Source organism: Saccharothrix sp. S26, assembly GCF_021390395.1.
In the GTDB taxonomy this organism is placed as follows: Bacteria; Actinomycetota; Actinomycetes; order Mycobacteriales; family Pseudonocardiaceae; genus Actinosynnema.
On the sequence record NZ_JAJUWT010000005.1, the window covers coordinates 230,390 to 288,060 of the forward strand.

43 protein-coding genes (2 of these 43 running past the window's edge) are annotated in these 57,671 nt (G+C 73.4%); 25 read left to right on the forward strand and 18 right to left on the reverse strand.

What is annotated here, in order from left to right; translation table 11 throughout:
• Both LZG04_RS10000 and LZG04_RS10005 read right to left on the reverse strand, forming a co-directional pair.
• On the reverse strand, positions 1-844 hold the beginning of the coding sequence (locus tag LZG04_RS10000) for a non-ribosomal peptide synthetase (protein ID WP_233815533.1). 13,931 nt of this gene lie to the left of the window's left edge; 844 of the gene's 14,775 nt are visible here — the first part of the coding sequence; the start codon lies at positions 842-844; the stop codon falls past the left edge of the window.
• Positions 841-9,933, reverse strand: coding sequence for a non-ribosomal peptide synthetase (locus tag LZG04_RS10005; protein WP_233815534.1), 9,093 nt, complete (start codon positions 9,931-9,933; stop codon positions 841-843). The genes LZG04_RS10000 and LZG04_RS10005 overlap by 4 nt, the downstream gene beginning before the upstream one ends.
• 305 nt (positions 9,934-10,238) lie before the next feature.
• Between LZG04_RS10005 and LZG04_RS10010 the strand changes: the two genes are divergently transcribed.
• From LZG04_RS10010 to LZG04_RS10035, 6 genes are all read left to right on the forward strand, one after another.
• The gene (locus LZG04_RS10010; protein WP_233815535.1) at positions 10,239-11,198 is read left to right on the forward strand and encodes an ATP-binding cassette domain-containing protein; all 960 of its coding nucleotides are present in this window, start codon (positions 10,239-10,241) and stop codon (positions 11,196-11,198) included.
• A complete protein-coding gene (locus LZG04_RS10015; RefSeq protein ID WP_233815536.1) occupies positions 11,195-12,031 on the forward strand; it encodes an ABC transporter permease in 837 nt (278 codons plus the stop codon). The genes LZG04_RS10010 and LZG04_RS10015 overlap by 4 nt, the downstream gene beginning before the upstream one ends.
• 28 nt (positions 12,032-12,059) lie before the next feature.
• Positions 12,060-13,352: a hypothetical protein gene (locus LZG04_RS10020; RefSeq protein WP_233815537.1), complete on the forward strand. Its 1,293-nt coding sequence runs from the start codon at positions 12,060-12,062 to the stop codon at positions 13,350-13,352.
• On the forward strand, positions 13,349-14,335 hold the full coding sequence (sbnA, locus tag LZG04_RS10025; protein ID WP_233815538.1) for a 2,3-diaminopropionate biosynthesis protein SbnA: 987 nt from the start codon (positions 13,349-13,351) through the stop codon (positions 14,333-14,335). Before LZG04_RS10020 ends, sbnA begins: the two co-directional genes overlap by 4 nt.
• An 82-nt stretch (positions 14,336-14,417) precedes the next feature.
• The gene (gene sbnB / locus LZG04_RS10030) at positions 14,418-15,437 is read left to right on the forward strand and encodes a 2,3-diaminopropionate biosynthesis protein SbnB (RefSeq protein WP_233815539.1); all 1,020 of its coding nucleotides are present in this window, start codon (positions 14,418-14,420) and stop codon (positions 15,435-15,437) included.
• A 1-nt stretch (position 15,438) separates the two neighbouring features.
• Positions 15,439-15,624: an MbtH family NRPS accessory protein gene (locus LZG04_RS10035; protein ID WP_233815540.1), complete on the forward strand. Its 186-nt coding sequence runs from the start codon at positions 15,439-15,441 to the stop codon at positions 15,622-15,624.
• Between the two features lie 121 nt (positions 15,625-15,745).
• Here LZG04_RS10035 and LZG04_RS10040 read toward each other — a convergent pair whose 3' ends face one another.
• The 3 genes from LZG04_RS10040 to LZG04_RS42410 form a co-directional block, all read right to left on the reverse strand.
• On the reverse strand, positions 15,746-16,702 hold the full coding sequence (locus LZG04_RS10040) for a LuxR C-terminal-related transcriptional regulator (protein WP_233815541.1): 957 nt from the start codon (positions 16,700-16,702) through the stop codon (positions 15,746-15,748).
• A 333-nt stretch (positions 16,703-17,035) separates the two neighbouring features.
• Positions 17,036-18,313: a helix-turn-helix domain-containing protein gene (locus tag LZG04_RS10045; RefSeq protein ID WP_233815542.1), complete on the reverse strand. Its 1,278-nt coding sequence runs from the start codon at positions 18,311-18,313 to the stop codon at positions 17,036-17,038.
• Positions 18,314-18,846: 533 nt separating this feature from the next.
• The gene (locus tag LZG04_RS42410) at positions 18,847-19,365 is read right to left on the reverse strand and encodes a MarR family winged helix-turn-helix transcriptional regulator (RefSeq protein WP_233815543.1); all 519 of its coding nucleotides are present in this window, start codon (positions 19,363-19,365) and stop codon (positions 18,847-18,849) included.
• Between the two features lie 59 nt (positions 19,366-19,424).
• Between LZG04_RS42410 and LZG04_RS10055 the strand changes: the two genes are divergently transcribed.
• Positions 19,425-20,936, forward strand: coding sequence for a GGDEF domain-containing protein (locus tag LZG04_RS10055; protein ID WP_233815544.1), 1,512 nt, complete (start codon positions 19,425-19,427; stop codon positions 20,934-20,936).
• On the opposite strand, the gene LZG04_RS10060 is transcribed toward LZG04_RS10055, so the two are convergent.
• Positions 20,923-21,105 carry a hypothetical protein gene (locus LZG04_RS10060; RefSeq protein ID WP_233815545.1) on the reverse strand — a complete coding sequence of 61 codons (183 nt, stop codon included), beginning with the start codon at positions 21,103-21,105 and terminating at the stop codon, positions 20,923-20,925. The genes LZG04_RS10055 and LZG04_RS10060 overlap by 14 nt on opposite strands.
• A gap of 222 nt (positions 21,106-21,327) precedes the next feature.
• Between LZG04_RS10060 and LZG04_RS10065 the strand changes: the two genes are divergently transcribed.
• Complete coding sequence (locus tag LZG04_RS10065; RefSeq protein WP_233815546.1) at positions 21,328-22,656, forward strand: serine/threonine-protein kinase; 1,329 nt, start codon at positions 21,328-21,330, stop codon at positions 22,654-22,656.
• A gap of 347 nt (positions 22,657-23,003) precedes the next feature.
• Here the strand turns inward: LZG04_RS10065 and ppk2 are convergent, their stop codons facing one another.
• Both ppk2 and LZG04_RS10075 read right to left on the reverse strand, forming a co-directional pair.
• Positions 23,004-23,969 carry a polyphosphate kinase 2 gene (ppk2, locus tag LZG04_RS10070; RefSeq protein ID WP_374202800.1) on the reverse strand — a complete coding sequence of 322 codons (966 nt, stop codon included), beginning with the start codon at positions 23,967-23,969 and terminating at the stop codon, positions 23,004-23,006.
• A gap of 73 nt (positions 23,970-24,042) precedes the next feature.
• Complete coding sequence (locus LZG04_RS10075) at positions 24,043-24,252, reverse strand: DUF2795 domain-containing protein (protein ID WP_233815548.1); 210 nt, start codon at positions 24,250-24,252, stop codon at positions 24,043-24,045.
• A gap of 400 nt (positions 24,253-24,652) precedes the next feature.
• On the opposite strand from LZG04_RS10075, the gene LZG04_RS10080 reads away from it, so the two are divergent.
• Complete coding sequence (locus tag LZG04_RS10080) at positions 24,653-24,850, forward strand: ankyrin repeat domain-containing protein (RefSeq protein WP_233815549.1); 198 nt, start codon at positions 24,653-24,655, stop codon at positions 24,848-24,850.
• Between the two features lies 1 nt (position 24,851).
• Here the strand turns inward: LZG04_RS10080 and LZG04_RS10085 are convergent, their stop codons facing one another.
• Entirely contained in the window at positions 24,852-25,847 is a 996-nt protein-coding gene (locus LZG04_RS10085; protein ID WP_233815550.1) for a LacI family DNA-binding transcriptional regulator, read from the reverse strand.
• Between the two features lie 108 nt (positions 25,848-25,955).
• On the opposite strand from LZG04_RS10085, the gene LZG04_RS10090 reads away from it, so the two are divergent.
• Both LZG04_RS10090 and LZG04_RS10095 read left to right on the forward strand, forming a co-directional pair.
• Positions 25,956-27,872, forward strand: a complete 1,917-nt coding sequence (locus LZG04_RS10090; protein ID WP_233815551.1) for a discoidin domain-containing protein — start codon at positions 25,956-25,958, stop codon at positions 27,870-27,872.
• 58 nt (positions 27,873-27,930) lie between these two features.
• Positions 27,931-29,373, forward strand: a complete 1,443-nt coding sequence (locus LZG04_RS10095; RefSeq protein WP_233815552.1) for a YdiU family protein — start codon at positions 27,931-27,933, stop codon at positions 29,371-29,373.
• A gap of 166 nt (positions 29,374-29,539) precedes the next feature.
• On the opposite strand, the gene LZG04_RS10100 is transcribed toward LZG04_RS10095, so the two are convergent.
• The 4 genes from LZG04_RS10100 to LZG04_RS10115 are packed head-to-tail and all read right to left on the reverse strand — an operon-like array spanning position 29,540 to position 34,440.
• Positions 29,540-30,355, reverse strand: coding sequence for a cyclase family protein (locus LZG04_RS10100; protein ID WP_233815553.1), 816 nt, complete (start codon positions 30,353-30,355; stop codon positions 29,540-29,542).
• Positions 30,356-30,414: 59 nt separating this feature from the next.
• On the reverse strand, positions 30,415-31,515 hold the full coding sequence (locus tag LZG04_RS10105; protein WP_233815554.1) for a zinc-binding dehydrogenase: 1,101 nt from the start codon (positions 31,513-31,515) through the stop codon (positions 30,415-30,417).
• Positions 31,512-31,928, reverse strand: coding sequence for a thioesterase family protein (locus LZG04_RS10110; RefSeq protein ID WP_233815555.1), 417 nt, complete (start codon positions 31,926-31,928; stop codon positions 31,512-31,514). The genes LZG04_RS10105 and LZG04_RS10110 overlap by 4 nt, the downstream gene beginning before the upstream one ends.
• A gap of 13 nt (positions 31,929-31,941) precedes the next feature.
• The gene (locus LZG04_RS10115) at positions 31,942-34,440 is read right to left on the reverse strand and encodes a helix-turn-helix transcriptional regulator (protein ID WP_233815556.1); all 2,499 of its coding nucleotides are present in this window, start codon (positions 34,438-34,440) and stop codon (positions 31,942-31,944) included.
• A 170-nt stretch (positions 34,441-34,610) separates the two neighbouring features.
• Here LZG04_RS10115 and LZG04_RS10120 point away from each other — a divergent pair, with 170 nt between their 5' ends.
• The 6 genes from LZG04_RS10120 to LZG04_RS10145 all read left to right on the forward strand — a co-directional run bounded on the left by LZG04_RS10120 (position 34,611) and on the right by LZG04_RS10145 (position 42,473).
• Positions 34,611-35,471: an alpha/beta hydrolase family protein gene (locus tag LZG04_RS10120; protein ID WP_374202799.1), complete on the forward strand. Its 861-nt coding sequence runs from the start codon at positions 34,611-34,613 to the stop codon at positions 35,469-35,471.
• A 386-nt stretch (positions 35,472-35,857) separates the two neighbouring features.
• Entirely contained in the window at positions 35,858-37,264 is a 1,407-nt protein-coding gene (locus LZG04_RS10125; protein ID WP_233815557.1) for a family 2B encapsulin nanocompartment shell protein, read from the forward strand.
• 31 nt (positions 37,265-37,295) lie between these two features.
• Positions 37,296-38,705 (forward strand): family 2B encapsulin nanocompartment shell protein, encoded by a 1,410-nt coding sequence (locus LZG04_RS10130; protein WP_233815558.1) that lies wholly within the window; start codon positions 37,296-37,298, stop codon positions 38,703-38,705.
• Between the two features lie 99 nt (positions 38,706-38,804).
• Positions 38,805-39,845, forward strand: a complete 1,041-nt coding sequence (locus tag LZG04_RS10135) for a family 2 encapsulin nanocompartment cargo protein polyprenyl transferase (RefSeq protein ID WP_233815559.1) — start codon at positions 38,805-38,807, stop codon at positions 39,843-39,845.
• Between the two features lie 683 nt (positions 39,846-40,528).
• A complete protein-coding gene (ispH, locus tag LZG04_RS10140; protein ID WP_233815560.1) occupies positions 40,529-41,473 on the forward strand; it encodes a 4-hydroxy-3-methylbut-2-enyl diphosphate reductase in 945 nt (314 codons plus the stop codon).
• 655 nt (positions 41,474-42,128) lie between these two features.
• Positions 42,129-42,473 carry a DUF742 domain-containing protein gene (locus LZG04_RS10145; protein WP_233815561.1) on the forward strand — a complete coding sequence of 115 codons (345 nt, stop codon included), beginning with the start codon at positions 42,129-42,131 and terminating at the stop codon, positions 42,471-42,473.
• On the opposite strand, the gene LZG04_RS10150 is transcribed toward LZG04_RS10145, so the two are convergent.
• The 3 genes from LZG04_RS10150 to LZG04_RS10160 all read right to left on the reverse strand — a co-directional run bounded on the left by LZG04_RS10150 (position 42,426) and on the right by LZG04_RS10160 (position 44,843).
• Positions 42,426-43,334 (reverse strand): NAD(P)-dependent oxidoreductase, encoded by a 909-nt coding sequence (locus LZG04_RS10150; RefSeq protein ID WP_233815562.1) that lies wholly within the window; start codon positions 43,332-43,334, stop codon positions 42,426-42,428. The genes LZG04_RS10145 and LZG04_RS10150 overlap by 48 nt on opposite strands.
• Before the next feature lie 212 nt (positions 43,335-43,546).
• Positions 43,547-44,275 (reverse strand): anti-sigma factor, encoded by a 729-nt coding sequence (locus LZG04_RS10155; RefSeq protein ID WP_233815563.1) that lies wholly within the window; start codon positions 44,273-44,275, stop codon positions 43,547-43,549.
• A gap of 4 nt (positions 44,276-44,279) precedes the next feature.
• Positions 44,280-44,843 (reverse strand): sigma-70 family RNA polymerase sigma factor, encoded by a 564-nt coding sequence (locus LZG04_RS10160; protein ID WP_233815564.1) that lies wholly within the window; start codon positions 44,841-44,843, stop codon positions 44,280-44,282.
• A 178-nt stretch (positions 44,844-45,021) separates the two neighbouring features.
• On the opposite strand from LZG04_RS10160, the gene LZG04_RS10165 reads away from it, so the two are divergent.
• The 7 genes from LZG04_RS10165 to LZG04_RS10195 all read left to right on the forward strand — a co-directional run bounded on the left by LZG04_RS10165 (position 45,022) and on the right by LZG04_RS10195 (position 55,236).
• Positions 45,022-45,600: a hypothetical protein gene (locus tag LZG04_RS10165; protein WP_233815565.1), complete on the forward strand. Its 579-nt coding sequence runs from the start codon at positions 45,022-45,024 to the stop codon at positions 45,598-45,600.
• A gap of 12 nt (positions 45,601-45,612) precedes the next feature.
• Entirely contained in the window at positions 45,613-46,365 is a 753-nt protein-coding gene (locus tag LZG04_RS10170) for a DUF4142 domain-containing protein (RefSeq protein ID WP_233815566.1), read from the forward strand.
• Positions 46,366-46,533: 168 nt separating this feature from the next.
• Positions 46,534-47,373: a ferredoxin gene (locus tag LZG04_RS10175; protein WP_233815567.1), complete on the forward strand. Its 840-nt coding sequence runs from the start codon at positions 46,534-46,536 to the stop codon at positions 47,371-47,373.
• Complete coding sequence (locus LZG04_RS42415; RefSeq protein WP_233815568.1) at positions 47,370-48,998, forward strand: FAD-dependent oxidoreductase; 1,629 nt, start codon at positions 47,370-47,372, stop codon at positions 48,996-48,998. The genes LZG04_RS10175 and LZG04_RS42415 overlap by 4 nt, the downstream gene beginning before the upstream one ends.
• A 201-nt stretch (positions 48,999-49,199) precedes the next feature.
• The gene (locus LZG04_RS10185; protein ID WP_233815569.1) at positions 49,200-49,922 is read left to right on the forward strand and encodes a D-Ala-D-Ala carboxypeptidase family metallohydrolase; all 723 of its coding nucleotides are present in this window, start codon (positions 49,200-49,202) and stop codon (positions 49,920-49,922) included.
• A 117-nt stretch (positions 49,923-50,039) separates the two neighbouring features.
• Entirely contained in the window at positions 50,040-54,428 is a 4,389-nt protein-coding gene (locus LZG04_RS10190) for a protein kinase (protein ID WP_233815570.1), read from the forward strand.
• Positions 54,429-54,432: 4 nt separating this feature from the next.
• On the forward strand, positions 54,433-55,236 hold the full coding sequence (locus LZG04_RS10195) for a hypothetical protein (protein ID WP_233815571.1): 804 nt from the start codon (positions 54,433-54,435) through the stop codon (positions 55,234-55,236).
• A gap of 90 nt (positions 55,237-55,326) precedes the next feature.
• Here LZG04_RS10195 and LZG04_RS41595 read toward each other — a convergent pair whose 3' ends face one another.
• Both LZG04_RS41595 and LZG04_RS10205 read right to left on the reverse strand, forming a co-directional pair.
• Complete coding sequence (locus LZG04_RS41595) at positions 55,327-56,517, reverse strand: trypsin-like peptidase domain-containing protein (RefSeq protein ID WP_267935809.1); 1,191 nt, start codon at positions 56,515-56,517, stop codon at positions 55,327-55,329.
• Entirely contained in the window at positions 56,517-57,152 is a 636-nt protein-coding gene (locus tag LZG04_RS10205) for a hypothetical protein (protein ID WP_233815572.1), read from the reverse strand. The genes LZG04_RS41595 and LZG04_RS10205 overlap by 1 nt, the downstream gene beginning before the upstream one ends.
• Before the next feature lie 98 nt (positions 57,153-57,250).
• Here LZG04_RS10205 and LZG04_RS10210 point away from each other — a divergent pair, with 98 nt between their 5' ends.
• Positions 57,251-57,671, forward strand: the 5' portion of a protein-coding gene (locus tag LZG04_RS10210; protein WP_233815573.1) for a YkvA family protein. It continues 32 nt past the right edge of the window; the window shows 421 of its 453 coding nt (coding positions 1-421); its start codon is at positions 57,251-57,253; its stop codon lies off the right edge, out of view.

The following is a 57,671-nucleotide window of genomic DNA, read 5'->3' on the forward strand; positions in this document are numbered from 1 at the left end:
GCAGGTCGGCCGGGCGGCCGGACACCGTGGCGCCGAAGACCACGTCGTCGCGACCGGTCAACCGGCCGAGCAGCACCGCCCAGGCGGTCTGCACGACGGTGTTCAGCGTGACCCCGTGGCCGCGCGCGGCCCGTTGCAGGCGCCCGGTCAGCTCCTCCGACAACCGCAGCACCACCTGGTCGGCCGGCACGCCGGTGCGCGTCCGGTCGGCGGGTGCGACCAGCGTCGGCTCCTCCAAGCCCGACAACGCCTCCCGCCACGCGGCCCGCGCGCCGTCGCGGTCCTGCCTGGCCAGCCAGGCCAGGTGCTCGCGGTAGGGCGTGACGGGCGGCAGCGCGGCCGTCCCGCCGCCGGCGGCGTAGGCGGCGAACAGCTCGCGCACGACCAGCGGCATGGACCAGCCGTCGAGCAGGATGTGGTGGTTGGACACCACGAGCTGGTGCCGGTCGGGGCCGAGCCGCGCGGCGGTCAGCCGCAGCAGCGGCGGCGACGCGAGGTCGAACCGCTCGGCGCGGTCGCGCTCCAGCAGGCCCGCCAACGCCGCCGCCGGGTCGGGCTCCGCCGACAGGTCCACCTCCGCGAACGGCGTCGGCACGTCGCGGGCGACGACCTGGACGGTCTCGCCGGTCTTGCGCTGGCGGAACCCGGCGCGCAGGTTCGCGTGCCGGCGCAGCAGCGCCGCCAGCGACTCCCGCAGCAGCGCGGTGTCCAGCGGACCGGTCACCTCGAAGGAGAACTGCACGGTGTAGACGTCGGTGCCCCCTTCGTCATAGAGGGCGTGGAACAGCATGCCCTCCTGCAACGGCGACAGCGGCAGAACGTCCTCGACCCGCGATTGCCTCACTGCGACATCTCCCACTCTGCGTCCAGGTCGTCTTCGAACTCGTCGATCTCGTCCTGGCTCAGCGAGACCAGGGTCAGGTCCGACGGCGTGTGGCCGCCGGAGTCGGGGTTCGCGGCGTGCCGCACGAGCACCCGCAGCGCCCGGTCGAAGTCGGCGGCCAGGCGGGCGACGTCGCCCTGCGGCAGCAACCCCTCGGGCCAGGCCCAGCCCACGACGAGCCGCGGCCCGTCGTCACCGTCCCGCGTGACGGCGTTGACCTCGATCGCGTGCGGCAGGCGCGCGTCGGGATCGGCGCCGCCGCCCAGGCCGTCGCCCTCCGGGCCCTGCGCCCAGTCGGCGGGGTCGGGCGCGGGGAAGCGGCCCAGGTAGTTGAAGCCGAGCTGCGGCACGGGCAGCGCGGCCAGCACCGGCGAGGTGGCCGGGTTCAGGTGCCGCAGCAGGCCCCAGCCCAGCGCGTCCGGTGCGGCGCGCAACTGCTCCTTGACCCGCTTGAGCACCCGCCCGGCCTCGGGTCCGGCGCCCCACAACTCGTCCCAGTCGTCCACGGCCGCGTCCAGGCGTGCCGGGCGCAGGCTGGTGAACCAGCCCACGGTCCGCGACAGGTCCAGGCCGGCGATCTCCTCGCGGCCGTGGCTCTCCAGGTCCACCAGCACGTGCCCGGGGCGCCGGGCGGCGACGGCGATGGCCAGCGCGGTGAGCAGCACGTCGTCCACACCGGCGTGGAACGCGGCGGGCACGGTGGTGAGCAGCGGTTCGGTGACCTCCGGCGGCAGCTCCGCGCGGTGGTGCCGCAACGTGGACACGACGTCGGTGCGGGGGTCCAGCGGCCGGTGGGCCAACGGCTCGTCGGGGGTGAGCAGTTCGGTCCAAGCGGGCACGTCGTCGGCCCGTTCGCCGGCCGTGCCCGCCAACGTCCGCGCCCACGTGCGGTAGGACGTGCCGACGGGGGCGAGGTCCGCCGGGCGGCCCGCGGCGGCGGCGCGCCACGCGGCGGCCAGGTCCGGCACGAGCACGCGCCACGACACGCCGTCCACGACGAGGTGGTGCAGCAGCACCAGCAGCCTGCCCTGGCGCGGCCCGGCGTCCAGCCACACGACCTGCGCGTTCACCGCCTCGTCCGGCGCGAGCCGGCACCGCGCCTCGGCGACGTGCGCGGCCACGTCGAACTCACCGCCGACGGCGACGCGGTGGACCAGCGGGCCCGCGTCGACCGCGCCGACGGCCAGCACCTCGGTCCGCCCGTCGCGCAACCGCGTGCGCAGCGCGTCGTGATGGTCCAGCAACGCCTGCACGGCGGCCGTGAGGTGGTCGACGCCGAGGTCCGGCGGCACCCGCAGCAGCATCGACTGGTGGAACCCGGCGATCGGTCCGCCGCGCTCCAGCAGGGCCGCCGCGATCGGCAGCGGCGGGTACTCGCCGACGCCCGCCCCGGCCTCCTCCACCCGCACGGCGGTCGCGGTGGTGGCGACGGCGGCCAGCGCGGCGACCGTGCGGTGGGTGAAGACGTCGCGGGGCGTGAACGCGAGCCCGGAGGCCTTGGCGCGGCTGACGAGCTGGATGGACAGGATGCTGTCGCCGCCCAGGTCGAAGAAGCCGTCCTCGGGACCGACGTCGGGCACCCCGAGCACGTCGGCGACCAGCGAGCACAGCAGCTGCTCGGTCACGGTCGCGGGGGTGCGGCCCCCGGCGCGCGGCCGGAAGTCCGGCTCCGGCAGGGCACGGCGGTCGAGCTTGCCGTTGGGCCCCACCGGGAACTCGTCGAGCACGACCACCGCGACGGGCACCATGTGCTCGGGCAGCACCCGCGCCAGCGCGGCGCGCAGCTCGTCGCCCACCGGCTCGTGGCCGCGCTCCGGCGTGGCGTAGCCGACGAGCCGCTTGCCGCCCGCGTGGTCGGCGCGGACCACGACGGCGGCGTGCGAGACGCCCGGCGACGCGGCCAGCACGGCCTCGATCTCGCCCAGCTCGATGCGGAACCCGTTGACCTTCACCTGGTCGTCGGCGCGGCCGAGGTAGTCCAGCGTGCCGTCGGTGCGCCACCGGGCCAGGTCGCCGGTGCGGTACATCCGCTCGCCGGGTGCGCCGAACGGGTCGGCGACGAACCGCTCCGACGTCAGCCCGGGCCGGTCGAGGTAGCCGCGGGCGAGCTGGCGGCCGGTGAGGTACAGCTCGCCGGTGACGCCGGCGGGCACGGGGTTCAGGTGGGCGTCGAGCACCCGCAGCCCGGTGTTCCACACGCCCCGACCGATCGGCACGGACGCCAGGTCCTCCTCCGGCGTGCACTGCCACTCGGTGACGTCCACGGACGCCTCCGTGGGGCCGTAGAGGTTGTGCAGTTCGGCGTCGAGGACGGCGAAGAACCGCGTCCGCAGGTCCGCGCCCAACGCCTCGCCGCTGCAGATCACCCGGCGCAGGCCGGAGCAGTCCGACGGGTCGGCGTGCAGCAGGAACGCGTTGAGCATCGACGGCACGAAGTGCAGCGTGGTGATGCGCGAGTCGCGGATCAGCCGCGACAGGTACAGCGGGTCGCGGTGGCCCTCGGGCTTGGCCACGACGAGCGTCGCGCCGACGATCAACGGCCAGAAGAACTCCCACACCGACACGTCGAAGCCCGACGGGGTCTTCTGCAGCACGCGGTCGGTGTCGTCCAGGCCGTAGCGGTCCTGCATCCAGAGCAGCCGGTTCACGATGCCCCGGTGCGGCACCGGCACGCCCTTGGGCCTGCCGGTGGATCCGGAGGTGTAGATGACGTACGCGGTGTTGGCCGGCCGCAGCGGGGTGACGCGGTCGGCGTCGGTGACGTCGGCGCGGGACCGGGTCGCCAGCAGCGGGTCCAGCTCGTCCGGGTCGAGCAGGAGCCGCGGCAGGCCCGTGTCGGGCAGCTCCACGTCCCGGGTGGTCAGCAGCACGGCCGGGTCGGCGTCGCCGAGCAGCAGCGCGATCCGCTCCGCCGGGTAGCCGGGGTCGATCGGCAGGTACGCCGCACCGGCCTTGTGCACCGCGTACAGCGCGACGACCAGTTCGAGCGAGCGCGGCGCGGCGACCGCGACCAGCCGTTCCGGGCCCGCGCCCCGGTCCACGAGGAGCCGGGCGAGCTGGTTGGCGCGGGCGTTCAGCTCGGCGTAGGTCAGCGTGCCGCCCTCGAACACCAGGGCGATCGCGTCGGGCGTGCGGTGGGCCTGCGCCTCGAACAACGCGGGCAGCGTCGTGTCGGCGACCGGGTGGGCGGTGTCGTTCCACCCGTGCAGCACCAGTTCGCGCTCCGCCGGGGACAGCGCGTCGAACCGCCCCACGAGCGCGTCCGGTTCGGCCACGACGGCGTCCAGCACGCGCAGGAACCGCTCGGCGAGCCGGTCGGCGGCGGCCGGGTCGACCCGGTGGTCCAGCCGGAACCGCAGGACCGGGCCGGGTACGGCGATCAGCGACAGCGGGTAGTGCGTGGTGTCGCGCGCCGCCACGCCGGTGACGTCCAGGTCGGCGCCCGGGTCCAGCGCGGTCGGGTCCAGCGGGTAGTTCTCGAACACCAGCAGCGAGTCGAACAGCTCGGCGTGGCCGGCGGCCCGCTGCACGTCGGCGAGCCCCAGGTGCCGGTGGGCGGCGAGGGCGAGCTGCTCGTCCTGCACGCGGGCGAGCAACCCGGCGACGGTCTCGACCGGGTCGAGGCGTACCCGCACGGGCAGGCTGTTGATCAGCAGGCCGACGACGGACTCCACGCCGGGCAGCTCGGCCGGGCGGCCGGAGGTGGTCGCGCCGAACACGACGTCGGTGCGGCCGGTGTGCGCCGCCAGCAGCAGGCCCCAGGCGCCCTGCACGACGGCGTTGGTGGTCAGGCCGCGGGTCCGGGCGACGCCGCCCAGCCGCCGGGTCTGCTCCGCGGTCAGCGCGAACTCCAGGCTGTCGGGCTCGCCGGACCGGGCGTCGGCGGCGACGAGGGTCGGTTCCTCCAACCCGGCCAGCGCGGTGCGCCACGCGTCGCGGGCGGCGGCCCGGTCCTGGGCGCCCAACCAGGCCAGGTAGTCCCGGTACGGCGTGACGGGACCGGTCGGGCGGCCGTCGTAGCGCGCGAACAGCTCGGTGGCCAGCAGCGGCATGGACCAGCCGTCCAGCAGCACGTGGTGGTTGGTCAGCACGAGCCGGTGCCGCTGGTCGCCCAGCCGCACGAGGGTGAAGCGCAGCAACGGCGGCGCGGTGAGGTCGAACCCGGCCGCCCGGTCGGCGGCCGGCAGCGCGTCCACGTCGTCGGTCTCGTCGATCTCGCGCCACGGCACGTCCACGTGCGCCGGGACGACGGACACGGGCGCGGGCAGCCCGTCGTGAGCGATGCCCGCCCTGAGGTTCGGGTGGCGGTCCAGCAAGGACTGGGCCGCGGCACGCAGCCGGTCGACGTCGAGGTGCCCGGACAGGTCGAAGGAGAACTGCACGGTGTAGGCGTCGTTGCCGGGTGCGCCGTCGAAGAGCGAGTGGAACAGCAGGCCCTCCTGCAACGGCGACAGCGGCAGCACGTCCGCGAGCCCCGGCACGGCCCGTTCCAGCTCGGCGACGTGGCCGCGGTCCAGGCGCACCAGCGGCAGGTCCGACGGCGTGAGGCCGCCGCTGCCGGGCCGGGACGAGTGCTCGACCAAGGCGTGCAGCGCGGCGGTCCACCGCCGAGCCAGGCCGGGCACGCGGTCGGCGGGCAGCAGCCCGCCCGCCCACTCCCAGGTGGCGGTCAGCTCGGGGCCGTCCGCGCCGTCGCGGACGAGCGCGGTGATCTCCACGGCGTGCGCGACGGGCAGTTCGGCGTCGGCGGCCGGTGCAACGCCCTGCCCGGTGATCGACCAGTCGGCGTCGCCGGCGGCGACCCGGCCCAGGTAGTTGAAGCCGACCTGCGGCGCGGGACTCGCGACCAACACCGGTTCGGCGCGCACGTGGCGCAGCACGCCGAAGCCGAAACCGCCCGCGGGCAGCGCCCGCAACTGCTCCTTGACCCGCTTGAGCGCCTCGCCGGCGGCCGGTCCGCCCCGCAACGCCTCGTCGGCGTCCAGGCCCGCGAGGTCCAGCCGCGCCGGGTGCAGGCTGGTGAACCAGCCGACCGTGCGGGTCAGGTCCACGCCGTCGAACGCGTCCTCCTGGCGGCCGTGGCCCTCCAGGTCCACCAGCAGCGCGTCCCGTTCGCCCGCGAACGCCAGGGCGAGCGCGGTGAGCAGCACGTCGTCGACCCGGGCGTGGAACGCGGCCGGGACGCCGGTCAGCAGCGCCTGGGTCACCTCGGGCGGCAACGTCACCGTCGTGGTGCGCGTGGTGGCCATCGTGTCGTGCACGGGGTCGAGGGGGCGCTCCCCCAGCAGCGGGTCCGCGCCGGACAGCAGGTGCGCCCAGAACGGCAGCTCGGCGGTGTGGTCGGCACCCGCGACGAGCTCGGACCAGCGCCGGTAGGACGTGCCGACGGGTGTCGGCGGCAGCTGCGCGCACACCCGGGACAGGTCCTCCACCAGCACCCGCCACGACACACCGTCCACGAGCAGGTGGTGCGCGACGAGCAGCAGCCGTCCCGGGCGGTCCGCCCCGGCGTCGAGGAACACCGCGCGCAACGACGGGCCGGTGTCGGGCCGCAGTGCTTCCGCCGCCGCACGGGCGTGCGCGGCGAGCACGTCCTCGTCCCCGGTGTCCTGGACGTGGAGCACGACCTCGTCGGCACCCACCGTGCCCGCGGGCAGGATCTCGGTGCCCCAGCGGGTGGACTCGGCCGGCCGGAACAGGCGCAGCCGCAACGCGTCGTGGTGGTCCAGCAGCGTTTGGACGCCTGCCACGAGGTCCGCGAACGCCAACCCGGCCGGGGTGCGCACCACGATCGACTGGTTGACCCCGTCGACCGCCTCGCCGCGTTCCCGCAGCCAGTGCACGATCGGCAGCGGCGTCACCGGGCCGGACCCGTCGTCGGGCGGCCGCCGTCGCGCCGCCACGTCGGTGACGCGCACGACGGTGGCCAGCCGTTCGGGCGTGGGGTGGGCGAACACGTCGCGCGGGGTCAGCTCGATGCCGGCCGCGCGGGCGCGCCCGGCGAGCTGGATGGACACGATGCTGTCGCCGCCCAGGTCGAAGAACCCGTCCTCGGGGCCCACCTCGGCGACGCCGAGCACGTCGGCGAACAGCGCGCACAACCGCGCTTCCAGCTCCGTGGCCGCCTCCCGCCCGCCGGCGCCGGTGAACCGCGGGTCGGGCAGCGCACGTCGGTCGAGCTTGCCGTTGGGGTTGAGCGGCAGCGCGTCCAGCGCGACGAACGCGGCGGGCACCATGTACTCGGGCAGGGCCGCGGCGACGTGCGCGCGCAGCTCCGCCTGGTCGACGGCCCCGTCGGCGGGCACGACGTAGGCGACGAGCTGCTTGACGCCCGGCGCGCTCTCCCTCGCCACGACCGCCACCGCGCCGGTGGCCGGGTGCCGACCCAGCACCGCCTCGATCTCGCCCAGCTCGATCCGGAACCCGCGGACCTTCACCTGGTCGTCGGCGCGGCCCAGGTACTCGATCTCGCCGGCGTCGTTCCACCGGGCCAGGTCGCCGGTCCGGTACATCCGCTCCCCCGGCACGCCGTCCGGGTCGGCGACGAACCGCTCCGAGGTCAGCTCCGGCCGGTTGAGGTAGCCGCGCGCGACGCCCGTGCCGGACAGGTACAGCTCACCCGTGACACCGGGTGGGACGGGTCGCAGTGCGCCGTCGAGGACCTGCGCGCGGGTGTTGGCCAGCGGCCTGCCGATGGGTGGGGCGACCCGCACGTCCTTGCCGCCCGAGTACCAGGCCGTGGCGTACACGGTGTCCTCGGTGGGGCCGTAGATGTTCGCGATCTCCGCGCCCGGGATGGCGTTCCACACGTCCTGGACGGACCGCAGCGACAGTCCCTCGCCGGCCAGCACCACCAGGTCGGCCTCCGCCCGCACCCCGCCGTGCGCCAGCACCTGCGCCAGCGCCGACGGCACCGCGCTGAGCAGCGTCCCGCGCCAGTGCCCGTCGGGGCGCTCGGTCAGCGCGAGCAGGTCCCGCACCACCTCGATCGCCCCGCCGCTGCACAGCGGGCCGAACATCTCGAACACCGACACGTCGAAGTTCAGCGACGTGGACGCCAGCACCTTCGCCATCCGGTCCGGCCGGATCTCCGCGACCGCCCACGCGACGAGGTCGACGACGGCGCGGTGGGAGATCACCACCCCCTTGGGGCGACCGGTCGACCCGGAGGTGTGGATGACGTACGCGGCGTGGTCGGTCAGCAACGGCGACAGCCGGTCGGCGTCGGTCAGGTCGGTATCGGTCAGGTCGGTATCGGTCAGGTCGGTATCGGTCGGGTCGGTGTCGACAGGGCCGGCGTCGGCCAGGTCACCACCGGCCGCCGCCGGGAGTTCGTCCAGCACCAGCACCGGCAGCCCGGCCGGCAGCGCCACGACCGCGTCGGACGTGGTGAGGGCCAGGGCGGGCGCCGCGTCGGCCAGGATCTGCGCGATCCGGTCCGCCGGGTGCGCGGGGTCCACGGGCAGGTAGGCCCCGCCCGCCTTGAGCACCGCCAGCAGCGCCGTGATCAACGTCGCCGACCGCGGCATCGCCAGCGCCGTGAACCGCTCCGGCCCCACGCCGTGCGCCACGAGCAGCCGGGCCAGTCGGTTCGCGCGGGCGTTCAGCTCCCGGTAGGTGAGCACCTCGTCCCCGAAGACCACCGCCACCGCGTCGGGCGTCCGCGCCACCTGCGCCTCGAACAGCGCCGGCACGGTCGTCGCGGCCACGTCGACCGCGTTGTCGTTCCACGACGCCACGAGCGCGCGTTCGTCGTCGGTCGCCAGCTCCAGCTGCCCCAACGGCGTGTCGGCGTCGGCGGCCAGCACCCGGCCGAGGAGCGTGCCGAACCGCGACACGACCTCCGCGGCGGCCTCGGCGGTGTAGAGGTCGGGGTTGAGGTCGAAGCACAGGTCCAGGCGACCCGAGCGGCCGTCGATCACCAGCGACACGTCGTCCACCGGACCGCCCGCCAGGTTGGTCACGTGGCCGGCGGCGCCGGCGAAGTCCAGCACCTGGTCCAGCACCACGATGTTCACGTGCGGCCCGACGAGCCGCGCGCCGCCGGCGAGCAGGCCCTGGTCGCGGCGGAGGTCCTCGTAGCGGTAGCGCTGGTGGCGCACCGCGCCGCGCAGCGCCCGCGCCGTCTCCCGCAGGTAGTCGCCGACACCCTGCTCGGGTCGGGGCCGCAGGCGCAGCGGCACGATGTTGGACACCATGCCGGGGATCGCGGCGGCCCGCGGCGCGCGGGCGGCGACCGGCAGGCCCAGCACCACGTCCGAGATCCCCGTCAGCCGTTCGAGCTGCAGCCCGAGCACGGCGACCAGCACCGACGGCCAGTTGACCTCGGCGTCGCGGGCCAGGTCGCGCACGGCCTCGGCCGTCGCCGGGTCGAGGCTGGAGCGGACCTTGCGCAGCCACGTCGGCGTCTCCGGTCGCTTCCCCGACAGGCCCACGGGCTCGGGCCGGTCGGCGAGCAGCTCGCGCCAGTGCACCCGGTCGCGGTCGAGCTGCGGCGAGGCGCGGTACTCCTCCTCCAGGTCCAGCAGCGCGGTCACGCGCCCGAACGGGTTCGGGCCGACGTCGAGGCCCCGCGCCAGGGCGGTGTAGACCTCGGCGACCCGCCGTTCCACGAGCGCGGTCCCCGCGCCGTCGAGCACGACGTGGTGGTAGCGGGCGAACCAGCGGTGCCGCCGCTCCCCCAGGCGCAGCAGGGCGAACTCGACCAGGTCGTCGCCGCGCGCGCCGAGGGGGCGGGCGAGCCGCCGGGTGGTCCACGCGTCGGCCTCGGCCTCGGAACCGAGGTCCACGACCTCCACCGGGATGTCCACTTCGGACCGCACGAGCTGCTGCGCGCCGGAATCCCCGTCCACCACGGCGATCCGCAGCGCTTCCGCCTCCCCGACGACCAGGCGCAGCGCGCGGGTGAACAGCACCGCGTCCAGCGGTCCGTCGACGTCGACCTGCTCGGCCACGGCGTACACCGGGTTCGCGGGGTCGAGCGACTGCGCGAACCAGATGCCGGCCTGGGCGGCGGTCAGCGGGAGCCGTGCGGTGGGTTCACCGTTCATGTCGTGGTCCTCGCTCTGCGGCGGCTGGAGGTCCGCCGTGGACTGGTGCGGCGGGAAGCGGACGCCACAGTCTTGGACCGCCGAAAAGGCGAGGTCAACGCGCCTGCAACATCATGCAGGGACCGCCCGGGACGCCCGGTCCGGTCAAGCCGTCTGCACCATCCTGCAAGGGTTTCCGGCGGTCGAGGGCAGTTGTTGCAGCGACGGGCCCACGTCGTCCCGCGCCGTCTAGCGTCGTTCGCGCACGACGTCCGTGCATGTCCGTGGCGCGTGTCGGCGCCATGTTTCTCCCTGAGGAGTGGCGCGTGGAACCAGCGATCCGAGCCGAAGGGCTCTACAAGAGGTACGGCGACCACGAGGCGCTGCGCGGCGTCGACGTGACGGTCCCGGCGGGCGAGGTGTTCGGTGTCCTCGGCCCCAACGGGGCGGGCAAGACCACGACCGTGCGCATCCTGTCGACGTTGCTGGTGCCCGACGGCGGCCAGGCGTTCGTCTCGGGGCACGACGTGGTGCGCGACCCGCGCGCGGTGCGCCGGGCGATCGGCCTCGCGGGCCAGTACGCGGCCGTGGACGAGAAGCTGACCGGCCGGGAGAACCTGCGGCTGATCGGCACCCTGTACCGGATGGGCAGGCGCACCGCGAAGGCCCGCGCCGACGAGCTGCTGGAGCGCTTCTCCTTGCGGGACGCGGCGAACCGCGTCGTGAAGACCTACTCCGGCGGGATGCGCCGTCGGCTGGACCTGGCGGTGAGCATCATCGCCGAACCCGCGGTGATGTTCCTCGACGAGCCGACCACCGGCCTGGACCTGACCAGCCGGCTCGCGCTGTGGGAGATGATCCGCGAGCAGGTGGCCCGCGGCGCGACCGTGCTGCTGACCACGCAGTACCTGGAGGAGGCCGACCAGCTCGCCGACCGGATCGCGGTCATCGACGGCGGCCGGGTCATCGCCGAGGGCACCCCCGACGAGCTGAAGGCCAAGGTCGGCGGCGAACAGCTGGAGGTCACCGTCGCGCACCACCGCGACGTCCCCGCCGTCACCGCGCTGCTGGGCCGGCTGGTCGTCGCCCCGCCGACCACCTCCGCCGACGGGCTGACCGTCTCGGTCCCGCTGCACGACGGCTTCGGAGGTGTCGCCGACGCCGCGGCGGCGTTGCGCCCGCTCGGCGCGGCCGTCACCGACTTCGGCACCCGCCGACCGTCGCTGGACGACGTCTTCCTCGCGCTGACCGGCACGACGGCGACCCCTGAGAGGACGACCCCATGACCACGATCACCAGCACGCCCCTGGTCCCCGTCGCCCCGCCCGCCCTGGCCGGTGCCGCGAGCGACACGGCCGCCCTGTTCGCGCGGCACGTGCGCCACATCGCGCGCACACCGGAGAAGCTGCTCGGCGTCACGCTGATGCCGGTCGCCTACGTGGTGATCTTCGGCGTGCTGTTCGGCGCGGCGATCGCACTGCCCGGCGGCAGCTCGTACGGCGAGTACCTCATGGCCGGCATCTTCACCCAGACCATGCTGTCCACGGTGTCCAGCACGGCGCTGGGCGTCGCGGACGACCTGGGCAACGGGCTGGTCGACCGCTTCCGCTCGTTGCCGATGTCGCAGGGCGCGGTGCTCCTGGCGCGGACGGCGTCGAACCTGGTGCTGTCGCTGGTGTCCATCACGGTCATGGCGCTGGTCGGCCTGCTGATCGGCTGGCGGGTGTCGGCGGGTGCGGCGGCGGCGCTGGGCGCGGTGGGGCTGCTGCTGCTGTTCGGGTTCGCGATGTCGTGGCTGGGCGCGTTGATCGGCCTGGTGGTGCGCGGCGCGGAGGCGATCAGCGCGGTGGCGTTCCTGATCGTGATGCCCTTGACGTTCCTGTCCAACGCGTTCATCCCGCTGAACGGCCTGCCGGCGTGGCTGCGCGCGGTGTGCGAGTGGAACCCGATCAGCTCGGTCGTGGCAGCGTGCCGCGAGTTGTTCGGCAACCCGGCGCCTGCGGGCGACTCGTTCCCGGCGGCGCACCCGATCCCGATGGCCGTCGCGTTGACGCTGGCCGTGCTGCTGGTCACCGCACCGCTCGCGGTGCGCGCCTACCGCTCGGCGGTGGCCCGATGACACCGCGGACACCCACCGGGGCGGGGCGATGGTCGAGCTGAGGCTGGGTCGCGCGCCGGCTGCGCCGCCGTCGTCGCCGTTGGCGGCGGTCGCGGCGGCGGGCGCGCAGTGGCTGGCCGAGGACGACCCGCGACTGCACGCCCTGCTGGTCGCCGAGCACGGTGAGCGCGAGGAGAACCTCGTGCTGCGCGCGCCCGGCCCGGCGCCGGACCCGACCGCGACGGCGTGCGGCGCCGTGCTGCCCGCCGACCCGGTGTCCGGTGTGGACGGTGGCCCGGTCGAGCGGCTGGCCCTGGAGCGGGCGCGGTCGGTGTTCGGCGCCGAGTACGCCGACGTGCGACCGAACTCGGGCGCCGAGGCGCGTTCGCTGGTGCTGGACGCGGTGCTGGGCCCGGACGAGGTCGTGCTGGACGCGCGACTGGGCACCCGACCCCGCGACGGGCGCGCGCACCGGACCGTGGAGCACCTCCTCGCCGTCGGCGAGGGGTTCGACCACGACGGCCTGGCCGCCCGCGCGGCGCGGGAGCGGCCGGCGGTGCTGCTGTGCGGCGGCGAGCCGCACCCGCTCACCCCGGACTTCGCCCGGCTGCGCGCGATCGCCGACGGTGTGGGCGCGCTGCTGGTCGTCGACATCTCCCACGTCGCGGGGCTCGCGGCCACCGGCCTGCTGCCCAGCTCCGTCGACCACGCCCACGTGACCACGCTCGACGTGGCGACCGGCCTGCCCGGTGCGCGCGGCGGCGTGGTGCTGTGCGGGCGTGACGCGCGGACGCCCGTGCGCGGCACGCCGCTGGCGGACCTGCTCGCGGCCCGCACCTCCCGGGAGCGGCGGGGCACGCCCGACCTGGCCGTCCTGGCGGGCACGGCGCGGGCGCTGGACGTGGTCCGCGGTGACGACTTCCGCGAGGAGGTCCTGCGCACCGCGCTGGGCGCGGCGGAACTGGCCGCGGAGTTCGCGCTGCTCGGCCACCGCGTCGTCACCGGCGGCACGGACAACCACGTGGTGTTCGTCGAGCTGCCGGCCGACGTGGGCCCGTACGCGGTGGACGTCCTGCGCGAGGTCAACCTCGTGGTCGACCGGGTGCCGGGACCGGATCCGGTCATCGCGCTGGACGTGACCTCCGCCGGTCGGCGCGGGTTCGACCGCAGCGAGATGAGGCACGTCGCGCAACTGGCCGACGAAGCGCTCAAGGGCGCGCGGACCGGGGACCGGCTCGACCGCTTCACCCGGCTGTCCGTCCGCGACGAGGTGCTGCGCCTGCTCTGGCAGTTCCCCCTGCCCCGGCACGTCCCGACGACCCGATGGAGGACCCACCCGTGAGCGGACCGGACCTGCTGCGCCGGCTGGAGGCGATCCGGCGGTCGATGCCGGAGACGCCGGTGGTCAAGCTGGCCGACGACACCGTCGACCTGCACGCGAAGCTGGAGTTCAGCAACCCCAACGGCAGCTCGAAGGACCGCTCGGCGCTGTGGATCCTCAAACGCGCCGTCGAGCGGGGCGACGTGACCGAGGGCTCCACGATCGTGGAGTCGTCCTCGGGCAACTTCGCCATCTCCCTCGCCTCCTTCTGCCGCTCGCTGGGGGTGGACTTCATCCCGGTGCTCGACCCGAACGTGAACGCCTCCACCGAGGCGTACCTGCGGCAGGTGTGCCGGCGGGTGGAGAAGGTCACCGAGCGCGACGCCAGCGGCGGCTTCCTGAGCACCCGGTTGGCGCGCGTGCAGCAGCTACGCGGCGAGCTGCCCGACGTGTACTGGCCCAACCAGTACGCCAACACCGACGCCGTGCTCGCGCACTACCGGCTCACCGGTGGCGAGATCTGCCGCGCGTTCCGGTCGGTCGACCACGTCTTCGTCGGCACGAGCACGGGTGGCACGATCGCCGGGCTGTCCCGACGGGTCAAGGAGACGTGGCCGCACGTCCGCGTCGTCGGCGTGGACGCGGAGGGGTCGGCGATCTTCGGCGGCGCGCCGCGCACCCGGCACATCCCCGGCCTGGGCTCCTCGATCACCCCGCCGCTGTTCGACCACGCGCTGATCGACGACGTCGTGATCGTGCCCGAGCGCGACACCGTGCGCGGCTGCCACGAGTTGCTGCGGCGGCACGGGCTGTACGCGGGCGGGTCGACCGGGACGGTGTACGCCGCGATCAACCGCTACTTCGCCGACCACACCGGGCCGCGGCCCACGGTGCTGTTCCTGTGCGCCGACCGCGGCACCGGCTACGCCGACACGATCTACAACCCCCGCTGGGTCGCGGAGGTCTTCGCGGAGCAACCCGCCGCCGACATGGTGCCCGCCTAACGCCACGACGCCTTACCTCGACCTCGGTCCGCCACCGGGCGGGACCGGCCCGTCCCCACCCCTACACACGAAACGGGACCACATGCCCGACATCCCACTGCCGTCGCTGCGGATCGTCACCGCCGAAGAGGTCTCCAAGCAGGTCGACGCCGACCGGGAAGGCGTGCTGACCGCGGTCCGCGACGCCTACCTCGCCCACGACGCGGGCACGACCTCCAATCCGCACAGCAGCTTCCTGCGCTTCCCCGACCGACCACGCGACCGGATCATCGCGCTGCCCGCCTACCTGGGCGGGCCGCGCGAGGTCGCCGGCATCAAGTGGATCGCGAGCTTCCCCGCCAACACCGCGGTCGGCAAACCGCGGGCTTCGGCCGCGCTGATCCTCAACGACCTGTCCGACGGCTACCCCTACGCGATCATGGAGTCGTCCATCATCTCCGCCACGCGCACCGCCGCGTCCGCCGTGCTGGGCGCGGAAGCGCTCGTGGGCGGACGGCGCGCGGGCCGGATCGGCTGGATCGGCACCGGGTTGATCGCCGAACACGTCCGCCGGTTCTTCCGCGACCTGGGTTGGGAGGTCGGCGGCCACCGGCTGTTCGACCTCGACCCGGCCGCGGCGCGGCGCTTCGGCGCGGCGCTGGAGTCCGACGGCGCGCCGGACGTTGTGGTCGCCGACGCGGCCGCGGGCGCGTTCGACGGGTGTGACGTCGTGGTGATCACGACCGTCGCCGGCGAGCCCCACCTGCACGACCCGGCGCTGCTCGCGGGCGCGCCGGTCGTGCTGCACCTGTCGTTGCGCGACCTGGCCCCGGAGCTGGTGCTGGCGTCGTTCAACGTGACCGACGACGTGGACCACGCGGTCCGCGAGCGCACGTCGCTGCACCTGGCCGAGCAGCTCACCGGTGGGCGGGACTTCGTCGCCGGGACCATCGGCGACGTGCTGCGCGGGCGCGTCACGCGCGACCCCGGGCGGGCGGCGGTGTTCTCGCCGTTCGGCTTGGGGGTGTTGGACCTCGCCGTGGGTTCCTGGGTGCACGACCGGGTGGTCGACCAGGGCGGCGGGCAGATGGTGCCGGACTTCTTCACGGGAGCGGTGGGCTGACATGGACGAGGTCAAGGTGGTCGTCAACGACCTGGGGCAGTACTCGACGTGGCCGGTGCGCCGGCCCAACCCGCTGGGGTGGCACGACTGCGGTGTGGCCGGCACCCGCGAGGAGTGCCTGGAGCACATCTCGCGGGTGTGGACGGACCTGGCGCCGCTCCCGGCGGGCCTGCGCGTGCAGGACTGAACGGCGGCTCACGCGCTCCAGGACCGCGCTGCGCCACAACGAGGAGAGCCACCTCCCGATCGGGGAGGTGGCTCTCCTCGTTCCGGCGCCTGGTGGGCGCTTGGAGGACGCCTGGTGGGCGTCAGAGCAGACCGAGCTGGGCGGCCCGCACACCCGCCTGGAAGCGGCTGCGGGCGTCCATGCCGGCCATCGCGGAGGCGACGTCGTTGCGCACGGTCCGCACGCTGACCCCGATCCGGTTGGCCACCGCGTCGTCGGTCAAGCCCTCGGCGAGCAGCCGCAGGACGATCTCGTAGCGCCGGCGCGGTGCGTCGACGGGCGTGCCGGCCACCGCGTCGTGCGCGGGCCGCCCCTGGGTCCACAGGGCGGTGGCGGTGCGGTGCAGGGGTTCCACGGCCCGTGAACCGCGCAGGACCTCCATGCGCATCTCGCGGTTGACGACCAGCGCCGTCGAGCCGTCCACGATGACGGCGCGGACGCACGAGCCGGCGGTGGTGCGGGCGGACATGCCGCGCTCGGCGAGCCACCGCGCGTGCGGGACGACGGCGGGTGACATGGTGAACTCGTCGGACCAGACGCAGCGGAACTGCGCGCCGCGGCGGTGCACGGCCTCGGCGATCAGCGGCGAGAACTCGTACGAACCCGGCGAGTAGGTCGGGACGACGACGAGGACCTCACGGTTCGCGGATGCGGCGAACCGCTCCACGAGGACGGCCAGGTCGTCGAACCCGACGCCCTCGCGGCGGCCCGGGACGACGTCCGAGGCGCGCTCGTGGGCGGCCACGAAGCGATCGACGGCGGCGGCGCCCGGCACACCGCCGCGCGGGCCGTCCTTGAGCCTGCGGGCCGCCAGGACCGGCAGCGCCAGCCGGGGTTCCACCGCGCGCACGGCGCTCGCGTCGTCGGCGGACTCCACCAGGAAGCCCAACGTGCGCAAGTCGCCCATGACCTCCCGGGTGCCGATCTCGTCCCAGCCCAGCTCGCGCACGAGGTCGGAGAAGCGCCAGCGGACGCGGCGGAGCATGGTGCGGTAGACGAAGTCGGCCGTTGTGCCGAGCCCCAGTTCGGATGTGATCATCGCGCGCCTCCGCTCATGCCCGTGGCGGTAACGGCGCCGGGTGCGGTAACACCCGTCCTGTCTCGCCATGACCCGTCATGTGGACCCCAGGCATCGTGTGCTTACTCCAGTAAGGGAGAAAGTAACGGAGGTAAGCACGGAACGACAAGGAGTCATCCACACCGGACGATCGACCTGTGACTGCCGGGATCAGCGCCATCCTGCCGGTCAGCGGAAGTCATGCGTCCTTCGGCGCAGCGCGGGCCGTCGAACCGGGTAGCGGGAACTGGTGCGGACGGAGGCTCAAGTCACGAACAGGTCACGCAACGGCAAAGCGTATTTACTCGAGAAAAGTCAGGTGTTCAACTCGGCGAGTTCGCGCCAGAGCTGCGCGGCCATCCGGTAGGCCTCGACCTCGTCGCACAGCACCGCCGCCGCCCGGATCTGGACGGCCGCCTCCTCGACCCGCCCCAGTGCCTTCAGCGCCCGCCCACGCGCCCGGCGCAGCCGCGCCTGCTCCACGCCGACCAGGTCGGTGGCCCCCTGGTCGATGAAGTCGCTGAGCCGCACGGCCCGCTCGTAGTCGCCGACCAACAGCGCGTACCGGCACTCCAGGCTCGCCAGCTGCACGGACTCCTTGCCGCTCTCGGTGATGGCGGACGCCGCGCGGGCCGCTTCGAGGTGGACCAGCACCTGGGCGGGATCGGCGCTGGCCTCCAGCAGCGCCGACGTGGCCGCCCGGGAGAACCGGGCCCAGTCCTGCACGGACGTCGCGGGCACGGCGAGCAGCTCGCGCGCCTGGTGCACGTGGCTCGCGGCCAGGTCCGACTTGCCGAGCCGGCCGAGCGCCACGGCGGCGACCCAGTGCGCCCGACCGCTCAGCGGGGGGCTGGCCAGCGCCTCGGCGATCTCCATCATCTCCCCGACCAGCCGGGAGATGTCCCGGAAGTCGCCCGAGTCGCAGCGTATGGAGATCAGCACGCCCAGGGTGCGCACGTGCTCGCCCGTCCCGGCCAGCGCCGTCGCCCCGATCGCCGACACCGCCTCCTCCGCGAGGTCCAGCGCCTCCACCATGTGCCCGGCGTCACGGGCCGCCGCGGCGCGGTCCACCTGCACGCGCACGACCGCCTCGGGGGCACCCAGGCGCTCGGCGACCTTCGCCAGCTCGTCCAGCAGCTCGCGGCGGGCGGCGGTCTCCCCGAGGCGGACCAGCACGTCCTGGAGGTCCAGTCCGTAGGAGAGTGCCTCGACCAGGTCGTTGCGGCCCAGCGCGTGGCGGTAGGTCTCCCCGAACCGCTGACGGGCTTCGGCGAGGTCGCCGGACTCGTAGGCGTGCCGGGCGAGCAGGTCGCGCACCAGCCGTTCCTCGGAGCCGCCCCGCGCACCGGACGTGGGCGCGACGGCCGGCTCGACGGGCGGGACCGCACCCTCGACCAGCTCACCCAGCCCGACGCCGAGCACCCGGGCGAGCTGGATCGCGACCTCCAGGGTGGGCACGCGCGACCCCGACTCCAGCAGCGAGATGTAGCTGGGGTTGACCACGCCCACGGCCAGGTCGCGCTGCGACAGGTCGCGGTCCAGGCGCAGCCGCCGCAGCCGCCGTCCGAACTCAGGCTGCTGAATGTTCGCCACGCCCATCACTCGACCCCATTACTCGGAGGACCATCGACCGTTACTCTACTAACTGGAGTAAACACCAAGACCGCTGACTCGCTTTTCCCGGATTCGTCGGGCCGCCCACCGCCCGCTCACGAAAGGAGCAGCGTGGGGGTCGCCAGATACCCTGACGGGCCCCGGTGTCGGCACCGTCGACCCGAAGCTGAGAACACGCCGGGCTGTCATCAGGTTACTCTGAGTAACGGAGTCCATGAACGCGGATCCGCCCCCTTCCGGTTCGGCCCTGCTCGGGACAGTATGTGAGAAGATCTCACGCACTGTCGATGCCCTTGCCGGTTCAGGCAGCGAACCGACCCCGGTCCGCCGAGGGGATCTTCGAAGCGTGCACGAAGTGCAAGAAGATGCCCGTACCATTACCGGTAAGGGCTGGTCAGGACGATCCGCACGGTCGATGAGTTACTAATTCACACCTTGACTGGGCTTATTAGTAAATAAGCGACGAACGCGGGGGCGCGGCGCATTGCGCGAAGTCCCGCGCCGGAGCCGGGCTACTTCGGGCGGGCGGCGACCACCCGACGGATCAGCTGCACCATCTGGGCGCGTTCCTCGGAGTCCAGCACGGCGAACCAGCGCGCCTCCCGCCCGTTCTGCCGGGGGAACACGCGCGCGACCGCCTCCCGGCCCTCCTCGGTCAGCGCCACGAACACCACGCGCCGGTCCTGGCCGTCCCTGGTCCGCTCGACCAGCCCCGCCCGCTCCAGCGTGTTGATCAGGTTGGACATCGCCGACCTGGTCGTGCCGGACAGGTCGGCCAGTCGCGCGGGCTGCGTCGGCCCGAGGATCCACAGCTTGAACATGAGCCGGAACCCGGGCATGGTCCACCCCTGCTCGCGGTGCACCAGGGCCTCGTAGTCCGTGATCATCATGTACGCCAGGTGCAACACGTTGTAGGACAGGCCGAACGCGTCCGCGTCGCCACCCAGCTCGGCGATCCGGCGCCGGGCGAACCGCTCGTACTCCTGCTCCGTCGTCACCTCGTCGGCGAGGGGAACCTCCTGCTCTGCCACCCGCTGATCCTCGCAGGGCGACCCGGCCGGCGGCACCCGAATGCGGCACACTGACCGACGTGATCGGGACGAGGCGGTTCGCCATCACGGCCGCGGTCGTGCTGGTGCTGGCCACCGCCGCGTCAGTGGCCGCCGGCTTCGACGTCGTCCAGGGCGACGCCGCGGTGGCCCTCGACGACCTCGCCCAGCTCGCCACGGGCCTGTTCGCGACCGGGTGCTGCTGGTGGACGGCACGCCGGACGACCGGCCCCGACCGCCGGTGGCGCCTGGCGACCGGTTTCGGCACGGCCGGCTGGTCCGTCGGCCAGGCGCTGTGGACGTGGTACCAGCTCGTCGAGCGGCGCGCGGTGCCGTCGCCGTCCCTGGCGGACGCGGGCTACCTCAGCATCGTGCCGTTCGCGTTCGTCGCGCTGCTGGTCATCGGCAACTTCCGCCGGTCGGACTCCCCCGACGCGCTGCTGGACCGCCGCTCCCGCGGTGCCCGGCTGGTGCTGCTGCTGGACGGCCTGATCGTGGTCGGGTCGCTGTTCGTGTTCACCTGGACCACCGCGCTGGGCGGGCTCGTCGCGGCGGGCAACCCCGGTTCGGCGGCGTTCCTGGTGGCCATCGCCTACCCGGTGACCGACCTGGTGCTGCTGGTGATCGTGGTGGTGCTGAGCGCGGACCGCAAGGTCGTGCTGCGCCCCCAGTTGCTCCTGCTCGGACTGGGCCTGGTCGGGCTCGCCGCGTCCGACCTCGCGTTCGCCTACCTGGTCAGCGTGCAGGCTCCCGAGGTGCCGCCGCTGGCCAACGCCGGGTTCGTGCTCGGGCCCGCGCTGATCGGCCTGGCCGCGCTCGCGCCCGTGCCGTCGCCGTCGGCCGGGCCGAGCCGCGACCGGCGGCCGTGGCAGTGGGCGTACCTGCTGATGCCGTACGTGCCGTTGCTGGTCAGCAGCGTGCTGGTGCTGCGGCGCACGATCATCGGCGACCTGCGCCCGTTGGACGGGGTGGAGATCGCCTGCGGCTTCACGGTGTTCGTCGCGGTGATCCTGCGGCAGTTGGTCACCCTCGTGGACAACACGAAGCTCGTGCTGCTGCTGCGTGAGTCCGAGCGCACCCTCGCGCACCAGGCGCACCACGACCCGTTGACCGGGCTGGCCAACCGGGCGTTGTTCGAGTGCAGGCTGGACGAGGCGATGGACTCCCACCACCGCGACGGCACGCCGTTCGGGCTGCTGTTCGTGGACCTGGACGACTTCAAGTCGGTCAACGACGTGTCCGGCCACGCGCACGGTGACGCGATCCTCGAACAGGTGGCGCAGTGCCTGCGGCAGTGCGTGCGTGACACGGACGTGGTCGCCCGGCTGGGTGGCGATGAGTTCGGCGTGCTGGTCGAAGGGGTGGACGAGCCGGAGAAGGTGGCGTTCCGCGTGCTCGACGCGCTGGGCGAGGAGATCAGCGCCTCCGTGGGCGTGGTGCTCTGCGCGAACCCGGACCCCGAAGCCACCGCCGCCTCCGTCCTCGGCCGCGCCGACAAGGCGATGTACGAGGCCAAGCGCGACGGTGGACGGGGTCTGGTCATCCACTCGTGACGGCCCCGCACGCCGCCGTCACGCGGGCAGGTTCGCCCACACCTCCGCCGCCGCGACCCGCGCAGGCGTCGTCCACGGTGGCGCCGGCCGGCAGGGCGACGGTGACCAGCGCGAGCACGCACAGCCCGTTCACGGACGGGATGTGCGTGATCTCCGCGCCGCGCAGCACGTACGACGAGCCCAGGCCCGTGCGCCCGAACCTCTCCCGAGCACGCGGTCCGCGACGACACGCACCACGGCGTCGGCGACGTGCGCGGGGGCAGCCTGGGACAAGATCATCTCTGGTGGCGCGGGTGGGCGGTCGCGCGGTGACGAGGAGGGCTCACCTGTTTGGCGGCGGCGTGGTCAGGGCATTCCGGAGTGTCCTGCTCACGCGACCGGAGGTATGACGGTGTCACCCTCGGTAGGCGATAATCTGCTGGCCGACCGCTACCAGCTCATCGAGCCGATCGGGATCGGTGGGATGGCCGAGGTGCACCGCGCCTGGGACACCGTGCTGAGACGGCACGTCGCGGTGAAGCTGTTCCAACCCGGCTTCGACCCCGCCGCGGCCCAGCGGTTCGACAACGAGGTCCGCGTCCTGGCGGGGCTCTCCCACCCGGCGCTGGTGTCGGTGTACGACGCCGACACCAAGGCCGACACCCCGTTCGTCGTGCTGCGGTTGATCGAGGGCCGGACGTTGCACGACCGCCTGGCGCTCGGGCCGCTGCCCGTGGACGAGACGCGCCGGCTCGGCGCACGGCTGGCCGACGCGTTGGCGCACGTGCACGCCCACGGCCTGGTGCACCGGGACGTGAAGCCCGCGAACATCCTGCTCGACCGCGACGACAACGCCTACCTCGCCGACTTCGGCCTGGCGCACCTGGCCGGCGCGACCCGGCTGACCCGCACCGACCAGCTGGTCGGCACCGCCGCCTACCTCGCCCCGGAGCAGGTGCTCGGCCAGGAGATCGGCCACCCGACCGACGTCTACGCCCTGGGGCTGGTGCTCTTGGAGTGCCTGACCGGGCGGCGCGAGTACGGCGGCGGTGACGTGGAGGCAGCGGTGGCCCGGCTGCACCGCCCACCCGTGATCCCGGACGACCTGCCCGCCGACATCCGGCGACTGCTGGCGGGGATGACCTCCGCCACGCCCGCCGACCGCCCCACCGCGCACGACTGCGCGCAGGCCTTGTTCGGCGTCGCCACCGTGCCGCCCGTGGCGTTCGCCGGGGGTGTCGCCGAGGTGGAGACCGAGGAGCTGCCGCGGACGGGGACGCGTCCGCCGGTGAAGGCGCTGGTCGCCTCGGTGGGCGCGCTGGTCGGCGCGTTCGCCATCACGTTGGCCGTGACGGCGGGCGACGACCCGGCGAACTCCGCGCCGCCCGCGTCCCCGACCCAGCAGCAGGCGGCCCCGGAGCAGACGGGCACGACCGAGGGTGCCGACGAACCGGTCCGCCCCCAGTTCATCCGCACACCACAAGCCTCGGCCACGACCACCGCGCAGGTCACGACGACCGCGGAGACCGCCAAACCGGCGGGCGGCGAACCGCAGAACCCCGTGCCCGCCCCCGACAGCAACACCAACACCACCGCACCGGTCGTGACGACGACCCCGCAACCATCAACCTCGAACCCGCCACCGCCGACCTCCGAGGCACCGCAGCCCAGCCAGGACCCGGAGCCTGAGCCGTCCGCCCAGCCGACCGAGGGCGCTCAGCCGACCCAGGACGGGAGCTGAGGGGCGGTCACCCCGGAGGTGGGCTGGACGCCCGGAGTGGTGGGTCTCCGGCCCGGCCGAACCCAGGGCTGGCCGAACCCAGGGTCAGTCACACCAGGGCCACTCAAATCCAGGGCAGCTTGGACTCCGGGCCGATTGGGCCCAGCGCCGGCCCAGCCCGAGCCACTCAAACCCAGGGCCCACTCAAGCCCAAGGCTGACCGGACCCAGCGTCGATCCAACCCCAGGGCTGGTCCAACCCCACTCCGCTCCAACCCCGGGCCGATCCAACCCAGCGCCAGCCGGACTTCAAGCCCGGCCGAACCCACGGCGAGACCGTCCGTCAAGCACCGCCCAGGGGAATCCGAGCTAGGGGTGAATGCCGGGACCGTGGTCGGGGTCGTCGACAGGTGCGATGGGGGTCGGGCTGAGCGAAGCCTCGTCCTCCCCCTCCTCCAGCAGCGTGGCCGCCGGGCCGACCACGCGCGGGTCGGGTTCGCCGACTACCTCGTGGTCCTTGTCGGCGTAGTCGACCCGGGCCAGCACGCTGCGCATGGCCTCGATGCGGGCGCGCTTCTTGTCGTTGCTCTTCACCACGGTCCACGGCGCGGCCTCGGTGTCGGTGGCGCGGAACATGGCCACCTTCGCCTCGGTGTAGGCGTCCCACCGGTCCAGCGACTTCACGTCGTTCGGGCTGAGCTTCCACTGCCGCACCGGGTCGACCTGCCGGATCAGGAACCGCGTCCGCTGCTCCGCCCGTGACACCGAGAACCACAGCTTGACCAACGTGATCCCGTCGTCCACCAGCATCCGCTCGAACGTCGGCGCCTGCCGCATGAACCGCTCGTACTGCTCGTCGGTGCAGTAGCCCATGACCCGTTCGACGCCGGCCCGGTTGTACCAGGACCGGTCGAACAGCACGATCTCGCCGGCGGTCGGCAGGTGGTTGACGTAGCGCTGGAAGTACCACTCGCCCTGCTCGCGCTCGGTCGGCTTGCCCAACGCGACCACCCGCGCCCCGCGCGGGTTGAGGTGCTCGGTGAACCGCTTGATGGTGCCGCCCTTGCCCGCCGCGTCACGGCCCTCGAACACGACGACCATCCGCCCGCCGGTGTCCTTGATCCAGTACTGCAGCTTGAGCAGCTCGATCTGGAGCATCCGCTTGGACAGCTCGTACTCGTCGCGCGACAGCCGCGTGGGGTACGGGTAGTTCTCCCGCCAGGTGTCGATCTCCGTGCCGTCGGGGTGGCGCAGCACCGGGTCGTCCCCGTCGTCGTAGTCCACCACGAGGTCGTCGAGGCGCAGGCCGGGGAACAGGTCGGCGATGTCCAGCACGGTCTCCACCGACCCGACGTACCCGGCCGACGTGGGGACAAAACCGACATGCGCGGGCACATCGGGAACCGCGTCAGGCTTCGCGCCCCTGGTCGATCGCGACCGCGTCGAGCACCTCGTCGAACGACCCGTAGCGGCGCTCCGGGATGGCGTGCAGCGCGTGCACGGTGTCCTCGTCGGCGTTGTTGCGCGACGCGTGGTCGACGAGCTGCCCCTTGTCGGCCGGGTAGCCGACGTCACCCAGCACCGTGCGCAGCCTGCCCACCGTCGTCGTGTCGCTCATGGCACTCCCTCCACGATCGGGTACTGACCCCCGGTTACCCGGCCGGGACGCGGTGACACGCGCCCACCCGGTGAGTCCACTGTGGACACATGCCCTCCCGGGCCAGGATCGGCACCGGCGCGGGAGGGTGCCGCCGCGCCGGTCGACGGGCACCCCGGCGACCAGGAGACGCCGCTGGTCACCGCCGTGAGCTGCGGCGACGTCGAGGTGGCCGCGGTGCTGGTCGAGGCGAGGGCCGACCTCGACGCGGTGGCCGCGGCGGGCGAGATGACGGCGTGGCCGCCGGAAGGGCTGAGCCGTCAGTGCCTGCTGCGCTCGCTGGTGTTCGCCGCCGACCACGAGCGCCTGGACGTGATCGACCGGCACGCCGGTCGACGAGGCCGATGCCGTGCGGGGGCGGATGCCGTTGCACGTCGCCGCGGCCCACGGCAAGCTCGCCGGCGTCCGCCGGGTGCTCGACCACGGCGCGGACCCGACCCTGCGTGACCCCGTGCGCCTGCTGACGCCGCTGGAGTGGTGCCGGCAGTCGCCCCACCGCGGTCCCGGTCACGACGAGGTGGAGGCCCTCCTCGTGGAACAAATGGAACAAGCGCGGTAACTCACGGGGGCACCGGCCCGGTGGACTCCCGCACGACCAGCGTCGTGGACAGCTCCAGGTGCAGGGCCTCGGGCCGGTGGCCGTCGAGCACGCGCATGAGCTGCGTGACGGCGATGCGGCCCATCTCCTGCAACGGCTGGCGCACCGTGGTCAACGCGGGCCGGGTGGCCCGGCTGAGGTCGAGGTCGTCGAACCCGGCGACCGACACGTCATGCGGCACGCGCAGGCCGCGGTCGTGCGCGGCCTGGAGCGCGCCCACCGCCAGCTTGTCGTTGAAGCAGACGATCGCGGTGGGGCGGCGCGGCCCGTCCAGCAGCTCGCCCGCCACCCGCAGCCCTTCCGCCGCGGTGGGCTCGACGTGGTGGACGCGGTCACGGGAGGGCAGCACGCCCGCCTGCGCCAGCGCCGCGTGGTGGCCCGCCGTGCGGGCGTCGCCCGCCAGCCACTCCACCGGCCCGGCGATGACGCCGATGTCGCGGTGGCCCAGCTCGACCAGGTGCGCGGTGAGCGCGCGGGCACCCGCGAGGTGGGCCGCGGACACCGAGGCGATGTCCGGCGGGGGCGTGGTGCGCGGGTCGACCACGACGAACGGGAAGCCGCGCCGGGCCAGCGCGACGAGCTCCTCGCCGTCCTCCGGCGGCAGGATCAGGACCGCCGCGTCGAGGTCGGGGTCGTCGGGCAGGCCGCGCAGCACGTCGGCGCGCTGCGAGGTGACGCCCGCGTCGAGGACCATCCGCACGCCGTGCAGGCGCAGCGTCTCGGCGATCGAGGAGACGATCAGGCCGAAGTAGTCGGTCAGCAGGTAGGGGCACCGGACGTGGACGGTGCGGCGGTCGGGGCGCGGCGGCGCGTCCGACCGGCTGCGCTCCAGCGCCCGGAGCACGAGCTCGCGCGTGCGCGGTGCCACGTTGACGTGGTCGTTGAGCACCCGGGAGACGGTGGCGATCGAGACACCGGCCTCCGCGGCGATGTCGCGCACCCGCGCACGCCTGGTCACCTCGGCATCTTAACCGCGTCTTGCACCTTGACTCACTCGGCGCGTCACGTGTTCCATCACGAAACACATTTTCCCCTGTTTGTTACATGGCGCGCTCGAAGGAGAGCGATGACGAGATCCCGGGCGACCGCCCTGACCGCGACCGCGGTGCTCACCGCCGGACTGGCCGTCGCCGTCCCGGCTGCGGCCCACGACACACCCGCCGCCCGCGTGTGGGTCACCACGGTGGACCGCGCCGAGCTGCTGGCCGAACGGCCGTCCGTCACGTTCCGGACCGGCACGTCGCCGCACCAGACGATCGTGATCGACCCCGACGTGGCCTACCAGGAGGTCGACGGCTTCGGCGCGTCGATCACCGACTCGTCGGCCCACGTGCTGCACCGGCTCACGCCGCGGGCGCGCGAGGAGGCCATGCGCAAGCTGTTCGACCCGGTGCGCGGCATCGGCGTGAGCTTCCTGCGCCAGCCGATCGGCTCCTCGGACTTCACCGCCCAGGCCGAGCACTACACCTACGACGACGTGCCGCCCGGCCGGACCGACTTCGAGCTGCGCCACTTCAGCATCGCCCACGACCAGGCCGAGGTCCTGCCCCTGCTGCACCGGGCGAAGCAGCTCAACCCGGCGTTGAAGGTCATGGGCACGCCGTGGAGCCCGCCCGCGTGGATGAAGACCACCGACTCGCTGGTGGGCGGCCGGTTGAAGGACGACCCGGCGATCTACGACGCCTACGCGCGGTACCTGGTGGAGTTCGTGCAGGCCTACGCCGCGTCCGGGGTGCCGGTCGACTTCCTGTCGCTGCAGAACGAGCCGCAGAACCGCGCACCCGACGCCTACCCCGGCACGGACATGCCGGTGGCGCAGCAGCTCAAGGTCATCGAGGCGCTGGGGCCGTTGCTGCGCAAGGCGAGCCCGCGCACGAAGATCCTCGCCTACGACCACAACTGGAGCACCCACCCCAACGACGTCGCCACCACGCCGCCCGGCGAGGACCCGGAGACCGACTACCCCTACCGCGTCCTGGAGAGCCCGGCCGCGCGGTGGGTCGCGGGCACCGCGTACCACTGCTACTCCGGCGATCCGAGCGCGCAGACCGCGTTGCGCGCGGCGCACCCCGACAAGGGCATCTGGTTCACCGAGTGCTCCGGCTCGCACGGTCCGGGCGACCCGCCCGCGCAGGTCTTCCGCGACACGCTGAAGTGGCACGCCCGCAACGTCGTCATCGGCACGACCCGCAACTGGGCGAAGTCGGCGGTCAACTGGAACATCGCGCTGGACAGCGCCAACGGCCCGCACAACGGCGGCTGCGGCACGTGCACCGGCCTGGTCACCGTCCACCCGGACGGCACGGTGTCCACCGACGCCGAGTACTACACGATCGGGCACCTGGCGAAGTTCGTGAAGCCGGGCGCGAAGCGGGTCGCCAGCACGTCGTTCGGCACGACCGGCTGGAACGGCCAGGTCATGGACGTCGCGTTCCGCAACCCGGACGGCTCGACGGCGCTGGTGGTGCACAACCAGAACGACGATCCGCGCACCTTCGCGGTCAGCGTCGGCGAGCGGATCTTCGACTACACCTTGCCCGGCGGCGCGCTGGCCACCTTCACGTGGCCGCGCGGCAAGGTGTTGGACGACGGGCTCGCCCCCGTCCCGCTGGACGGCGCGACGGCCACCACCGTGCCGACCGGTGAGAACGCCGCCGCCGCGGTGGACGGTGACGCCTCCACCCGGTGGAGCAGCGGCCAGGCGCAGGAACCGGGCCAGCACCTCCAGGTCGACCTCGGCCGCCGCACCGCGTTCCGGCGGGTGGCGATCGACAGCGGCGGCAACCTGGGCGACTACGCCCGTGGCTGGCGGTTGGAGGTCAGCGACGACGGCGTGGGCTGGCGGACCGCGGCTTCCGGCGCGGGCGTCGGCCAGCTCACCACCGTCGACCTGCCCCGCACGCGGGCCCGATTCCTGCGGGTGAGCACGACGGCGGCGGCGGGCAACTGGTGGAGCGTCGCCGACGTCCGCCTGTACCGCTGACCCGCTCCCCCGGTCGGGGTCGGCTGACCTCGACCGGGGACCACGTACCGTGGGTCGGGTGAGCACCGCACCGGCAACCGTCACGCTGGGCGACCACTTCGCCCGCACGCTCCCCGAGATGGCCGTGGCCTGGCAGGCCGATCCGGCGCCCGAGCCACGTCTGCTGGCGCTCAACGAGCGGTTGGCCGGGGAGCTGGGGCTGGACCCCGACTGGCTGCGCGGCCCGGACGGCGTGCGCCTGCTCGTCGGTGAGCACGTCCCCGAGGGGGCGACGCCGGTCGCGCAGGCCTACGCGGGGCACCAGTTCGGGCACTACGCGCCGCGCCTGGGCGACGGCCGCGCGCTGTTGCTCGGCGACCTCGTCCACGCCGACGGCGACCCCCGCGACCTGCACCTCAAGGGCTCCGGGCGCACGCCGTTCGCCCGCGGCGGTGACGGCCTGGCCGCGGTGGGCCCGATGCTGCGCGAGTACCTGGTCAGCGAGGCGATGCACGCGCTGGGCATCCCGACGACCCGCTCGCTGGCGGTGGTGGCGACCGGGCGACCGGTGCGCCGCGAGACCGTGCTGCCGGGTGCCGTGCTGGCCCGGGTGGCTCGCAGCCACCTGCGCGTCGGCAGCTTCCAGTACGCCAGGGCCACCGGCGACGTCGACCTGCTGCGCCGGCTGGCCGACCACGCCATCGCCCGGCACCACCCGCAGGCCGAAGGCGACTACCTCGCGCTGTTCGAGGCGGTGGTGGCGGCGCAGGCGTCGCTGGTCGCGCGGTGGATGCTCGCGGGTTTCATCCACGGCGTCATGAACACCGACAACATGACGATCTCCGGCGAGACGATCGACTACGGGCCGTGCGCGTTCCTGGAGGCGTTCGACCCGGCCACCGTCTACAGCTCGATCGACCACGCGGGCCGTTACGCCTACGGCAACCAGCCGCGGGTGGCCGAGTGGAACCTGGCGCGGCTGGCCGAAGCCCTGCTGCCGCTGTTCGCCGACGACGAGGAGCGGGCGATCGCCCTGGCCGTCGAGGCGCTGGGCACGTTCCGCGCCCGGTACGACGACGCCTGGTCGGCGGGCATGGCGGCCAAGCTGGGCCTCGACCGCCCCGCGCCCGAGCCTCTCGTGGACGACCTGCTGACGCTCATGCGGGACAACCGGGTCGACCACACGTCGCTCCACCGCCGCCTGGGCGCCGCCGCCCGCGGCGACACCGGTCCCGCGCGCGAGCTGTTCCTCGACCTCGCCGGCATCGACGCCTGGCTGGCCCGCTGGCTCGCGCTGACCCCGGACCCGGACGCGATGCGCCGGGCGAACCCCGTCCACATCCCCCGCAACCACCTGGTCGAAGAAGCGCTCACCGCCGCCACCGAAGGCGACCTCGTCCCGTTCGAGCGCCTGCTCGACGCGGTGAGGTCCCCCTACGACGAACGCCCCGACCTGGCCCGCTACGCCGAGCCGGCCCCGGACCACTTCGCCGCCTCGTACCAGACGTTCTGCGGCACCTGAGCCCACGGCGTTCCCGGACGCCGCCGAACGGCTCGACCTGCTCAGCGAGCGGGAACGCGAGGTCCTGGCCTCGGCCTGGACAACGGCGAGATCGCCGAGCGCCTGCGCGCTGCCGGCCGGCTGCGGCTGACCCCCGACGACCACCCGCCCGGGGGTCAGCCCGCTCCTACCGCTTGGGCACGAAGGCGTAGACGCTGGCGGGCGAGCCGGAGCCGCGGCGGTTGATCGTGCCGCCGACCAGGACGTGCGCGCCCTGCTCGGGCAGCGACGCGAGGTTCGCCAGGATCTCCAGGCTGATCCGGTGCTCGCGGTAGAGCAGCTTGGACACCCGGTACTCGGTGTCGAGCCCGGACTCGGGGCTGAACGTGTCCGTGCCCAGCGCGCCCCGGCGGCCGAGGCGGCCGGTGTCGACCAGCCACTGCACGGCGGCCAGCGAGAAGCCCGGCTGGTGCATCGCGCCGTCGGCGTCGAAGTTGAAGAACGCCGGGGTGCCCCAGCGCTCCTCCCACCCGGTCCACAGCACGACCGCGGCCTCGTTCGGGATGCGGCCGTGCCGCTTCTCCCACCGCTGGAGGTCGGCGACGCTCACCTCGTAGTCCGCGTCCCGCGCGGCCTGCTCCCGCACGTCGATCTTCACGGCGGGCAGGAACAGGTCCTCGGCGTCGAGCTCGTCGGCGTGAGGCTGGTCGTCGTTGAAGTGCGCGGGCGCGCCCCAGTGCGTGCCGGTGTGCTCCCCCTGCTGCACGTATTGCAGGTAGAACCCGTGCTCGGGCACGGTGGTGACGGTGGTCAGGGTGAACGCCGGGTCGCCGGGGTAGACGTTGGTCCGGTCCGGGTCGTTGACGTGCGCGAGGTTCACCAACCGGTAGTCGCCCAGCCCCAGCGGGACCGGACGGCGCGGGGCTCCCGCCGCCGCGCCGCCGCCCGCGATCATGCCGCCCACCGCTGTCGCCACACCCGCGAGCATCGACCGTCTGCGCACCGCCGACCACTCCTCCGCCTAGCCGTCACCCGATCCGGGCAACGGTACCGGCTGGGTGATCACAGCACGACGACCTGCCGGACGGCTTCTCCAGCCGCCAAACGGGTGAACCCGGTGTTGATGTCGTCGAGGCCGAGGCGTCCCGACAGCAGTTCCTGCACGGGCAGCCGCCCGGCCCGGTACAGCTCGACGAACCGGGGCACGTCCCGCCGCGGCACGCAGGAGCCGAGGTAGCTGCCCTTCAGCGTCCGCTCCTCGGCGACCAGGCTCAGCGCCGGCAGCGTGATCGTGCGGTCGGGGTGCGGCAGGCCGACGGTGACCGTGGTGCCGCCCGCGGCGGTGGCCAGGTACGCCTGCTCCAGCACGGCCGCGACGCCGGTGGTGTCGATGACCTTGTCCGCGCCGCCGCCGGTCAGCGAGCGCACCTCCTCCACCGCGTCGGGACCGCCTGCCACGTCGTCGGTCGCCCCGAGCCGCCGCGCCAGCTCCCGCTTGTGCGCCACCACGTCCACCGCGATGATCCGCGCCGCGCCGGCCGCCCGTGCGGCGAGCAGCGCGGCCAGCCCGACGCCGCCGAGGCCGAACACCGCCACCCGGTCCCCCGGCGCGACGGCCGCGCTGTAGAACGCCGCGCCCGCGCCGGTGAGCACCGCGCAGCCGAACAGGGCGGCGATCTCGAACGGCAGGTCGGCGGGCACGAGCGTGGCCGACTTCTCCGACACCACGGCGTACTCGGCGAACCCGGACACGCCCAGGTGGTGGTGCGGGCGCGTGCCGTCGGGCAGCCGCAGCCGCCGTTCGCCGCCCAGCAGTGTGCCCTCGCGGTTGGCCGCCGCGCCCGGTTCGCACAGCGCCTGCCGCCCGGACACGCACCGGCGGCACGACCCGCAGGCGGGCACGAACGACAGCACCACCCGGTCGCCGACGGCGAAGTCCGACGCACCCGGCCCGGTCTCGACCACCTCGCCCGCGGCCTCGTGGCCGAGCAGCATGGGCAGCGGCCGGACCCGGGAGCCGTCGATCACCGACAGGTCGGAGTGGCACAGCCCGGTGGCGCCCACCTTGACCAGCAGCTCGCCCGGACCCGGCGGGTCCAGCTCCAGGTCGAGCACCTCCAGCGGTCCGCCGACCCGCGTCAGCACCGCGCCCCTGGTCCTCACGCGACCACCAGCCCTTCCATCGCGGCGCGCAGCCCGGCCGGGATCGCCACCGGCTCGCGGGTCTCGCGGTCGGTGAACACGTGCACGAAGTGCCCTTCGGCGACCACGTCGTCACGGCCTTCCGGGTAGAAGCCGATCTCGTAGCGGACGCTGGAGCGGCCGAGGTGGCCGATCCGCAGGCCCGCGTCGACGGCCTCGGGGAACGCGATGGACGCGCGGTAGTTGCAGTGGGACTCCACGCACAGCCCGATGGCCTGCCCGTGGTGGATGTCCAGCCCGCCCTCGGTGATCAACCACGTGTTGATCACGGTGTCCATGAAGGCGTAGTGCACGACGTTGTTGACGTGCCCGTACACGTCGTTGTCGTGCCACCGGGTGGGTATCCGCTGCCAGTGCCGGTAGTGCTCGCGCACCTGACCTCCTGTTTCAGTCGAGCATCCGAGTCAGCTCGACGCGGGACCGCACCTCGAGCCTGGCGAAGATGTTGCGCAGGTGGTGCTCGACGGTGCGGTGGCTCAGGAACAGGCGCGCGGCGACCTCCCGGTTGGTCGCGCCCTCGGCGACCAGGCGGGCGATCTGCGCCTGCTGCGGGGTCAGGCCCAGGGTCGGGTCGACGTCGGCGCGGTTTGCGGCCCGCGGCCCGGTGCGGTCGGCGGTCCGGTCGGACCGGGTCGGCCCGACCGCCTCGCCCGCCGCGCGCAGCTCGGCGCGGGCGCGGGCGACCCAGCGGTCGGCCTCGTAGCGCTGGAAGATCTTCATCGCGTCGCGCAGCAGGTCGCGCGCCGCGCGCGGCTTGCGGTCGCGCCGCAGCCGGTGGCCGTAGAACAGCTCGGTCTTGGCCAGCTCCATGGCGGTGCCGCTGGCCCGGTGCAGCCGGATCGCCTCGCGGAAGTGCTCGTCGGCGCGCGGCCCGTCGGCGAGCAGGCCGCGGCAGCGGTGCGACAGCGCCAGCCGGGCCGCGCTGCCCGTCGTGCCCGCCCACTTCTCGTACCGGCGCAGCGCCCGGTCCGCGGTCAACGGGCGGCCGCAGCCGACGGCGGCCTCCACCACGTGCGGCGCGGCCATCACCTTGATGCCGGTGTGCACGCCGCCTGACCCGGCCGCCATCAGCCGCAGCCGGTCCAGCGCGTCGGCCGGGCGGTCCAGCGCGAGGTCCACGCAGGCGAACGCCCACGCGCCGAACGTGCCGGAGCGGCCGAGCCCGCGTTCGGCGATCTGCTCGGCGGCGGCGTCGATGCGGTGCACCGCGGTGTCGGTGTCACCGCGCAGCGCGGCGACCAGGGCGAGGATCGTGAGGTGGTCGACCACGGCGTTGTGCTGGCCGATGGCGGTGGCCGCGTGCACGCCCTCGAACGCCGCCGACAGCGCCACCGAGTGCTGGTCCAGCAGCATCGCCGACAACGCGCGGTAGACCAGCGCCCACGGCACCAGGGCGGTCAGCCCGTGCTCGTGCGCGGCGGTGACGGCGCTGGTCGCCAGCTCGTGGGCGCGGGACGCGTCGCCGAGGGTGTAGGCGGCCTGGCCGCCCCAGATCTTGGCCTGCGGGTGCGGCACCCGTTCGGCCAGCTCGATCACCGACCGCAGCACCGGCAGGGCCTGTTCGTGCCGCCCGGCGAAGGTGGCGGCCATGCCCGCGAGGTGGTCGAGCGTGATGCGGGTGTCGTCGGGCTCGTCGGGGCGGCGCAGGCGCGCGGCGAACGCGGCGGTCTCGGCGTACCGGGCGTGGTCGCCCGCGATGCTGGCCGCCTCGCCCGCGAAGCCCAGCGCGGTGATCGCCAGCGACCGGTGCGTGCCCACCAGTTCGCCCGCCGCGTGCAGCAGCCTGCGCACCGCCACGTCCGGCAGGCCGTTGCCCAGGTCGATGCCACCGCGCAGCAGCTCGGCGCGGGCGCGCAGCTCGTCGCTGTCGGTGAGCCGGGCGGCGGTGCGCAGCGCGACCCTGGCCCGGCGGGGAGCGCCGGACGCCCAGTGGTCGGTGGCGGCGGCGATCAGGTGGCGCGCCTTGGCGTCGGGGTCGGCGGTGAGCGCGGCCGCGCGGTCGTGGTCGCGGGCGGCGGCCGGGTAGTCGCCGCAGCGGCGGGCCCGGCTCGCGGAGTCGGCCAGGCGTGCGGCGAACGCGTCGCGCACGCCGGGCGCGCGGGCGGCCTCGTGCCAGGTGCGGCGCGGGCCCGGCGGCAGGTGCTCGGCCAGCGCGGCGTGGGCGGCGTAGCGCAGCGCCAGCGGGATCCCGGTGCGCAGCGCCGAGCGCACCAGCGGGCCACCGTCGAGCAGCACGGCGGCCTCCTCCACCGCGGCCAGGTCCAGCCCGGGCATCCGGGCCAGGGCGTCGGCGTCGACCTCGTCGTCCACCACGCTCAACGCCACCGCGAACCGCGCCTGCGGCGACAGGGCGTGGAAGCGGGCGCCGAACCGGGCCCGCAGGCAGCTGTCCTCGGGCAGCGCGTCCGGCGCGGGCGCGGTGCCGCCGAGCTGGTCGGAGGTCAGCGCGCGGGCCAGTTCGGTGAGCGCGAGCGGGTTGCCCCTGGCCAGGTCGGCGACGTCGTCGGCGAGGCCGGGCGCGAGACCGGGCCTCAGGTCGCGCAGCACGCGCAGGCTGTCGGCGTGGTCGAGCGGGTCCAGCCGCACCCACGGCAGGCCCAGCGGCTCGCCCTCGGTGGCGACCAGCACGGCCACCGGCTCGTCGGCGGCGGCCGCGGCCAGCTCCACCAGCCAGTCGGTGTCCTCCAGCCGGTGGGCGTCGTCCACGCACAGCAGCACCTCGCGGTCGCCCGCGGCGGTGGCGGCGGCCTCCCGCGCGGCGGCGAGCATCGCGGTCTTGCCCGACCCGGGGCCGCCGCGCAGCACCAGCGCCCCGCCGTGCCCGGCCCGGGCACGGGCGAGCAACGCGTCGACGGCGACGCGCTGCCGGTCACGTCCGCGCAGCATGCAGCCAGTCTGGCGGCAGGGCCGCGGCCGGCGGAAGGGCTCGGGCGAAAATTATCTACCAGTGTTAGTTTTCGAGCCCGGACCGGTGGTTGCACCGATGCGCGGCGCTCACCCGGTGGCGCAGGGTCATCGCTGTCCGCAGTTCCCTGCCAAGCGAGGTGTACACCGACGTGCAACTCCGCAAACTGATCCCCGCGCTGATCCCCGCGCTGGCCCTGTCGTTGGTCGGCGTGACGCCGGCGCACGCCGAGGAGGAGTACCGGCGCGGCCCCGCACCGACCACCTCCAGCATCGAGGCGGTCCGCGGCCCGTTCTCCACCTCGTCCACCACGGTGTCTTCGCTGGTCACCGGCTTCGGCGGTGGCACGATCTACTACCCCACCAGCACCTCCGAGGGCACCTTCGGCGCGGTGGCCATCTCACCCGGCTTCACCGGCACGGAGTCCACCATCTCGTGGCTGGGCCCCCGGATCGCGTCGCAGGGCTTCGTGGTGATCACGATCGCCACCAACAGCCTCTACGACCAGCCCGACAGCCGGGCGAGCCAGCTCCTGGCGGCACTGGACTACTTGACCCAGCGCAGTGACGTCCGCAGCCGGATCGACGCCTCCCGACTGGGCGTCATGGGCCACTCGATGGGCGGCGGCGGCACGTTGCGCGCCTCCGAGGAGCGACCGTCCCTCCAGGCGGCGATCCCGCTCACCGCGTGGCACACCGACAAGACGTGGGGCAGCAACCGGGTGCCGACCCTCGTCGTCGGCGCGGAGGACGACACGGTCGCGCCGGTGTCCTCGCACTCGATCCCGTTCTACAACTCGCTGCCGTCCACCCTGGACAAGGCGTACCTGGAGCTGAACGGCGCCAGCCACTTCGCGCCCAACTCCTCGAACACGACGATCGCGAAGTACAGCATCGCGTGGCTCAAGCGGTTCATCGACAACGACACCCGCTACGAGCAGTTCCTCTGCCCGTCCCCGGCCAACAGCTCGCTGATCTCCGACTACCGGGACACCTGCCCGCACGGGGTCTGACCCGCGCCCGTCCGTTCACAGACCCACAACGCGGTGCCGGCACCACGCCGGCACCGCGTTTTTCATGCCCACTTACGAGTGAACTTCTCTCCGCACCTCGGCGGAACGATGGCCGACCGTGTTCTCCCGCCCCCGTCAAGGGCACTCCCCGGTGAAAAACGCTAGGGCAAACGCGGTAGCCATTCCCCGTCGTGGCGAATTGAACACCACAGCACAGCAAGATCACCCGTTAAATACTTGCGAGGTGGACTAGATCCACCGTGAGTACGCATACCAGGGCCGATTGCCCCTCAGGGGTGTCGTCACATCGGCCGCTTCCCGTTGCACATTCACGCTCACTACCGTCGTTCCGGACCAATGAACGAATCCGATTGGCGGTGTGTGCGGTGACTGTGACCGATTCGGACTTGGAGGCCGAGCAGCCTCGGCTGAGCCTCGGCACGGCGGCAGCGCGGAACCTGGCCACCACGACCAAGTCCGTTCCCCAGATGCAGGGCATCACCTCGCGGTGGTTGCTGAAGATCCTGCCCTGGGTGGAGGCGAAGGGCGGTGCCTTCCGGGTCAACCGCAGGCTCAGCTACGAGGTCGGCGACGGTCGGCTGACCTTCACCAACATCGGCGCGGACGTCCGGGTCATCCCGGAGGAGCTGACCGAGCTGGCGCTGCTGCGCGGGTTCGAGGACGTCGAGGCGCTCAACGCGCTGGCCGACCGGTTCGAGCAGCGCGAGTACGAGCCCGGCGCGGTCATCGTCGAGGAGGGCCGTCCGCAGGACGCGCTCTACCTGATCGCGCACGGCAAGGTGAACCGGATCGGCCAGGGCGAGTACGGCGCGCAGACCGTGCTGGGCACGCTGGCCGACGGCGAGCACTTCGGCGGCGACGTGCTGGCGGGTCCCCAAGGCGAGTGGGACTTCACCGTCAAGGCCGTCACGCCGGTGATCGTCCTGGTGCTGCCGTGGGAGGTGTTCGAGCGGCTCAACGGCGAGGCGGGCGGCCTGCGCGCGCACATCCAGCGGATGTCCGCCGCGGGCGGCGGCAAGTCCAACGCCTACGGCGAGGCCGAGATCGACATCGCGTCGGGCCACGAGGGCGAACCGGACCTGCCCGGCACGTTCGTCGACTACGAGATCGCGCCGCGCGAGCTGGAGCTGAGCGTCGCGCAGACCGTGCTGCGGGTGCACAGCCGCGTCGCCGACCTCTACAACCACCCGATGGACCAGGTGGAGCAGCAGTTGCGGCTGACCATCGAGGCGCTGCGCGAGCGCCAGGAGCACGAGATGGTCAACAACCGCGACTTCGGCCTGCTCAGCAGCGCCGACCTCAAGCAGCGCATCCACACCCGCACGGGCCCGCCCACGCCGGACGACATGGACGACCTGCTGGCCACCGTGTGGAAGGAGCCGACCGCGTTCCTGGCCCACCCGCGGGTCATCGCCGCGTTCGGCCGCGAGTGCAGCAAGCGCGGCATCTACCCGGCCACCATCGACCTCAACGGTCACCACGTGCCCGCGTGGCGCGGCGTGCCGGTGCTGCCGTGCAACAAGATCCCGATCACCAAGACCCGCACCAGCTCGGTGATGCTGCTGCGCGCCGGCGAGCACAACCAGGGCGTCATCGGCCTGCACCAGACCGGCCTGCCCGACGAGTACCAGCCGGGCCTGAACGTGCGGTTCATGGGCATCAACGAGAAGGCGATCATCTCCTACCTCGTCAGCGCCTACTACTCCACCGCGATCCTCGTGCCGGACGCGATCGGCGTGCTGGAACACGTGGAGCTCGGCCGCGAAGACTGACTAGTCCCCCCGACCAGATTGGGCAGCTGAAGTGACCGTGACAGACCCCGGACTCGTCCCCGACGAGGCCGAGCAGCGGCGGCACAGCCTGAGCACCGCGGCCGCGCGGAACCTGGCGAGCACCACCAAGTCCACCCCGCAGATGCAGGGCATCTCGCCCCGCTGGCTGCTGCGCAAACTGCCCTGGGTGGCCACCCAGGCAGGCACGTACCGGGTCAACCGCCGCCTCACCTACGCGCTCGGCGACGGGCGCGTGAGCTTCACCAGCACCGGCGCGGACATCCGCGTCATCCCGCAGGAGCTGCGGGAACTGCCCCTGCTGCGCGACTTCCCGGACGACGACGTGCTGGTCGCGCTCGCGGACCGGTTCGAGCAGCGGGAGTTCCAGCCGGGCGAGGTCGTGGTGTCGTCCGGCGACCGGGCCGAGGAGGTCTACCTCGTCGCGCACGGCAAGGTGAACAAGATCGGCCAGGGCAAGTACGGCGACCAGACCGTGCTCGACACGCTGGCCGACGGCGACCACTTCGGCGACGAGGCGCTCTACGGCGCGGAGTCGGACTGGGAGTACACGATCAAGGCGATCACGCCGGTGATCGTGCTCGTGCTGCCGTGGCGGTCGGTGCGGGAGCTCAACGGGCAGGCCGACGCGTTGCGCGCGCACATCGACTCGTTCGCGAGCCGCGCGGGCAAGCCACAGAACAAGCACGGCGAGGCGGCGATCGAGATCGCCTCCGGCCACGAGGGCGAGCCGGACCTGCCGGCGACCTACGTGGACTACGAGCTGTCGCCGCGCGAGTACGAGCTGGAGGTGGCGCAGACCGTGCTGCGGGTGCACAGCCGCGTCGCCGACCTCTACAACCACCCGATGAACCAGACCGAGCAGCAGTTGCGGCTGACCATCGAGGCCCTGCGCGAGCGGCAGGAGCACGAGATGATCAACAACCGCCGGATCGGGCTGCTGCACAACGCCGACCTCAAGCAGCGCATCCACACCCGCACCGGCCCGCCCACGCCGGACGACCTGGACGAGCTGCTGTCCCGGCGGCGCAAGACGGCGTTCATGCTGGCCCACCCGCGCGCGATCGCCGCGTTCAGCCGTGAGGCGAGCAAGCGGGGCGTCTACCCCGGCACCGCGAACGTGGACGGCACGCAGGTCGTCACCTGGCGCGGTGTGCCGCTGCTGCCGTCGGACAAGATCCCGATCACGCCGCAGCGCACCACCTCGATCCTGGCCATGCGGGTCGGCGAGCAGGACAACGGCGTGATCGGGCTGCACCAGCCGGGCATCCCGGACGAGGTGCAGCCCAGCCTGAACGCGCGGTTCATGGGCATCGACGAGAAGGCGATCGTGTCCTACCTGGTCAGCGCCTACTTCTCGGTCGCCGTGATGGTGCCCGACGCGCTCGGGGTGCTGGAGCACGTGGAGATCGGCCGGTCCTGACCACGCCGTCGCGCACGGCAGCCGGGCCGCCACGCCCGGCTGCCGCCCTCCCCTGCCCGTGCCGGTGGCCGGGCGCTTCCCCCCGAAGGAGTTGTGGCGATGACCGACCTGGACGTGAGCCTCGACCACCGGTCCGCGCGCGAGGTGCTGGACTGGAGCCGCGCCGGCCTCGACCCGGCGCTGCGGTCGGCGGTGGACCGGTTGCCGGACTCGATGCGGGCGATCGCGGGCTACCACTTCGGGTGGTGGGACGAGGACGGCAGGCCGACGGGCGCGGACGCGGGCAAGGCGATCCGGCCGGCGCTCGTGCTGCTGGGCGCGCAGGCGGTGGGCGGCTCGGCGGACGCGGCACTGCCGGCCGCCGTGGCGGTGGAGCTGGTGCACAACTTCTCGTTGCTGCACGACGACGTGATGGACGGTGACACGACCCGGCGGCACCGGCCCACGGCGTGGCACGTGTTCGGCGTGAACCCCGCGATCCTGGCGGGTGACGCGTTGCTGACGATGGCGTTGGACGTGCTGGCGGGCAGCGGCCACCCGAAGGCGCAGCAGGCGATCCGGGTGCTGTCGGAGGCCGTGCAGCGGTTGTTGGACGGGCAGAGCGCGGACCTCGCGTTCGAGGAGCGGGCGGAGGTGCGGCTGGCGGAGTGCGTGCGGATGGCCGAGGGCAAGACCGCCGCGCTGCTGGGTGCGGCGTGCGCGTTGGGCGCGTTGTTCGGCGGCGGGCGGGCCGAGCAGGTGGAGCACCTGCAATCGTTCGGCGAGCGGGTGGGGCTCGCGTTCCAGTTCGTGGACGACCTGCTGGGCATCTGGGGCGACCCGGAGGTGACCGGCAAGCCGGTCTACTCGGACCTGCAGAACCGCAAGAAGTCCCTGCCCGTCGTCGCCGCCCTGACCTCCAGCACCCCGGAGGCCCTCGAACTGCACACCCTGTACCACCGCGAGCAACCACTGAGCCCGACCGACCTGGCCCGTGCCGCGAAACTGATCGAGACCTCGGGGGCGCGTGCCTGGAGCCAAGGCCGCGCCGACGACCTCCTGGCCCGCGCCCGTGAACACCTGCACGCCGCCGCCCCCTCAGCCCGCGCCGCCCGCGAACTGGACGCCGTCGCCCGCCTGGCCACCCGCCGCGACTACTGACCACCACCGCCCTGACCAGCACTTATCAAAGGGAGGTCAACCACGAACGGGTGAACCTCACAACCCACTCAAACATAACGCCGTTTCCAACCACCTCACACGTCGGTTGAAACAACGAGGCCGCCAACCAACCACCACCCCGCCCCACCCACCACCTGCCCGACCACCCGACCGGCCCGCCACGCGACCGGCTCACTGGACCCGCCACGCAACCGCCCGACCTACCTGCCACCCCGACCCCGCCTCACCAGGCCCCGCCCCACCAGCCCCGCCCCGCCAGCCCCGCCCTGCCAGGCCCTCGCCACCTGACCCGACCACCCGCCCTACCCCCCACCCGACCTGCTCACCCGACCGGCCAGCCAGCCGCCCGACCCGCCACGCCCGCCCGACTCGCCACGGCCACCCGACTCGCCACAGCCGCCCGGGGCCCGCCACGCCCGGCCCGCCACCGAACCCGCCCGCCCGTCGCCCGCCACATCCAGCCCGCGCACCGCGCCAACCCGTCTGCCAGACCCACCCACGCACCAGCCGCACCCGCCGCACCTGCACGATCTCCAGACCACCCGACCCACCCCCGCACCCAGACCGACCCGTACCGGACCTCTCCACCCCAGCCCTGCCCCCCAGAGCCCGGACCTGCCCGCCGAGCTCGGCGAGACACCGACCTGACTAGGAGCCGTGCCGTGGCCCTCCCCGTTGTGCTGCTGGCGTCGCCCCGGTCGTTCTGCGCCGGGGTGGAACGCGCGATCGACATCGTCGACCGCCTCCTGGACCAGCGCGGTGGGCCCGTCCACGTGCGCAAGCAGATCGTGCACAACACCCACGTGGTGGCCGGGCTGGAGGCGCGGGGCGCGGTGTTCGTGGACGAGTTGGACGCGGTGCCGGATGGGGCGGTCGTGGTGTTCTCGGCGCACGGGGTGTCGCCGGCGGTGCGGGAGGAGGCCGCGCGGCGCGGGTTGGAGGTGGTCGACGCGACGTGCCCGTTGGTGACGAAGGTGCACGCGGAGGCGAAGCGGTACGCCGCGCGGGGTGACACGGTGGTGCTCATCGGGCACGCCGGGCACGAGGAGGTCGAGGGCACGCTCGGTGAAGCGCCCGCGCAGACCGTGCTGGTGCAGACGGTCGCGGACGTGGAGGCGTTGGAGGTGCCGGATCCGACGCGGGTGTCGTACCTGACGCAGACCACGCTCGCGGTGGACGAGACGGCCGAGGTGTTGGCGGCGTTGCGGGCGAAGTTCCCGGCGTTGCGGGGGCCGTCGTCGGCGGACATCTGCTACGCCACCACGAACCGGCAGGACGCGGTGCGCGACGTGGCGCGGGACGCGGACCTGGTGCTGGTGGTGGGGTCGCCGAACTCGTCGAACTCCGTGCGCCTGGTGGAGACCGCCCGCCGGATGGGCACGGCCGCGCACCTGGTCGACGACGTCACCGACATCCGCGAGGAGTGGCTGGACGGCGTCCGGGTGATCGGGGTGAGCGCGGGCGCGTCCGCGCCGCCCCGGCTGGTGGACGAGGTGATCGAGGCGTTGGGCGCGTGGGACGTCCAGGTGCGCGAGACGGCACGGGAGACGATCCAGTTCACCCTGCCCGCGGCGGTGCGGAAGCCGAACGCGCCTGGACAGTCCTGAGTGGACCGTCCGGTCGCGCGGCCCACGCGACCAGTGCCACCACCAGGACGAGCAGCGCGCCGAACACCGAGAGCAGCACCGACGCGACGGTGATCATCTGCGTCACGAGCGGCGGCGCAGGGGCAAAATGTGACGGATGCCCGCGTGGTGGCGCGTCGGGAATGACCGCGGAATCACGGTCGGGGCAATTCCCCCATGCCCCTGCGGGACGCCCGAACCTCAAACCTTGGTCAACAACCGTTGTGAGAGCGCTCCACCCGTCACTACGTTCGGTTTCGGCCACAAGCCGCTCGGTGGTGAGCTCATCACCAGGACACCGAAAACCCTCGACGTGTTCTGCGAGGTAAGCGTGATCGCGAATCCCACACCCATCGGGTAGATCCCCGGCGGACGCCTGGGACGACCCAGTCCCAGGCGATCCGGAGCCGAACGGAGGGGGAACAGGCGGTGAAGCGGACCGATCATCCGACGCCTGCGGGAGGCGTCGAACACCGCCCGGACACGACCGGGCACGGACCGTCGCCACAACACGCGGTTGCTCCCACATGGCGGGAAAACCGAGACAGGAGCGGTGATCACTCGTAGGGTCTACCGGCGTCAGCGACCCTGACCCCCGCGTGACCAAGATCAACGCCGACGGCTTTGAGGAGCTGGTGTGTCGACCCTCCGGGTGCGTCCCTACACCAGAACCGGCGGGCGCACGCGTTCCGCGACGACGCTGGCCATCGAGACCATCGTGACGACGAATGAAAGGGCGGCGCGAGACGCCCTCACGTCGACCGCGGAACACCGCATCATCAGCGACCTGTGCCGCAATCCGCATTCCGTCGCGGAAGTCGCGGCGACGCTGCGGTTGCCGTTGGGTGTCGTGCGCGTTTTGCTGGCCGACATGTCCGACATGAGCCTGATCAACGTGCACGAGGATCGCGCGATCGACGAGAAGGGCCGCCCGTCACTGGAGTTGATGGAACGCGTCCTGATGGGTTTGCGCCGAATCTGACCGTTCCCGCAGGGCGTGGACGACGGCGATCATGTCCTCCTTGCCGTGCCCCAGCTCGACCGCGCGGGTGAACAGGGCCAGGCACGCGTCCAGCAGCGGTGAGGCGACCCCGGCGGCACGGGCGGCGTCGGCGATCAGCTCGTTGTTGGTCAGCACGTCGCGGGCGGCGGCTTGGGCGTCGAAGTCGTCGGTGAGCAGCTTGGTGGTCTTCGCGCGGGAGACCTTGCTGGCCATCGGGCCCTTGTCCAGCACCTCGACCAGCGTGCCGAGGTCCAGGCCGTGGCGCTCGGCGAAGTGGAACGACTCGGTGAGGCCGGTGGTCATGGTGATCAGGAACAGGTTCACGGCCAGCTTCATCAGCAGGGCGTTGGGCGTGGGGCCGCAGTCGACGACCTCGGCGCACATCGGCGCGACCACGTCGTGCACCCGTGCCACGGCGTCGGGGTCGCCCGCGAGCATGCCGACGAGCTCGCCCGCCTCGGCGGGGCCGCGTGAGCCGGAGACGGGCGCTTCGACGTAGTCGCCGCCGGCGGCGCGGATGTCGGCGGCCAGGTCGCGCGAGTAGCCCGGCGAGGTCGTGCCCATGTGCACCACCGTGCGGCCGTTGACGAGGTCGGCGAACCGGTCCGTGCGGCGTTCGAGGACGGCGTCGATCGCGTCCTGGTGGGCGAGCATGAGGATCACGACGTCGGCGCTCGCGAACACCTCGGCGGGTGTGGCGGCGACCCGTGCGCCCGCTTCCCGCAGCGGCTCGGCCCGGTGCGGCGACCGGTTCCACACCACGAGCGGCCGGCCGGACCGGGCCAGGTTGAGCGCCATCGGCTGCCCCATGATGCCGAGACCGACGAATCCGACCTCCACCACGACCTCCTCGCACGACGGCACGACGCCGTCTCCCGAGAGGGATTCAACGCCGTGCCGACGGCTCGGGTCTTGAACGGTGGTGCGCCGGGCGTGTCCTGAACGTTGAACTCGGGGGTCCTGAACGTAGGACACGCGCGTTCCGAACGTAGGACACGCGCGTTCCGAACGTAGGACTCACGCGACGCGAAGGTAGGACTCACGCGTGGGGGTCAGGTGGGGAGGTGGACCAGGGTGGTGCCTTGTGCGGTGTCGCGGACGACGAACTCCGAGATGTCGTGCCAGCGCAGGCCCACCGAGGCCTGCAACGTCACGGGGTCCTTGGCCGCGGCCGCCGTCGGCACCAGCCACGAGCCGACGACCATCGCCTCGCCCGTGCGCGACTTCGCGACCAGCTCGCACCGCGTCGGTCCCTTCGCGCCGCTCACCTCGAGCTGCAACGACGTGCCCCACGGCTCGGGCGTGGCCGAGAGCCGGGCGGACACGCCGGTCGTGGAGTCGGTGCGGGTGATGGTGCCGGACGAGTCGGGCGCGCCCTTGGCCACGTTGGACCGCTCCGGCACCCGGGGCGTGGACGGGGCGGCGACCGGGTCGGACGGTGCGGCGACGTTCACCGACACGACCGCGGTCAGCGCGACGAGCACCACCGCGGCGGCGGCGGCCAGCAGCGCGACGGTGCGGCGCTTGCGCGCCCTGGTTTCGGAGACCGAGTCGAGCATCGCGCGCACCGAACGACCGTCGGGCCGCTCCCCCGCGTTGGCGCGCAGCATGCCGTTGGCGTCGGCCTCGTCGAGCAAGTCGGGCAGTTCGGCGAAATCACGCAGGTCGAGCGCACATCGACGACATTGGGCGAGGTGGTTCTCGAACGCGTCGACCTCGTCCTCGTCGAGGACACCGAGGACGTACGCCGCCACGTCGACGTGGAACGGCTGCGAAGTCACCTGTTCAGCCCCGATCCTGCAACGCACGCCGCAGGGCGCGAAGCGCGTAGTACACCCTGGACTTCACCGTGCCGGGCGGTACCCCGAGCACCGCTGCGGCTTCCCCGACGGTCCGATCCCTCAAGTACGTCTCGAGAATAGCCTCCCGGTGTTCTTCCGTCAGTCCGTTCATCGCTTCGGCGACGACGATGGCCGCCAGGGTGCGGTCCGCCTCGTCGCGTTGCGGGGCCTCGTCGGACGGCGTCAACTCCGACTCCTGCGGTCGGACGCTCCGCTTGCGACGGTCGTCGATGACCAGCCGCCGGGCCACGGTGAACAGCCAGGAGCGCAGCAGGACGGGGTCCCGCTCCAGCTTCTCGGCGTTGCGCCAAGCCCGGACGAGCGTCTCCTGGACGATGTCCTCTGCCCACTGCCGGTCGCTGCCCGTCAACCTCATGGCATGCCCGAGCAGCGCGCTGCCGAACTCCTGGTAGAGCCTGCGGATCAGCTCGTCTTCCAGACTGGAGTCCGGCCAACTGCGATCTCTTCGGGGGGAAGTGCTGCGTCTGTGCCGCGCCACGCCGAGCATCCAAGCGCGCCGGGGGCGGCCGCGTCGAGAGTTTGGCCGCAAAAAAAGTCGTCGATTTGTTCGTGAACCGTCATCGCATCGTGTCCGTACTCCACGGTATCCGCTTCAAAGGCACGGACCCGGTCTCCCGGTCCACTAGTCCTTTCGGCGGACCAGCCGGCAGGAGAAAGGACCAATGATGCGTGGTCGACGTACCCGGAAGGCGTTGCTGCTGGTTCCGGCCGCAGCGGTGTCGGTGCTGGTCAGCGCCTGTGGCGCGACTGGTGTCGACAACACCGCGAGCCAGAACCCGGCGGGTGGCGCCGGTTCCGGTTCGACGACTCTCCAACAACAGCCGGAATTCGGCAACCAGCCGCACCAGATGCTCTCGGCCACCGAGTCGAAGCAGGTGGGCTGGTTCGTCGCGGACGCGGGCGGCTTCGCGCTGTACCGCTACGACAAGGACACCGCGAAACCGTCGAAGTCCACTTGCGACGCCGAGTGCCTGAAGACGTGGCCGCCGGTGCTGGTCGGCGAGCACACGATGACCTCCGGGGTGGACCCGACGCTGGTCGGCTCGGTGGCCCGCGCGGACGGCCGCAAGCAGGTCACGCTGGTCGGCTGGCCCCTGTACCGGTACGCGGGCGACAAGAAGGCGGGCGACCTCGCCGGACAGGGCAAGGGCGGCACGTGGTTCGCCGTGACGCCCGAGGGCAAGAAGGCGCAGGCCGACGACGGCGCGGCACTCGGCCAACCGTCCACCGGTGACGGTTACTAGGACGAGAAAGCCATGTCTGCCAAGCGTTTCACGGCCGTCGTGCTGGCCTTGGGCCTGCTGGTGCTGCCCGCGCTGCCCGGTGTCGCGCACGCCGACGACCCGCCCGGCGCGGGACCGGTCGAGCAGACGCCGCTCGGCCCGATCACCGCGCAGGACAAGGAACTGCTGGTCAAGGTGCGGCTGGCGGGCCTGTGGGAGATGCCCATGGGCGAGGAGGCGCAGACCCGTGCGGCGAGCACGCGGGTCAAGGAGGTCGGCGCGCAACTGGCGAGCGACCACACGTTCCTCGACGAGCGGGTGGTGCGGCTGGCGTCCCAGATGGGTGTCGCGCTGCCGGACGAGGCCAACGCCGACCAGCAGTCGTGGATGGCGGAGATGCGCGCGCGGACCGGCGCGGCGTTCGACGACTCGTTCGCCAACCGGTTGCGGGCCGCGCACGGCTCGATCTTCCCGGCGATCGCGACCGTGCGGGCCACCACCCGCAACGAGGCGATCCGCCAGTTCGCCCAGGTGTGCAACCAGATCGTGCTCAAGCACATGACCCTGTTGGAGAGCACCAACCTGGTCACCGACATGGGTCTGGCCAAGCCGGTGGCCGCGGGCGCGGCACCCGCCGCGGCGGTGAACGCCGACCCGGTGCGCGCCTCGGCCCGGCTGCCCGCGGGCGGGCCCAGTCCCCTCGTCGTGCTCCTCATGTGCCTGGCAGGCGCGGTGGTGACGATCGCGATCCTGCGCCTGCTGCGGCCCCGCGCCGACGTCAAGTGAGAGGAGGTGGTGCCCGGACCGGTGCCACGCGTCTCCCATCGCGGAGAACTTCCCCACCCTCGAACCCGCCCGGCAGGTCGTGACCACTCCTGCGCGGCCCGCCGGGCGGGTCGACCACCCCGCCCACCGCCTGCGAGTTCTCTCCCGCCATCTCGGAGGTAGACACCAGTGCTCACCCAGGTTCCGCTGCTGATCGCCCAGGCGACCGGCGGCGACCACGACGCCGGAGTGCGCCACGTGGCGCAGATCTCGGCGCGCCTGGCCTACGCGACCATGTGCGCCACCCTGTGCTGGGGCGTGCTGATCGCCACGGGCTGGGCCAACAAGGTCTCCGGCAGACAGGGGTTGCGCAACAGCCACATGGTGCTGGCGACCGCGGCCCTGACGTTCGGGTCGCTGCACGCGTTCGCGTTCACCCTGTTGCAGCTCGGAGCTTTCTCGTACTTGAAGGTCCTGGTGCCGTTCTACGACGGCGGCGTGCTCCGGCACGCCCTGGGCATCCTCGGCCTGGAGATCATGCTGACCATCGCGATCACCGCGGGCCTGCGCAAGAAGGTCTACTACCGCAAGTGGCTGCGGCTGCACCAGCTCGCCTACGTCGCGGTCGCCGTCACGGTGGTCCACTCCTGGCTGGGCGCGATCGCCAACGGCAACCTGGCCGTGCTGTGGTTGGCGGGCCTCACGATCCTGGTCCCCACGGCGACCATGGCCGTCGCCCGCTTCCTGCCGCCGCACTGGCTGGTGAGGCTGGGGATGCTGGAACCGGAGCCCGGGTTCGAGCCCGAGCCGGACGGCGCGGGCGGCAGCGCGTTGGACATCAGCGTCGACAACGAGCGCTGCCACCGCTACGGCATCTGCCAGGCCGAGGCGCCGGGCCTGTTCCAGCTGGTCGACGACGAGCGGTTGCGCTACGAGCGCCGGCCGCCGCCCGAGCAGTTCGCGCAGGCGAGGGCCGCCGCGCGGGCGTGCCCGATGCGGGCGATCGAGCTGCGGGAGCGTGTGCGGTGAAGAACGAGGAACGCGTGGTCATCGCGGGTGGCGGGTTGGCTGGCCTGCGCGCGGGCGAACGGCTGCGGGAGCTGGGTTTCCGCGGTGAGATCGTCATCGTGAGCGCGGAGCGGCACCTGCCCTACCACCGGCCGGCGCTGTCCAAGGAGGCCATCAACGGCGAGCTGATCGCGTCGGACCTGCGGCTGACCATCAGCCGCGAGCTGAACGCGGTGTGGCGGCTGGGCACCGCGGCGACCCACCTGGAGCCGGACCGGCGGGTGGTGGGGCTGCCCGGTGGCGAGGAGCTGCGCTACGACGGGTTGGTCATCGCGACCGGGGTCGAACCGCGTCACCTGGCGGGCGCGCCGCGCCAGGACCCGCGCATCCACGTGCTGCGTACCGTGGACGACGCGATCGCGATCAAGCGGGCGATCAACGCGACGCAGGGGCTGGTCGTGGTCGTCGGCGGCGGCCTCATCGGCTGCGAGATGGCCGCGTCGGTGAAGACGATGGGCCGTGACGTGGCCATCGTGAGCCGGTCGTCCGCGTTGTTGGGCAGCGCGGTCGGCAAGAACATCGCCGACACCGTCACCGAGGCGCACCGGGTGCGCGGTGTGCGGATGGCGATGGGCGTGAAGATCCGGCACTGGGTGCGGCAGGCGGGCGGGGTGGCGATCCACCTCTCCGACGGTCAGGTGTTCTTCGCCGCGGTCGTGGTGATCGCGGTGGGCGCCTCGCCGTCGGTGGCCTGGCTGCGCGGGTCGGGTCTGGTGCTGGAGGACGGCGTGCTGTGCGACCCCACGTGCCACGTGGTCGGCGGGTCCGACGTCGTGGCCGCGGGTGATGTCGCGCGGTGGCCGAACCTCCGGTTCGGAGGGCAGCCGCGTCGGGTGGAGCACTGGCTCAACGCGGTGGAGATGGGGCGGGCGGCCGCGGAGAACCTGTTGGCGGGCAGGGAGAGTTCGCGGCCGTTCACCCCTGTACCCCGGTTCTGGACCGAGCAGTACGGGATGCGCATCCAGGGCTCGGGCCTGCCCGCGCTGGGCAAGGACACGACGACCTTGGCGGGGTCGCAGAAGGACCACCGGACCATCACCGGGTTCATCGCCGACGGGCGGTTGGTCGGGATGGTGGGACTGGACGCGCCGACCGCGATGATCAAGCTGTCCACGGAGCTGTGGCGGCAGAACCGGGTCACCGCGAGCACTCCCCCACGCCGACTGCCGCACCAGGCACCCCAACCAGCCGCCGCCGCGCAACCGACCACCACCCAACCGGCCGTGCCTCAACCCACCACCGCCCAATCGCCGCGCGTGGAATCCGTGCGGTTCGAGGCGGCGCCGCGGGCGGCGGCGGGGCGGACTCGGTCGGAGCAGTCGATGCGGTTCGCGGCGGTGCGCACGGAGGCGTTGCGGCTGGAGAACGCGTTGCTCAAGGAAGTCGCGGCGCGGGCCGAGGCGGCGCGCGGCGAACCGAAGCCGAACCGCACCCAGTTCGCCGACCCGGTCGAACTGGCCCGCGTGCCGCGCCAACAGCAGGAGTCCCAGCCGTTGCCCCTGCCGCCCTCGCACGCGCCGGTCGTGCGCTCACGCGGGCAGGGTCGCTCGCTGGCCCGCAGCAGCCCGAAGGCCAGACCACGGTGAGACGACGGCGGCTTCGCGGCCCCGAAGGCCCGCCCGGCCGGCCGGAGGCACGTCGTGGTGAGGTACGAGCACGGAACGACGACCGGTCGTTCACAAACTGTTCGCATGGTGTGAAATATTCAGACATCTGCGACAGATTGACGCAAGTTTACCTCTCCGTCAGGCTCCAGAGCCGTCCCCCAACCCGGTCTGGAGGTCCCTGTGCTCCGACTAGTCTCCTACCTCGCCTCGCTGGCGCTCGTCGCCGTGGTTCTCGTGGCGGGCGGCGGCACGGCGCAAGCCGACGGCTGCTACACCTGGAACCGAACCCTGTCCGAGGGCGCGTCCGGCGAGGACGTGCGCCAGTTGCAGATCCGGCTGTCCGGCTACCCCGGTTACGGCTCCGTGCTCGCCCTCGACGGCTCCTTCGGGCCGGCGACCCGGTCGGCGCTCGTGCGCTTCCAGCAGGCTTACGGCCTGGCGGCGGACGGCGTGGCGGGCAACGCGACGTACTCGCGGATCTACGCCCTGCAGGACGACGACTGCACGCCTGTCAACTTCTCCTACGCCGAGCTGAACAACTGCAACTCGACGTGGGCCGGGGGCAAGGTCTCGGCGGCCACGGCGAAGTTCAACGCGCTGGTGTCGATGTGGAAGTTGCAGGCGCTGCGGCACGCCCTGGGCGACCAGTCGATCCGCGTCACGAGCGGGTTCCGCAGCACCTCGTGCAACAGCGCGGTGGGCGGCGCGGCCGATTCCCGGCACCTGTACGGCGACGCGGTGGACCTGGGTGCGGGTCCGCACTCGCTGTGCCGCCTGGCGCAGCAGGCGCGCAACCACGGCTTCAACGGCATCCTCGGCCCGGGCTACCCGGGTCACGGCGACCACACCCACGTCGACCACCGGGGCAGCCGCTTCTGGTCGGCGTCGTCCTGCGGCATCTGAGCCGGCACCGGCCGCGGGTGGGCTCGCCACGGCCCGCCCGCGGCCTTCGGCCCTCCCGGCCGCGCACCTCGTCCCAGTAAGGTTCGACCGGGGCGAGGTGAAGGGGCGCGATCCGGCTTGGCGGACTTCGGTCGGTACGAGATCGGCGAGCTGCTCGGGCAGGGCGGCATGGGCGTCGTGCACCGCGCCCGCGACACCGTCCACGACCGGGTGGTCGCGCTCAAGCGCCTGTCCCCCGCCGCCACCGACGACGAGTACCGCGCCCGGTTCCAGCGCGAGGCGCGCATCGCCGCCGCCCTGCGCCACCCCCACGTCATCCCGGTCAACGACTTCGGCGAGGTCGACGGCCGGCTGTTCCTCGACATGATGCTGGTCGAGGGCACCGACCTGCGGCGCGCGTTGGGCGCGGGCCCGCTGGACCCGGTGCGGGCGCTGGAGATCCTGGCCCAGGTCGCCGCCGCGCTGGACGCCGCCCACGGGCACGGCCTGGTGCACCGGGACGTGAAGCCGTCCAACATCCTGATCACCGCCGACGACCACGCCTACCTGGCCGACTTCGGCATCGCGCGGGAGACCTCGCCGGAGGCCACCGCCCTGACCCGGTCCGGCGACCTGGTCGGCTCCTGGGACTACCTCGCCCCGGAACGGCTGTCCGGCGGACCGGTCGACGGCCGCTCGGACCAGTACTCGTTGGCGTGCGTGCTGTTCGAGTGCCTGACCGGTCGCCTGCCGCACCCGGCCGCCGACCCGGCCGCCAAGGTCGCCGCCCACCTCCTGCAACCGCCGCCCGCGCCGTCGGTGTTCAGCCCCACCGTGACGCCCGCCCTGGACGCGGTGGTGCTGCGCGGGCTGGCCAAGGACCCGGCGCGGCGGTTCGAGTCGGCCACGGCGCTGATCACCGCGGCGCGCGAGGCCGCGTTCGACGGTGACACCGCGCGGGCCGCCCAGCCCACGTCACCCGGTCCGGGCGACGACCAGGGCCGGCTGGTGCGGGCGATCCTGCGTTCCACGGCCAAGCCCCGCGCCGCGCACCCGCGGTCGCCCGCCATCCCGTACCCGGGCTTGAGCGGCTTCGAGCGCGACGACGCCGACCTGTTCCACGGTCGCGAGCACGTCGTCACCGAACTGCTGGTCCGGTTGGCCGAGCAGGTGCGCGGCGGCGAGCCGGTCGTGCTGGTCGGCGCTTCGGGCGCGGGCAAGTCGTCCGTGCTCAAAGCGGGTCTGCTGCCCGCGCTGGCCGGCGACGACGACGAGACGTGGCCGCAGGTGGTGCTGACACCGGGCGTGGACCCGGTCGGCAACCTGGCCGCCGCGATGGCCGCGCGCACGCCGGTCGACGCGGCGCGGTGGGCGCGGGTCATCCGGGAGTCACCGCTGCGCTTCGGCGAGCACTGCGCCACCGCCCGGCCGGTGATCGTGGTCGACCAGTTCGAGGAGGTGTTCAACGCCCCCGAGCCGGACCGGTTGGCGTTCACCACCGCGTTGACCACCGCACGGCCCGCGCTGGTCGTGCTGGCCGTGCGGGCGGACCTGGTGGACCGGTGCATCGAGCTGGCGCCGCTGCGGCCCGCGCTGGCCGCGCCGGTGCTGCTGGGCCCGCTGGACGCGACCGGCCTGCGGCAGGCGATCGTCAGCCCCGCCAAGGACTTCGGGGTCGAGGTGGAACCCGGCCTGCCGGAGCGGATGATCGCCGACCTGGGCGTGCGCGGCGAGCTCGGCTACGACCCGGGCGCGTTGCCCCGGTTGGCGCACGCGCTGCGCGAGTCGTGGCTGCACCGCGACGGCCCGGTGCTGACGCTGGCCGCCTACCGCCGCGCGGGCGGGATCGACGGCGCGGTGTCGCGCACCGCCGAGGAGATCCACTCGGCACTGGACCCGGCCGGGCGGCACGCGTTGCGGGCGATCCTGCTGCGGCTGGTGGCCGTGCTGGACGACGGCGCGGTGGTGCGGCGGCGGGTGGACCCGCGCGAGTTCGCCGCGCAGCAGCACGTGCTGGACCGGCTGATCGCGGCACGGCTGGTGACCGTGGACGGCTCGGGCGCGCGGCTGAGCCACGAGGCGCTGTTCACCGCGTGGCCGCGGCTGCGCGACTGGATCGAGGAGGACCGCGCGGGGCTGGTGCAGCACCGCCGGTTCACCGACTCGGTGCGGGCGTGGGTGGAGTCGGGGCAGCACGACGACGACCTGTACCGGGGCGTGCGGCTGGCGTCGTTGACGGCGTGGCTGGAGTCGGCGCGCGACCGGGTGCGGTTGCAGCCGGTGGAGCGGGAGTTCCTGGCCCGGTCGACGGCGGCCGAGCAGGCGGGCCTGGTGGCGGCACGGCGGCGCACCAACCGGTTGCGCGGCCTGGTGGTCGCGTTGAGCCTGCTGCTGGTGGTCGCGTCGGTGGCCGTCGTGGTGGCGACGCGGCTGCAACGGTCGGCGCAGGCGGAGCGGGACCGGGCCGACAGCGGGCGGCAGCAGAACCTGTCGCGGCAGCTCGCGGCGGAGTCGGCGGTGGCCAGGACGGTGGACCCGCGGCGGGCGGCGCTGGCGGCGCTGGGCGCGTGGCGGGCGAGCCCGACCGTCGAGGGCCGCGGCGCGGTGCTGTCCGCGATCACCGACGCCTACCGCGGCCGGATGACCGGGCACGTCGGCGCGGTCAACGCGCTGGCGGTCAGCGGTGACGGGGCGGTGGCCGTGTCCGGCGGCCGTGACGGCACGCTGCGGCTGTGGGACCTGCCCGCGCGCCGTGAGCTGGCCTTGCTGGACGACAAGGGCGGCTGGTACCGCACGGCGGAGCTGAGCGCCGACGGCCGGCTGCTCGCGACGGCCGACGCGATCACCTCGAAGGTCGAGCTGTGGGACGTGCCGGGGCGCAAGCGGGTGTTCACCGTGCCGGGCCGGGCCGTGGACGCGGCGCTCTCGCCCGACGGCGACACGTTCGCCGCCTTCACCGACCGCGGTGTCGTGGTGTGGGACACGGCCGGGTTCACCGAGCGGGCGGTGTTCGAGGTCGGCCCCTCCATCCGGATGGCGCTGCTCGCCGACGCGGGCCTGGTCGCGCTGACCAGCGGCAACGACGTCGTGGTGCACCGCATCGACGACGGCGCGCGGGTCGCGCACCTGAAGGGGCACACCGGCGAGGTGAACTCGCTGGCGTTCGCGCCGGGCGGCGGGCTGCTGGCCAGCACGGGCATGGACGCGACGGTCCGGTTGTGGGACACCGCGACCTGGGCCGCGCGCGAGGTGTTCACCGCGGCCGAGGCGGGGCTGAGCTCGGTCGCGTTCACCCCGTCCGGTTCGGCCGTGGTGGCGGGCGCGGTGGGGTCGAGCGTGTACTCGTGGGACCTGGCGACCCGCGACCTGATCACCCAGTACGCCGCCGGGTCGGTGACCACGTTCGCCGTGGCGATGACCGCGGACGGCCGCACGCTGCTCACCTCCGACTCCGCGGGCGTGATCACGGTCTGGGCCTACCAGCGGACGACGCTGGGCCCGCGGGACGCCGTGCTGCTCGGCACGGCGTTCCAGCCCGGCGGGTCGCTGCTGGCCACCACCGGCGGCAACGGCGTGGTGCGGCTGTGGGACCACCGCGACTCCCGGCTGGTGCACGAGGTGAAGGGGCACGGCGACGACGTCTACGACGTGGCGTTCAGCCCGGACGGCACGGAGCTGGTCACCGTGGCCGAGGACGGCACGCTCGTGGTGTGGCGGGCGGACACGGGCGCGCAGGCACGCCGGTTCTCCCGGCCCGGCACCGAGTTCACCGCCGTGAAGTTCAGCCCCGACGGGAAGACGATCGCCGTCGCGGGCCGCGCACCGACCGGGTCGAAGGAGGACCGCGACGAGGTGCTGCTGCTCGACGCGGCCGACCTGGAGGTGGTGAACCGGCGTGCGACGGCCCAGGAGCCGCGCAACACCCCGCTCAACGGGGTCGAGCCCAACTACCCGACCGGCCTCGCGTTCCACCCGGACGGCCGCACGCTCGCGGTCACGTTGGCGGGCGGCCGGGTCGGGCTGTGGGACCTGGCGGACCCCGGCGCGCCGTGGCGCACCCTGCCCGGCCACGACGGCGTCGCGATCGACGCCGAGTACAGCCCGGACGGCTCGGTGCTGGCCACCGGGGGAGGTGACCGGCTGGTGAAGCTGTGGCGGGTGCGCGACGGTGCCGAGGTCGGCACCCTGACCGGCAGCGACGCGCCGGTGCGGCGGGTGGCGTGGAGCCCGGACGGCCGGACCCTGGCCACCGCGAGCCAGGACACCGCGGTGCGGCTGTGGGAGGTCGACGGTCGACGGCAGCTGGCCCGGCTGGACCGGCACGGGGCCGAGCTGAACGACGTGGCGTTCGCCCCCGGCGGCGACCTGGCCGCGTCGGTGAGCGCGGACGGCACCGCCCGCCTGTGGGACCTCGTCCCCGACCACGCGGTCGAGGTGCTGTGCGGCGCGCTCGACCGCGACACGCTGGCCGAGGAGTGGCGTGCGCTGGGGCCGGACCGCGGCGACCCGCCCGGCTGCCCGGGGTAGCGCCGTGCCGCGGGTGGTGGTGCGGGGCGCGGGCCTGGCGTCGGTGGTGCTGGGGCCGGGTGAGTCGTTGCTGTTCGGACGCGCGCCGCACGCGGTGGTGGGCCCGACCCGGGCCGGGCGGGTGGTCGTGGCGCTGCCGGACTGCGCGCCGCACGTGTCGCGGCTCGTCGGTGAGCTGGCGGTGGGCGCGGACGTGGCGTCGTTGACGTGGTTGGGCGCGGGCGAGGCGCAGTTGTCGAGCCTGTTCGACGCGCCGGGCGGGGCGCGGCGGGTGATCCTGACCCGGTCGGCGTCGGCGCTGCTGGACGCCGGGGAGAACCAGCTCGTGCTGCTGCTGGGCAGGCGTGCCGCCGGCGACGGGTTCGCCGACCTCCAGCTCACCATCGACGTGGAGCACGCGCCCGTGGCGCTGGAGGTGCCCGCCGGTGCCGCCGGTGACGACACCCGGACCGGCCCGGGGCTGGTGCGGGGCGGTCGGGACTGGTACGTGGCGCTGGCGCTGTGCGAGCCGTGGCTGGTCGGCGCGGACGACTACCCCAGGCCGCCGTCGAACCGGGAGATCTTCGAGCGGGTCCGCGAGTGGCACGGCTACGCGTGGAACCTGCACCGGCCCCAACGGGTGGACGACGCGATCCGGGCGATCTCGGCGATCGCGTTCGGCGCGGCGGACGACCCGTTCCGGTCACCGCACGCGGGCCGCCTGCAGAACACCAGGTTCGCGGTCGCCCGCCGCGCCGCCGAGGTCCGCCTGGTCACCGCCGCCGACCTGGCCGAAGTCCGCCGCACCGCCAAACCCCCACCCCCGTGAGTCCTACGTTCAGAACGCGCGTGTCCTACGTTCAGAACGCGCGTGTCCTACGTTCAGAACGCGTGAGTCCTACGTTCAAGACCCCCGAATTCAACGCTCAGAACGCGGGCCCGACGTGCTCGCACCGTCCACATCGGACCCCTCCGGGACGGGCACGAGCCGACGCCGCCGGGCCAGGGTCATCGCCGTCCCCGCCGTCGCGGTCGCCACGCCCACCCCACCGCACAGCACCGCCAACGCGATCAGCACCGTCGACCCGCCACCGGCCGACCCACCGCGCTCCACCGCCCGCCGCCGGTACTCGGTCGCCTGCGGGTGACCGGGCGACACCGCCAGCACCTCGTCGAACCCCTCCACCGCACCGTCGAAGTCCCCCGCGAAATAACGGTCCAGCGCACCCCGGTACTCACGGTCGTGCGCACCCTGCCCCGCCTCCACCCCCTTGCCCACCAACACCTCCAGCACCGTCGACGACACCGCCGCCAGGCCGGACGACCGCGCCTCCCCCTCGCTCACCACCCCGACGACGCGGCCCTCCACGTCCACCACCGGCCCACCGCCCATGCCCTCCGCCACGGTGACGCCGACCTCGTAGAACGTCCGTCCCTCCCGCGTCCGCACCCCCGACACCCGCCCGTTCTCCCCGCGTGGCTCCACGCTCGGGTCATCCACCGCACCGACGTACCCGACGGCCACCACCGGCGTGCCGTCCGGCACCCGGTCGCCCCTGATCGCCACCGACGGCAGGCCCTCCCGCGGCACCTTCAACACGGCCACGTCACCGTCCTCCGGCGCGACGAGGTCCACCACGGTGGCGGGCGCGACGTCACGGACCGGCCCGGCACCGGTCTCCTCCACCCGCTCCACCCGGATCGACCGGTCGATCGGCCGGTCCGCGCCCGCGCCCTCGGCCACCGCGTGCTCGACCAACTGCGCCTTGGCCGTCACCGGGTCGGCGACCCGACCCACCGCCGCCAGGTCCCGGACCGCCGCGTCGAACAACGCGCCCGCACCGCCCAGCGGTCCGGTGTGGACGCAGTGGCTCGCGGTGGCCACGTGCCCGTCCGGTCGGATCACCGCGCCGCTGCACGTCACCCGCACGGCATAGCCCCGCTCACCGCCGAACACCTCGCCGGTCCGCTTGTCCCGCACCCAGCCGTGCCACTCCACGGTGACGAGCACGACCGCCGGCCTGGCGACGGCGAAGGCCGGCTCCTCCGGGCTCGACGGCCCACCGAACGCCAACGGGGCCGACAGCGCCGCCGCCGGCAGAGCGCGCATCAGCCGTACACCCCGTAGGCGGCGGTGCGCGTCCACGTCCCCTGGAGTCCCCGCGCCGCGTTGCTCTCGACGAGCTGCGTGCCCCGGCAGTCGTAGTCGTTGACCTCGTTGATCGGGAAGTTCCCCGGCAGCGGCTGGGTCTGGAGCAGACCGCGCTGGTCGTAGAACGAGTACACGGCCTCGCTGCGGGTCCGGACGCCGTAGGTGATGACCTTGTCGGTCGCGGTCCAGGTGAACTCGCTGAACCCGTTGCCCACCAGCCGCAGCTCGTTGCCCTGGGACGTGCCGGTGAACACGGCGCCGTCCAACCGCTCGGTCCCGGTGCCGTCGGGCCGGAACTCGTACGCCCGGCCGCTGACCTTGAACGGGATCGGGTCCCGGTCGCGGTAGAACTTGACCGTCAGCCGCTCGTCCACCGTGCGCCACGAGCCGATCAGGCACAACGGCGTCCCGGCGGCACGCGTGGTCTCCTCCCGCGCGGTGGGTGACGGACGCTCGGCCCGCACCTCCTGCGGCGGCGGGTCGTCGGCGAGCACCGCGGCGGTCAGCCCGCCGGCCGCGAGGACCGCGCAGGCGGTGACGGCGAACAGCGCCACGACCGCTGATCGCACCGGTAATCGGGGTGACTCGGCCACGACGCCATCGTATTGACCGGGCCGCCCGCGCCGCGCCCCCGCCGACCCGGAAGCTTCCGCCACCCGCGCGAGCGGCCCGCCGCCACTACCATGGACGTGTGATCTTCCTCAGCGTGGTCCTCACCCTGCTCGGGCTGAGCACGCTGCTCTGGCGTGACGACGAGCTGATCGGCCTGCCGCCCGCCGTCGCCGGCGCCGGCCTCGTGGTGCTGGGCGTGGCGGCCGGCGTGCTGTGGGTCGTGCGCAGGCGACGCCGGTGGGAGCGCAACGGCGAGCCGCGCCCGGTCGGGACCGTCTTCGACCGGGCCAAGGCGCTGCCGCGGCTGCTGCGCGAGCGCAAGGCCTACGGCCTGCCCACGTCCACCCTGGCCACGTGGGCGTTCGCCGTGGTCTACCTGGTCTCCCCGATCGACCTGCTGCCGGAGCTGCTGCCGCTGATCGGCGTCACCGACGACGCGGGCGTGGCCGTGTGGCTGCTCACCAGCGTGTCCACCGTCACGGGCCAGTACCTGCGGTGGG

Bases quoted from the DNA above. Each gene is read 5' to 3' on its own strand.
- LZG04_RS10005 (WP_233815534.1), bottom strand. From the start codon at position 9,933: ATGAACGGTGAACCCACCGCACGGCTCCCGCTGACCGCCGCCCAGGCC.
- LZG04_RS10015 (WP_233815536.1), top strand. From the start codon at position 11,195: ATGACCACGATCACCAGCACGCCCCTGGTCCCCGTCGCCCCGCCCGCC.
- LZG04_RS10020 (WP_233815537.1), top strand. From the start codon at position 12,060: ATGGTCGAGCTGAGGCTGGGTCGCGCGCCGGCTGCGCCGCCGTCGTCG.
- sbnB (WP_233815539.1), top strand. From the start codon at position 14,418: ATGCCCGACATCCCACTGCCGTCGCTGCGGATCGTCACCGCCGAAGAG.
- LZG04_RS10035 (WP_233815540.1), top strand. From the start codon at position 15,439: ATGGACGAGGTCAAGGTGGTCGTCAACGACCTGGGGCAGTACTCGACG.
- LZG04_RS10040 (WP_233815541.1), bottom strand. From the start codon at position 16,702: ATGATCACATCCGAACTGGGGCTCGGCACAACGGCCGACTTCGTCTAC.
- LZG04_RS10075 (WP_233815548.1), bottom strand. From the start codon at position 24,252: ATGAGCGACACGACGACGGTGGGCAGGCTGCGCACGGTGCTGGGTGAC.
- LZG04_RS10080 (WP_233815549.1), top strand. From the start codon at position 24,653: ATGCCGTTGCACGTCGCCGCGGCCCACGGCAAGCTCGCCGGCGTCCGC.
- LZG04_RS10090 (WP_233815551.1), top strand. From the start codon at position 25,956: ATGACGAGATCCCGGGCGACCGCCCTGACCGCGACCGCGGTGCTCACC.
- LZG04_RS10115 (WP_233815556.1), bottom strand. From the start codon at position 34,440: ATGCTGCGCGGACGTGACCGGCAGCGCGTCGCCGTCGACGCGTTGCTC.
- LZG04_RS10135 (WP_233815559.1), top strand. From the start codon at position 38,805: ATGACCGACCTGGACGTGAGCCTCGACCACCGGTCCGCGCGCGAGGTG.
- LZG04_RS10160 (WP_233815564.1), bottom strand. From the start codon at position 44,843: ATGCTCGGCGTGGCGCGGCACAGACGCAGCACTTCCCCCCGAAGAGAT.
- LZG04_RS10165 (WP_233815565.1), top strand. From the start codon at position 45,022: ATGCGTGGTCGACGTACCCGGAAGGCGTTGCTGCTGGTTCCGGCCGCA.
- LZG04_RS10170 (WP_233815566.1), top strand. From the start codon at position 45,613: ATGTCTGCCAAGCGTTTCACGGCCGTCGTGCTGGCCTTGGGCCTGCTG.
- LZG04_RS41595 (WP_267935809.1), bottom strand. From the start codon at position 56,517: ATGCGCGCTCTGCCGGCGGCGGCGCTGTCGGCCCCGTTGGCGTTCGGT.